General features: G+C 61.1%; 52 protein-coding genes, 23 tRNA genes and 1 pseudogene (2 of these 76 only partly in view). 17 read left to right on the top strand and 59 right to left on the bottom strand.

Going from position 1 to position 53,354, the window contains the following annotated elements; all coding sequences use genetic code 11:
• The 4 genes from tuf to ACQ4MS_RS11250 form a co-directional block, all read right to left on the bottom strand.
• On the bottom strand, window positions 1-663 hold the 5' portion of the coding sequence (gene tuf / locus ACQ4MS_RS11265) for an elongation factor Tu (protein WP_431094472.1). 528 nt of this gene lie to the left of the window's left edge; the window shows 663 of its 1,191 coding nt (coding positions 1-663); its start codon is at window positions 661-663; its stop codon lies beyond the left edge, outside the window.
• A 91-nt stretch (window positions 664-754) separates the two neighbouring features.
• Window positions 755-829, bottom strand: a tRNA-Thr gene (locus ACQ4MS_RS11260).
• A 64-nt stretch (window positions 830-893) separates the two neighbouring features.
• A tRNA-Gly gene (locus ACQ4MS_RS11255) sits at window positions 894-967 on the bottom strand.
• Between the two features lie 101 nt (window positions 968-1,068).
• Window positions 1,069-1,154 (bottom strand) — tRNA-Tyr (locus ACQ4MS_RS11250).
• Between the two features lie 294 nt (window positions 1,155-1,448).
• Here ACQ4MS_RS11250 and ACQ4MS_RS11245 point away from each other — a divergent pair.
• A complete protein-coding gene (locus ACQ4MS_RS11245) occupies window positions 1,449-2,549 on the top strand; it encodes a patatin-like phospholipase family protein (protein WP_431094470.1) in 1,101 nt (366 codons plus the stop codon).
• An 80-nt stretch (window positions 2,550-2,629) separates the two neighbouring features.
• Here ACQ4MS_RS11245 and ACQ4MS_RS11240 read toward each other — a convergent pair whose 3' ends face one another.
• The 8 genes from ACQ4MS_RS11240 to trpE form a co-directional block, all read right to left on the bottom strand.
• Entirely contained in the window at window positions 2,630-3,358 is a 729-nt protein-coding gene (locus ACQ4MS_RS11240; RefSeq protein WP_431094468.1) for a uracil-DNA glycosylase, read from the bottom strand.
• Between the two features lie 11 nt (window positions 3,359-3,369).
• Window positions 3,370-4,176, bottom strand: coding sequence for an indole-3-glycerol phosphate synthase TrpC (trpC, locus tag ACQ4MS_RS11235; protein WP_431094466.1), 807 nt, complete (start codon window positions 4,174-4,176; stop codon window positions 3,370-3,372).
• 5 nt (window positions 4,177-4,181) lie between these two features.
• Window positions 4,182-5,225 carry an anthranilate phosphoribosyltransferase gene (gene trpD / locus ACQ4MS_RS11230; RefSeq protein WP_431094464.1) on the bottom strand — a complete coding sequence of 348 codons (1,044 nt, stop codon included), beginning with the start codon at window positions 5,223-5,225 and terminating at the stop codon, window positions 4,182-4,184.
• A 50-nt stretch (window positions 5,226-5,275) separates the two neighbouring features.
• The gene (locus ACQ4MS_RS11225) at window positions 5,276-5,926 is read right to left on the bottom strand and encodes a LysE family translocator (protein ID WP_431094463.1); all 651 of its coding nucleotides are present in this window, start codon (window positions 5,924-5,926) and stop codon (window positions 5,276-5,278) included.
• Window positions 5,927-5,949: 23 nt separating this feature from the next.
• On the bottom strand, window positions 5,950-6,996 hold the full coding sequence (gene ltaE, locus ACQ4MS_RS11220; RefSeq protein WP_431094461.1) for a low-specificity L-threonine aldolase: 1,047 nt from the start codon (window positions 6,994-6,996) through the stop codon (window positions 5,950-5,952).
• A 69-nt stretch (window positions 6,997-7,065) separates the two neighbouring features.
• Window positions 7,066-7,650 (bottom strand): aminodeoxychorismate/anthranilate synthase component II, encoded by a 585-nt coding sequence (locus ACQ4MS_RS11215; protein WP_431094460.1) that lies wholly within the window; start codon window positions 7,648-7,650, stop codon window positions 7,066-7,068.
• A 3-nt stretch (window positions 7,651-7,653) separates the two neighbouring features.
• On the bottom strand, window positions 7,654-7,974 hold the full coding sequence (locus ACQ4MS_RS11210) for a chorismate mutase (RefSeq protein ID WP_431094458.1): 321 nt from the start codon (window positions 7,972-7,974) through the stop codon (window positions 7,654-7,656).
• Window positions 7,971-9,470 carry an anthranilate synthase component I gene (gene trpE, locus ACQ4MS_RS11205; protein ID WP_431094456.1) on the bottom strand — a complete coding sequence of 500 codons (1,500 nt, stop codon included), beginning with the start codon at window positions 9,468-9,470 and terminating at the stop codon, window positions 7,971-7,973. Before trpE ends, ACQ4MS_RS11210 begins: the two co-directional genes overlap by 4 nt.
• 498 nt (window positions 9,471-9,968) lie before the next feature.
• Here trpE and ACQ4MS_RS11200 point away from each other — a divergent pair, with 498 nt between their 5' ends.
• Entirely contained in the window at window positions 9,969-10,556 is a 588-nt protein-coding gene (locus tag ACQ4MS_RS11200; protein ID WP_431094454.1) for a chalcone isomerase family protein, read from the top strand.
• Between the two features lie 46 nt (window positions 10,557-10,602).
• On the opposite strand, the gene ACQ4MS_RS11195 is transcribed toward ACQ4MS_RS11200, so the two are convergent.
• The 23 genes from ACQ4MS_RS11195 to ACQ4MS_RS11085 form a co-directional block, all read right to left on the bottom strand.
• Complete coding sequence (locus ACQ4MS_RS11195) at window positions 10,603-11,334, bottom strand: HAD-IA family hydrolase (RefSeq protein ID WP_431094452.1); 732 nt, start codon at window positions 11,332-11,334, stop codon at window positions 10,603-10,605.
• A 254-nt stretch (window positions 11,335-11,588) separates the two neighbouring features.
• Window positions 11,589-12,149, bottom strand: a complete 561-nt coding sequence (locus ACQ4MS_RS11190) for an HNH endonuclease (protein WP_431099581.1) — start codon at window positions 12,147-12,149, stop codon at window positions 11,589-11,591.
• A 36-nt stretch (window positions 12,150-12,185) separates the two neighbouring features.
• A tRNA-Val gene (locus ACQ4MS_RS11185) sits at window positions 12,186-12,261 on the bottom strand.
• A gap of 25 nt (window positions 12,262-12,286) precedes the next feature.
• Window positions 12,287-12,361 (bottom strand) — tRNA-Lys (locus ACQ4MS_RS11180).
• Between the two features lie 7 nt (window positions 12,362-12,368).
• Window positions 12,369-12,444 (bottom strand) — tRNA-His (locus tag ACQ4MS_RS11175).
• 16 nt (window positions 12,445-12,460) lie between these two features.
• Window positions 12,461-12,535, bottom strand: a tRNA-Ile gene (locus tag ACQ4MS_RS11170).
• A gap of 13 nt (window positions 12,536-12,548) precedes the next feature.
• A tRNA-Asn gene (locus tag ACQ4MS_RS11165) sits at window positions 12,549-12,624 on the bottom strand.
• Between the two features lie 28 nt (window positions 12,625-12,652).
• Window positions 12,653-12,850: a hypothetical protein gene (locus ACQ4MS_RS11160; protein ID WP_431094450.1), complete on the bottom strand. Its 198-nt coding sequence runs from the start codon at window positions 12,848-12,850 to the stop codon at window positions 12,653-12,655.
• Between the two features lie 35 nt (window positions 12,851-12,885).
• Window positions 12,886-12,964 (bottom strand) — tRNA-Arg (locus tag ACQ4MS_RS11155).
• A 14-nt stretch (window positions 12,965-12,978) separates the two neighbouring features.
• Window positions 12,979-13,064: transfer RNA gene (locus tag ACQ4MS_RS11150), tRNA-Cys, on the bottom strand.
• A gap of 9 nt (window positions 13,065-13,073) precedes the next feature.
• A tRNA-Trp gene (locus ACQ4MS_RS11145) sits at window positions 13,074-13,149 on the bottom strand.
• 19 nt (window positions 13,150-13,168) lie between these two features.
• Window positions 13,169-13,253 (bottom strand) — tRNA-Leu (locus tag ACQ4MS_RS11140).
• Window positions 13,254-13,264: 11 nt separating this feature from the next.
• A tRNA-Leu gene (locus ACQ4MS_RS11135) sits at window positions 13,265-13,351 on the bottom strand.
• 96 nt (window positions 13,352-13,447) lie between these two features.
• A tRNA-Asp gene (locus ACQ4MS_RS11130) sits at window positions 13,448-13,523 on the bottom strand.
• A gap of 26 nt (window positions 13,524-13,549) precedes the next feature.
• Window positions 13,550-13,625 (bottom strand) — tRNA-Pro (locus tag ACQ4MS_RS11125).
• Window positions 13,626-13,652: 27 nt separating this feature from the next.
• Window positions 13,653-13,732 (bottom strand) — tRNA-Arg (locus ACQ4MS_RS11120).
• Window positions 13,733-13,754: 22 nt separating this feature from the next.
• A tRNA-Arg gene (locus ACQ4MS_RS11115) sits at window positions 13,755-13,833 on the bottom strand.
• A gap of 20 nt (window positions 13,834-13,853) precedes the next feature.
• Window positions 13,854-13,928 (bottom strand) — tRNA-Ile (locus tag ACQ4MS_RS11110).
• A 10-nt stretch (window positions 13,929-13,938) separates the two neighbouring features.
• Window positions 13,939-14,016 (bottom strand) — tRNA-Gln (locus tag ACQ4MS_RS11105).
• Between the two features lie 36 nt (window positions 14,017-14,052).
• Window positions 14,053-14,143, bottom strand: a tRNA-Ser gene (locus tag ACQ4MS_RS11100).
• A gap of 130 nt (window positions 14,144-14,273) precedes the next feature.
• A tRNA-Glu gene (locus ACQ4MS_RS11095) sits at window positions 14,274-14,351 on the bottom strand.
• A gap of 8 nt (window positions 14,352-14,359) precedes the next feature.
• Window positions 14,360-14,436: transfer RNA gene (locus ACQ4MS_RS11090), tRNA-Thr, on the bottom strand.
• A 173-nt stretch (window positions 14,437-14,609) separates the two neighbouring features.
• A tRNA-Gly gene (locus tag ACQ4MS_RS11085) sits at window positions 14,610-14,685 on the bottom strand.
• Between the two features lie 475 nt (window positions 14,686-15,160).
• On the opposite strand from ACQ4MS_RS11085, the gene ACQ4MS_RS11080 reads away from it, so the two are divergent.
• Window positions 15,161-15,562, top strand: coding sequence for a hypothetical protein (locus tag ACQ4MS_RS11080; RefSeq protein ID WP_431094449.1), 402 nt, complete (start codon window positions 15,161-15,163; stop codon window positions 15,560-15,562).
• A gap of 201 nt (window positions 15,563-15,763) precedes the next feature.
• Here the strand turns inward: ACQ4MS_RS11080 and ACQ4MS_RS11075 are convergent, their stop codons facing one another.
• From ACQ4MS_RS11075 to rpe, 4 genes are all read right to left on the bottom strand, one after another.
• Window positions 15,764-18,292 carry a PAS domain S-box protein gene (locus tag ACQ4MS_RS11075; RefSeq protein WP_431094447.1) on the bottom strand — a complete coding sequence of 843 codons (2,529 nt, stop codon included), beginning with the start codon at window positions 18,290-18,292 and terminating at the stop codon, window positions 15,764-15,766.
• A gap of 44 nt (window positions 18,293-18,336) precedes the next feature.
• Window positions 18,337-19,140, bottom strand: coding sequence for a response regulator (locus ACQ4MS_RS11070; RefSeq protein WP_431094445.1), 804 nt, complete (start codon window positions 19,138-19,140; stop codon window positions 18,337-18,339).
• A 71-nt stretch (window positions 19,141-19,211) separates the two neighbouring features.
• Window positions 19,212-20,795, bottom strand: coding sequence for an adenylate/guanylate cyclase domain-containing protein (locus ACQ4MS_RS11065; RefSeq protein WP_431094443.1), 1,584 nt, complete (start codon window positions 20,793-20,795; stop codon window positions 19,212-19,214).
• A 90-nt stretch (window positions 20,796-20,885) separates the two neighbouring features.
• A complete protein-coding gene (gene rpe, locus ACQ4MS_RS11060) occupies window positions 20,886-21,581 on the bottom strand; it encodes a ribulose-phosphate 3-epimerase (RefSeq protein WP_431094442.1) in 696 nt (231 codons plus the stop codon).
• Window positions 21,582-21,677: 96 nt separating this feature from the next.
• On the opposite strand from rpe, the gene apaG reads away from it, so the two are divergent.
• The 5 genes from apaG to thiL all read left to right on the top strand — a co-directional run bounded on the left by apaG (window position 21,678) and on the right by thiL (window position 27,869).
• Complete coding sequence (gene apaG, locus ACQ4MS_RS11055) at window positions 21,678-22,073, top strand: Co2+/Mg2+ efflux protein ApaG (protein ID WP_431099580.1); 396 nt, start codon at window positions 21,678-21,680, stop codon at window positions 22,071-22,073.
• Between the two features lie 21 nt (window positions 22,074-22,094).
• On the top strand, window positions 22,095-24,056 hold the full coding sequence (locus ACQ4MS_RS11050; protein ID WP_431094440.1) for a site-specific recombinase: 1,962 nt from the start codon (window positions 22,095-22,097) through the stop codon (window positions 24,054-24,056).
• Between the two features lie 393 nt (window positions 24,057-24,449).
• The gene (locus ACQ4MS_RS11045) at window positions 24,450-25,709 is read left to right on the top strand and encodes a cation:proton antiporter (protein ID WP_431094438.1); all 1,260 of its coding nucleotides are present in this window, start codon (window positions 24,450-24,452) and stop codon (window positions 25,707-25,709) included.
• Complete coding sequence (locus tag ACQ4MS_RS11040) at window positions 25,699-26,838, top strand: YbdK family carboxylate-amine ligase (RefSeq protein ID WP_431094436.1); 1,140 nt, start codon at window positions 25,699-25,701, stop codon at window positions 26,836-26,838. Before ACQ4MS_RS11045 ends, ACQ4MS_RS11040 begins: the two co-directional genes overlap by 11 nt.
• 44 nt (window positions 26,839-26,882) lie before the next feature.
• On the top strand, window positions 26,883-27,869 hold the full coding sequence (thiL, locus tag ACQ4MS_RS11035) for a thiamine-phosphate kinase (RefSeq protein WP_431094434.1): 987 nt from the start codon (window positions 26,883-26,885) through the stop codon (window positions 27,867-27,869).
• Here the strand turns inward: thiL and ACQ4MS_RS11030 are convergent.
• Complete coding sequence (locus tag ACQ4MS_RS11030) at window positions 27,857-28,045, bottom strand: hypothetical protein (RefSeq protein ID WP_431094432.1); 189 nt, start codon at window positions 28,043-28,045, stop codon at window positions 27,857-27,859. The genes thiL and ACQ4MS_RS11030 overlap by 13 nt on opposite strands.
• A gap of 151 nt (window positions 28,046-28,196) precedes the next feature.
• Between ACQ4MS_RS11030 and ACQ4MS_RS11025 the strand changes: the two genes are divergently transcribed.
• On the top strand, window positions 28,197-29,123 hold the full coding sequence (locus ACQ4MS_RS11025) for a LysR family transcriptional regulator (RefSeq protein WP_431094430.1): 927 nt from the start codon (window positions 28,197-28,199) through the stop codon (window positions 29,121-29,123).
• A 16-nt stretch (window positions 29,124-29,139) separates the two neighbouring features.
• Here the strand turns inward: ACQ4MS_RS11025 and ACQ4MS_RS11020 are convergent, their stop codons facing one another.
• Window positions 29,140-30,549, bottom strand: coding sequence for an esterase-like activity of phytase family protein (locus tag ACQ4MS_RS11020; RefSeq protein WP_431094428.1), 1,410 nt, complete (start codon window positions 30,547-30,549; stop codon window positions 29,140-29,142).
• 144 nt (window positions 30,550-30,693) lie between these two features.
• Here ACQ4MS_RS11020 and ACQ4MS_RS11015 point away from each other — a divergent pair, with 144 nt between their 5' ends.
• The 5 genes and pseudogenes from ACQ4MS_RS11015 to ACQ4MS_RS10995 form a co-directional block, all read left to right on the top strand.
• Complete coding sequence (locus ACQ4MS_RS11015; RefSeq protein WP_431094427.1) at window positions 30,694-31,224, top strand: phosphatidylglycerophosphatase A family protein; 531 nt, start codon at window positions 30,694-30,696, stop codon at window positions 31,222-31,224.
• Window positions 31,225-31,277: 53 nt separating this feature from the next.
• Window positions 31,278-31,736, top strand: coding sequence for a CinA family protein (locus ACQ4MS_RS11010; protein WP_431099579.1), 459 nt, complete (start codon window positions 31,278-31,280; stop codon window positions 31,734-31,736).
• Between the two features lie 67 nt (window positions 31,737-31,803).
• The gene (locus ACQ4MS_RS11005) at window positions 31,804-32,295 is read left to right on the top strand and encodes a nuclear transport factor 2 family protein (protein ID WP_431094425.1); all 492 of its coding nucleotides are present in this window, start codon (window positions 31,804-31,806) and stop codon (window positions 32,293-32,295) included.
• Window positions 32,296-32,311: 16 nt separating this feature from the next.
• A complete protein-coding gene (locus tag ACQ4MS_RS11000; protein ID WP_431094423.1) occupies window positions 32,312-33,244 on the top strand; it encodes an alpha/beta fold hydrolase in 933 nt (310 codons plus the stop codon).
• Window positions 33,245-33,316: 72 nt separating this feature from the next.
• A pseudogene (locus ACQ4MS_RS10995) lies at window positions 33,317-33,400 on the top strand (OsmC family protein); the annotation flags it as partial.
• 279 nt (window positions 33,401-33,679) lie between these two features.
• On the opposite strand, the gene ACQ4MS_RS10990 reads toward ACQ4MS_RS10995, so the two are convergent.
• A complete protein-coding gene (locus ACQ4MS_RS10990) occupies window positions 33,680-34,510 on the bottom strand; it encodes a UPF0149 family protein (protein WP_431094421.1) in 831 nt (276 codons plus the stop codon).
• Between the two features lie 115 nt (window positions 34,511-34,625).
• On the opposite strand from ACQ4MS_RS10990, the gene ACQ4MS_RS10985 reads away from it, so the two are divergent.
• The gene (locus ACQ4MS_RS10985) at window positions 34,626-36,368 is read left to right on the top strand and encodes an FMN-binding glutamate synthase family protein (RefSeq protein WP_431094419.1); all 1,743 of its coding nucleotides are present in this window, start codon (window positions 34,626-34,628) and stop codon (window positions 36,366-36,368) included.
• 50 nt (window positions 36,369-36,418) lie between these two features.
• Here ACQ4MS_RS10985 and ACQ4MS_RS10980 read toward each other — a convergent pair whose 3' ends face one another.
• The 8 genes from ACQ4MS_RS10980 to argS form a co-directional block, all read right to left on the bottom strand.
• Entirely contained in the window at window positions 36,419-36,838 is a 420-nt protein-coding gene (locus ACQ4MS_RS10980; RefSeq protein ID WP_431094418.1) for a putative toxin-antitoxin system toxin component, PIN family, read from the bottom strand.
• Entirely contained in the window at window positions 36,835-38,274 is a 1,440-nt protein-coding gene (locus ACQ4MS_RS10975) for a THUMP domain-containing class I SAM-dependent RNA methyltransferase (RefSeq protein WP_431094416.1), read from the bottom strand. The genes ACQ4MS_RS10980 and ACQ4MS_RS10975 overlap by 4 nt, the downstream gene beginning before the upstream one ends.
• Before the next feature lie 138 nt (window positions 38,275-38,412).
• Window positions 38,413-39,948: an RNA polymerase factor sigma-54 gene (locus tag ACQ4MS_RS10970; protein ID WP_431094414.1), complete on the bottom strand. Its 1,536-nt coding sequence runs from the start codon at window positions 39,946-39,948 to the stop codon at window positions 38,413-38,415.
• Window positions 39,949-40,113: 165 nt separating this feature from the next.
• Window positions 40,114-40,899 carry an LPS export ABC transporter ATP-binding protein gene (lptB, locus tag ACQ4MS_RS10965; RefSeq protein WP_431094412.1) on the bottom strand — a complete coding sequence of 262 codons (786 nt, stop codon included), beginning with the start codon at window positions 40,897-40,899 and terminating at the stop codon, window positions 40,114-40,116.
• Window positions 40,900-40,913: 14 nt separating this feature from the next.
• A complete protein-coding gene (gene lptA / locus ACQ4MS_RS10960) occupies window positions 40,914-41,540 on the bottom strand; it encodes a lipopolysaccharide transport periplasmic protein LptA (RefSeq protein WP_431094410.1) in 627 nt (208 codons plus the stop codon).
• Between the two features lie 155 nt (window positions 41,541-41,695).
• Complete coding sequence (locus ACQ4MS_RS10955; protein ID WP_431094408.1) at window positions 41,696-42,355, bottom strand: thiol:disulfide interchange protein DsbA/DsbL; 660 nt, start codon at window positions 42,353-42,355, stop codon at window positions 41,696-41,698.
• A gap of 81 nt (window positions 42,356-42,436) precedes the next feature.
• Window positions 42,437-43,063 (bottom strand): SPOR domain-containing protein, encoded by a 627-nt coding sequence (locus ACQ4MS_RS10950; RefSeq protein WP_431094406.1) that lies wholly within the window; start codon window positions 43,061-43,063, stop codon window positions 42,437-42,439.
• Between the two features lie 53 nt (window positions 43,064-43,116).
• The gene (argS, locus tag ACQ4MS_RS10945) at window positions 43,117-44,847 is read right to left on the bottom strand and encodes an arginine--tRNA ligase (protein WP_431094404.1); all 1,731 of its coding nucleotides are present in this window, start codon (window positions 44,845-44,847) and stop codon (window positions 43,117-43,119) included.
• A 135-nt stretch (window positions 44,848-44,982) separates the two neighbouring features.
• On the opposite strand from argS, the gene ACQ4MS_RS10940 reads away from it, so the two are divergent.
• Window positions 44,983-45,279 (top strand): PsiF family protein, encoded by a 297-nt coding sequence (locus ACQ4MS_RS10940; RefSeq protein ID WP_431094402.1) that lies wholly within the window; start codon window positions 44,983-44,985, stop codon window positions 45,277-45,279.
• A 142-nt stretch (window positions 45,280-45,421) separates the two neighbouring features.
• Here the strand turns inward: ACQ4MS_RS10940 and argP are convergent, their stop codons facing one another.
• Window positions 45,422-46,339, bottom strand: a complete 918-nt coding sequence (gene argP, locus ACQ4MS_RS10935) for an HTH-type transcriptional regulator ArgP (RefSeq protein ID WP_431094400.1) — start codon at window positions 46,337-46,339, stop codon at window positions 45,422-45,424.
• Window positions 46,340-46,431: 92 nt separating this feature from the next.
• On the opposite strand from argP, the gene ACQ4MS_RS10930 reads away from it, so the two are divergent.
• On the top strand, window positions 46,432-47,070 hold the full coding sequence (locus ACQ4MS_RS10930) for a LysE/ArgO family amino acid transporter (protein ID WP_431094398.1): 639 nt from the start codon (window positions 46,432-46,434) through the stop codon (window positions 47,068-47,070).
• Between the two features lie 25 nt (window positions 47,071-47,095).
• On the opposite strand, the gene ACQ4MS_RS10925 is transcribed toward ACQ4MS_RS10930, so the two are convergent.
• From ACQ4MS_RS10925 to ACQ4MS_RS10890, 8 genes are all read right to left on the bottom strand, one after another.
• The gene (locus tag ACQ4MS_RS10925) at window positions 47,096-47,545 is read right to left on the bottom strand and encodes a DUF2214 family protein (protein WP_431094396.1); all 450 of its coding nucleotides are present in this window, start codon (window positions 47,543-47,545) and stop codon (window positions 47,096-47,098) included.
• An 18-nt stretch (window positions 47,546-47,563) separates the two neighbouring features.
• The gene (locus tag ACQ4MS_RS10920) at window positions 47,564-48,499 is read right to left on the bottom strand and encodes a LysR family transcriptional regulator (RefSeq protein WP_431094395.1); all 936 of its coding nucleotides are present in this window, start codon (window positions 48,497-48,499) and stop codon (window positions 47,564-47,566) included.
• A 103-nt stretch (window positions 48,500-48,602) separates the two neighbouring features.
• Window positions 48,603-49,436 carry a shikimate dehydrogenase family protein gene (locus ACQ4MS_RS10915; RefSeq protein ID WP_431094393.1) on the bottom strand — a complete coding sequence of 278 codons (834 nt, stop codon included), beginning with the start codon at window positions 49,434-49,436 and terminating at the stop codon, window positions 48,603-48,605.
• Between the two features lie 105 nt (window positions 49,437-49,541).
• A complete protein-coding gene (locus ACQ4MS_RS10910; protein WP_431094391.1) occupies window positions 49,542-50,330 on the bottom strand; it encodes an SDR family oxidoreductase in 789 nt (262 codons plus the stop codon).
• Window positions 50,331-50,351: 21 nt separating this feature from the next.
• Window positions 50,352-50,801: a type II 3-dehydroquinate dehydratase gene (gene aroQ, locus ACQ4MS_RS10905; RefSeq protein WP_431094389.1), complete on the bottom strand. Its 450-nt coding sequence runs from the start codon at window positions 50,799-50,801 to the stop codon at window positions 50,352-50,354.
• 62 nt (window positions 50,802-50,863) lie between these two features.
• A complete protein-coding gene (locus ACQ4MS_RS10900; protein WP_431094387.1) occupies window positions 50,864-51,916 on the bottom strand; it encodes a Gfo/Idh/MocA family protein in 1,053 nt (350 codons plus the stop codon).
• A gap of 91 nt (window positions 51,917-52,007) precedes the next feature.
• On the bottom strand, window positions 52,008-53,015 hold the full coding sequence (locus ACQ4MS_RS10895; RefSeq protein ID WP_431094385.1) for a TRAP transporter substrate-binding protein: 1,008 nt from the start codon (window positions 53,013-53,015) through the stop codon (window positions 52,008-52,010).
• Between the two features lie 105 nt (window positions 53,016-53,120).
• Window positions 53,121-53,354, bottom strand: partial view of a TRAP transporter large permease gene (locus ACQ4MS_RS10890; RefSeq protein WP_431094384.1) — the 3' end only. The gene runs 1,047 nt beyond the window's last position; 234 of the gene's 1,281 nt are visible here — the last part of the coding sequence; its start codon lies beyond the right edge, outside the window; it ends in the stop codon at window positions 53,121-53,123.

Here is a 53,354-nt window from a genome sequence, read left to right as displayed (position 1 = left end):
GAACACGTCTTCCACGGGCATCAGGAATGCGCCGTCCACTGCACGCTCTGGCAGGGGAATGTAGGTGTCAAGAGCTTCGGCCAGCTTCATGATGGCCTCTTCGCCCAAGGCACCCTTGTCGCCTTCCATGGCGAGCTTGGCTGAACCGTGGATGATCGGGGTCTTGTCGCCGGGGAAGTCGTATTTGTCGAGCAGCTCGCGCACTTCCATTTCAACGAGTTCGAGCAGCTCGGCGTCGTCGACCATGTCGCACTTGTTCAGGAACACGATGATGTACGGAACACCCACCTGACGGGCCAGCAGGATGTGCTCGCGGGTCTGGGGCATGGGGCCGTCAGCGGCCGAGCACACCAAAATAGCGCCGTCCATCTGGGCTGCGCCGGTGATCATGTTTTTCACATAGTCGGCGTGGCCTGGGCAGTCCACGTGGGCGTAGTGGCGGTTGGCCGTCTCGTACTCGACGTGAGCGGTGTTGATGGTAATGCCGCGCGCTTTTTCTTCAGGAGCCGCGTCAATCTGGTCGTAACCCTTGGCCTCGCCGCCGAACTTGGATGCCAGTACGGTCGTGATCGCCGCCGTCAGCGTCGTCTTGCCATGGTCCACGTGGCCAATCGTGCCGACGTTGACGTGCGGCTTGGTCCGCTCAAATTTGCCTTTTGCCATTTTTTCAACTCCAGAAATTTATAAAGAGTCACAAAACCAGTTACCACCGCAGCCAGCCACAACGCCTTGCGCACCGTGCCGGCTCAAAATTTGGTGCCCTTTGCGGGAATCGGACCCGCGACCTCTCCCTTACCAAGGGAGTGCTCTACCACTGAGCCAAAAGGGCTGAACTCAAAACCACCATTGCAACCTGGCGCAAGATCAAACAGCAGAACCATAAAGCAGCTTTATGGAGCGGGAGACGGGAATCGAACCCGCGTCATTAGCTTGGAAGGCTAGGGTTCTACCATTGAACTACTCCCGCGCAGCTCTGCCAATTCAACTCACACCAAAATTACCCACAACCCAAAACACGCTTTACGCGTTTGCCTTGCGCCGGTCGCTTGCCAAAAATCAAACAAAATCTGGTGGATGAGGCTGGATTCGAACCAGCGTAGGCGTTAGCCAACAGATTTACAGTCTGCCCCCTTTAGCCACTCGGGCACCCATCCTTCAAGCGAACCTCGGATTATGCCACGGTTTTATGTCATGTGGTACCCGTGACCGCGGCAAAACCATTAAAAGTTGGCGACCGCCCGCACCCCCTGCCTCCAAGATGGCCTTCCACCCCTGTGGCTGGCTCTCCGGACAGCCGATAGCCGGCTCCAGTTGCCCGAAAAGCCCTGTCCGCGTCAATTGCGGTTTTAGCCAGGCTTCGGGCATGATGCCCGCAGCGCCCCATAAAACCGGAGGCCAGCACGGAACTTGCCCTGCCCCTGTCGCAGCCCGCCTGAAATCGCCACCCAATGAGCACCCTCCCCGAAAATCCCACCTCCGATCCGTCCTTGCGGCGGGTGAATCTTGCGTTGCAAGGCGGCGGATCGCACGGCGCATTCACCTGGGGCGTGCTGGATGCCCTGCTGGCGGACGAGCGCATCGAGTTTGACGGCATCAGCGGCGCGAGCGCCGGAGCTGTCAATGCGGTAGCGTTGGCACACGGATTCGCCACCGCCCAAAGAGACAACTCCCCTGAAAAGACCTACCCCCGGGACGCCGCACGCGCATCGCTCAGCAAGATCTGGCAGGGTGTCGCGGCCATGGGAAGCCTGGGCTCTATGGCCGACAGCATCAGCAAGATGCTCATTGGCGGATGGGTTACCAACAGAGTAAGCGCAAACTTAACTGGCAGCACATTAACACAATGGATGTCACCCTACCAGTCCAATCCGCTGGATATCAACCCCTTGCGCAAACTGTTGCAGGCAGAGATCGACTTTCACGCCATTGCCAGCCTGCAAGCCCCCAAAGCGTTCGTGTCGGCGACCCATGTGGCCACCGGGCGGGCCGAGATTTTTTCCGGAAAACACCTGACGCTGCAGGCGGTGATGGCTTCCACTTGCCTGCCCACGCTGTTTCAGGCGGTCGAAATTGACGGCCAGCACTATTGGGATGGCGGGTTTTCAAGCAACCCCTCGCTGCTGCCGCTCATCAGCGAATGCAGCAGCCGCGACATCATCATGGTGCAGATCAATCCGTTGCGGCGTGCCAACATCCCCCGCACCTCCCACGACATTGCAGACCGGGTGAACGAACTGACCTTCAACGCCAGCCTGCTATCGCAGATGCGCACCATCGACTTCATCAACCGCCTCCTGGCCGACGGCCGCCTGCAGGAGGGCGAGAAGTACAAAAGCCTGCTGCTACACCGCATCGATGGCGGCGAGGCCCTGGAAAACCTGCCGTCATCAAGCAAGATGTCCGCCGATGGCGCCATGATCGAAAAGCTGTTTGAGATGGGCCAGGGCGCAGCCAAACGCTGGCTGCGCCGCCACTTTGAGGCGCTCGGCCAGCAAAGCACGGTGAATATCCGCAGGGACTACGTGGGCAGCCTCCCGCAGGAGTTCTAGCGAACCGGCGGGCTTTTTAAGCCTTTTTAGCCGTTTCTCCAAGCGAAACAAGCACAACTCGCTATCAAAACAATAGCAACTCAGGTTTTACGCTGCGCATCGCGCCAGGCCCGCGCTTCAGAGAAATGCCCACAGCCGATAAACGGCAGCGGCGGCCGCAATGCCGACAGCGGTGACGGGTGATTGGCCACCAGCACCTTGTGGCGCTTTGCATCAATAAGCGCCCGTTTGCTTTGCGCATGCGCGCCCCACAGCATGAACACCACCGGATGATCGCCGTCCGCCACCTGGCGAATCAGCGTATCGGTCAGTACTTCCCACCCCTTCCCAGCGTGGCTGGCAGGCAATGCTTCCTCTACCGTAAGACAGGTGTTGAGCAGCAGCACGCCGTTCGTCGCCCACTTCACCAGGCTTCCGCCCGGCACTGGAAACGTGGGCGGCGGCGTACCCAGGTCGCGCTGCAGCTCTTTGAAGATGTTGCGCAGCGAAGGCGGCAGAGCAACACCGGGCGCCACAGAAAACGCCAGCCCCTCGGCCTGCCCCAGGCCGTGATAGGGGTCTTGCCCCAGGATGACGACGCGCACCTCTTCAGGCGGGGTCAGTTCCAGTGCGCGCAGAGGCTGGGGAGGAAAAATCACCGCACCATCCGCCAGGCGGCTTCGCAGAAAATCCAGCAGCTTCCGGCCTGTCGGGCTCGCAAAAAAAGCATCGATCGTCGGCCGCCAGCCGGGCGCGACCGGCCAGGCCGCGGGGTCGGCGCTGGTCAGGCGATCAGGCGAAGATCCCGTCATATCGAGGAGCGAATCCATGGAGCCTGCGCTCACTTTTTTCCGAACAACTGCGCCAGCGCAAGGCCTGGCTCTTCTGCGCGCATAAAAGCCTCACCCACCAGGAAGGCGTTGACGCCAGCGCTGCGCATGCGCTGCACGTCGGCCGGCGTGGCAATGCCGGATTCGGTGATCAGCAAGCGGTCGGCCGGCACCTTGCCGAGCATGCCCAGCGTCGCGTCCAGCGAGACCTCGAAGGTCTTGAGGTTGCGGTTGTTGATGCCGATCAGCGGCGTCTTGAGCTTGAGCGCGCGCTCAAGCTCAGCCTCGTCATGCACCTCCACCAGCACCGCCATGTCCATAGACATCGCCAGCGCCTCCAGCGACTTCATCTGCGCGTCGTCCAGGCAAGCAGCGATCAGCAAAATGCAGTCGGCGCCCATCACCCGCGCTTCGTACACCTGGTACGGGTCCACCATGAAGTCCTTGCGCAGCACCGGCAAGTCGCAAGACGCCCGCGCCTGCTTCAGGTAATCAATGCTGCCCTGAAAAAACTGCTTGTCGGTCAACACCGAAAGGCAGGCCGCACTGATTTCGCCGTCGCCTTCGGCATAACTTTGCGCGATGTCGGCCGGAATGAAGTCGGCACGCAGCACGCCCTTGGACGGGCTGGCCTTCTTGATCTCGGCAATCACCGCGGGCTGGCCCGCCGCGATCTTGGCACGCAGCGCGCCCACGAAGTCACGCGTGAGCACGCGCGATGCAGCGTCTTCGCGCATCACGTCCAGCGGCTTCTTGCGGATCGCCTCGGCGATTTCCTGGCGCTTGACGGCAATGATTTTGTCGAGGATGTCGGACATGGTGTTCAGGCCGCTAATTTTTGGGTGGTGGAAATGAGTTGTTGCAGGCGCGCCTTGGCCGCGCCTGATTCAAGCGCCGCCCGCGCCAGCACGATGCCCGCTTTCATCGAGTCAGCCACATTGGCGGCATACAGCGCCGCGCCGGCGTTGAGGATCACGATGTCGCGCGCCGCGCCCGGCTGGTTGTCGAGCACGCCCAGCAGCATTGCCTTGGACTGCTCGGGCGTTTCCACGCGCAACGCGCGGTTGCTGGCCATGGGCATGTCGAAGTCTTCGGGGTGGATCTCGTACTCGGTGATCTCGCCGTTCTTCAGCTCACCCACCACGGTGGCCGCGCCCAGGCTGACTTCGTCCATGCCGTCTTTTCCGTAGACCACCATCGCGTGCTCGGCGCCCAGGCGCTGCAACGCGCGGATCTGGATACCCACCAGGTCGGAATGAAACACGCCCATCAGGATGTTGGGCGCGCTGGCCGGGTTGGTCAGCGGGCCCAGAATGTTGAAGATGGTACGCACGCCCAGTTCCTTGCGGATGGGCGCGACGTTCTTCATGGCAGGGTGGTGGTTGGGCGCAAACATGAACCCCACGCCGACCTGCTCAATGCACTGGGCAATGGCTTCAGGCGAAAGGCCAATGTGGATGCCCAGCGACTCGATCACATCGGCGCTGCCCGACTTGCTGCTGACGCTGCGCCCGCCGTGCTTGCTGACCTTGGCGCCGGCCGCCGCCGCCACGAACATGGAGCAGGTCGAGATATTGAAGGTGTGCGAACCGTCGCCGCCGGTGCCGACGATGTCGACCAGGTGGGTTTTGTCGGCCACGCTCACCTTGGTGGAGAACTCGCGCATCACCTGCGCGGCGGCGGTAATCTCGCCGATGGTCTCTTTCTTCACGCGCAGGCCGGTGATGAGCGCGGCCATCATCACCGGCGACATCTCGCCGCTCATGATCAGCCGCATGATGTGCAGCATCTCATCGTGAAAGATCTCGCGGTGTTCGATGGTGCGCTGAAGCGCTTCCTGCGGGGTGATCTTGTGGGTATGGGGCATGGCCTGTCTCGCTTATGGACGTTTTTTGTTCTGGAATTGGATGGAATGGCTTAATTCGCCGGATTATCGGTAAAGGCCAACTTGAGGCCAAAGCCGATGAACATGACACCAGCCGCACGGTCCAGCCAGTGCATGCCGCGCTGCACGGCATCACGCCGAGCCATCCAGGCGGCCGCCAGGGCCCAGCCCGAATTGACCGGAATGGCATTCAGGTTGAACAACACACCCAGCAGCACAAACGCCAGGGCTTTGTTGTCGGTATCCGGCGCGATGAACTGCGGCACAAACGCCAGGAAAAAGATGGCGACCTTTGGGTTCAGCACATTGGTCCAGAAACCACCCATGAAGACGGCTTTTAGGCGCCGTGCCGGCTGGGCGGCAGCCACCGCAACAAGATCGGTAGTGCCCTGCGGCGCCTTGGAAAACAGGATCTTCGCGCCTATCCACAGCAGGTAAGCCGCGCCTATCCACTTGAGGACAGTGAAAGCAAGCGCTGAAGTGGCGAGCAATGCGCCGACACCGACAGCGGCCGCAAAAATGTGAACAAAGCAACCGGCCGTGATACCCAGGCCTGCAACGATGCCGGCGCGCGCGCCTGATCGCAGCGAGTTGGTAACGATGTAAAGCACGTCGGGACCAGGTGTCAGGTTGAGCAACCAGCCGGCCGCAATGAAGAGCAACAGATGTTGGAAGTCAGGCATGGCTATCTCCTATCTAACCTTGTTTATGCATTGAGATGGAAGAACTGCCGGATGGCAGCCACGGCACGGTCTACGCCGGCGGTGTCCACATCCAGGTGGGTGACAAAGCGCAGGCGATACAGGCCCGTCGCCTGAATACCCGCATTCGCCAGGTGCTTGAGCAGCGCCGCCGATTGCTCTTTCGCCGCGCCGGTCAAATCCACAAACACGATGTTGGTCTGGGGTTGTTCCACATGCAGGCCGTCAACGCCCGCCAGTCCGTCGGCCAGGTGCCTGGCCAGCGCGTGGTCTTGCGCGAGGCGTCCCACGTGGTGGTCGAGCGCGTGGAATGCAGCTGCGGCCAACATGCCCGCCTGGCGCATCCCGCCGCCCGCCATCTTGCGGATGCGATGCGCCCGCGCGATGAACTCGCGAGAACCGCATAGTGCCGAGCCGACCGGCGCGCCCAGCCCCTTGCTGAAGCACACCGAAACACTGTCAAAACATCCCGCAATGCGTTTTGCTTCCACCAGCGGATTGCTGCCGGTTTGCGCAGCCTGCGCCACAGCCGCGTTAAAAAGCCGCGCGCCATCGAGGTGGCGGCCCAGGCTATGCTTTTTTGCCAGCGTGGTCGCCTGCTGCACATACTCAAAAGGCAGCAGCTTGCCGCCCAACGTGTTCTCCAGCGCCAGCATGCGGGTGCGCGCGAAGTGCGCGTCGTCGGGTTTGATGGCGGCCTCGATGTCGGCGAGCGCCAGTGTGCCGTCGGTGTGGTGGTTCAGAGGCTGCGGCTGCACACTGCCGAACACCGCCGCGCCGCCGCCTTCCCAGCGGTAGCAATGCGCCATCTGGCCGACGATGTATTCGTCGCCGCGCTGGCAGTGGCTCAAGATCCCGCAGAGGTTGCTTTGCGTACCGGTGGGCACGAAGAGCGCGGCCTCAAAGCCCAGCAGGCCGGCGATCTTTTCTTGCAGCACATTCACAGTCGGGTCGTCGCCGAAAACGTCGTCACCCAACGGCGCGGCCAGCATGGCTTCGCGCATGGCGGGAGTCGGGCGGGTCACGGTGTCGCTGCGTAAATCAACAATCATTTTTGCCTCCAGCCCAGGTAAAACCCTGGCAAGTAGCTATGAATTTGATAGCAATTTTAGATGAACGGCTCATGCCGCCTGCTCCAGAAAGTTCTTCAGCATGGCGTGGCCGTGTTCGGTCAGGATGGACTCAGGGTGAAATTGCACGCCCTGAATGGGCAATTCTTTATGGCGCACACCCATGATCTCGCCGTCGTCTGTCCAGGCTGTGACAGCCAGTGCCTTTGGGCAGCTCGATTTTTCAATCGCCAGCGAGTGGTAGCGGTTCACGACAAACTGTTCGGGCAGGCCGGCAAACACGCCCTCCTGCGTAGTGGTGATCACACTCGTCTTGCCGTGCATGAGCTGCTGCGCGCGGATGATTTTTCCGCCGAAGGCCGCGCCAATGCTCTGGTGGCCCAGGCAGACGCCCAGGATAGGCAGCTTGCCTGCAAAGTGCTCGATCGCCGCCACCGAAATACCCGCCTCTGCCGGCGAACAAGGGCCAGGCGACACCACCAGCAGGTCAGGCTTGCGCGCGGCGATGTCCTCCACAGTGATCTCGTCATTGCGAAACACCTCGACCTCCGCACCCAGTTCGCCAAAGTACTGGACGATGTTGTAGGTGAAGCTGTCGTAGTTGTCGATCATCAACAGTTTTTTGCTGCGTGTCATGGTTCAGGCCTCCTGGCGCAGGCGTGTGAACTCGCCGCGCTCAAAGTCAATGGATGCGGCAATCATGGAGCGGTATGCCGCCTCCACAATGGCTTCGGGCGCGCCGGCTTTACGGGCCTGCGCGCATACGCGCTCGATGATGAAGTCGATACGCGCATGGTCGACAATCTGGTCGGCGTTTTGTTTGATGCGCGCGGCCTGCGCTACATAAGCACTGCGCTCGGCGATCAGCGGCACGATGCGCTCGTCCAGCGCGTCGATGTTGCGGCGCACGTCGGCCATGGAGTGGCAGTGCTCAGTCTCTGGATGGGTTGACTGGCTCATTCCAGGCCTTCCTCAACCAGCTCCGACGCCCGCAACAGCGCGCGCGCCTTGGCCTCGGTTTCTTTCCATTCAAGTTCGGCCACCGAATCCGCCACCACGCCGGCCGCGGCCTGCACGTACAGCATCTGGTCCTTGATGATCCCGGTGCGGATGGCGATCGCCACGTCCATGTCGCCCGCATAACTGAGGTAGCCGCAGGCGCCCCCGTACAGACCGCGCTTGGTGGGCTCCAGCTGGTCAATGATTTCCATCGCGTGCACCTTGGGCGCGCCTGTCAGCGTGCCCGCCGGGAAGGTCGCCTTCAGCACGTCCATGCTGGTCATGCCGTCGAGCAGCACGCCTTCCACATTGCTTACGATGTGCATCACGTGGCTGTAGCGTTCCACCGCGAAGGCCTCGGTCACCTTTACGGTGCCGGTCTTGGCGATGCGGCCTATGTCGTTGCGCGCCAGGTCGATCAGCATGACGTGCTCGGCGCGCTCTTTCGGGTCATTGACCAGCTCTTGCTCCACGGCCTTATCAGCCTCGGGCGATGAGGCACGCGGTCGGGTGCCAGCCAAAGGACGAATGGTGATTTTCTGCCCCTCGCTGACTTGTTCCTGCCGCACCAGAATCTCTGGCGAAGCCCCCACCACATGGAAATCTCCAAAATGGTAGTAATACATATAGGGGCTGGGGTTGAGCGAGCGCAGCGCGCGGTACAGGCTGAGCGGCGATTCGGTATAGCGCTTCTTGATGCGCTGGCCCACCTGCACCTGCATGAAGTCGCCGGCTTCGATCAGCCGCTTGGCTTTTTCGACCGCGGCAATGTAGTCGGCCTTGGCAAAGTCGCGCTCGGCCGGGTAACCCTGTGAAGGCTTCACTACCGGCGCGCTGACGGAATATTTGAGCTTTTCCTTCAGGTCCCGCAAGCGCTTCTTGGCGTTGGCATAGGCCTCGGGCTGGGCCGGGTCGGCGTAGACGATCAGGTAAAGCTTGCCGGAGAGGTTGTCAATGACGGCCAGCTCTTCACATTGCAGCAGCAGGATGTCAGGACAGCCCAGCGTGTCGGGTGGGCAAGTGGCTTCGAGTTTTTTCTCGATATGGCGCACCGCGTCGTAGCCAAAGTAGCCTGCCAGCCCCCCGCAAAAACGCGGCAGGCCGGGCCTCAGGGCAACCTTGAAGCGCTTTTGGTAGCCGGAGATGAAGTCCAGCGGGTTGGCCGTTGAGGTCTCCACAACCTTGCCGTCTGTTACCACCTCTGTGACGGCATCCGGTCCAAAGCCCGAAGCCCGCACCAGGGTGCGCGCAGGAAGACCGATGAAGCTGTAGCGGCCAAAGCGTTCACCCCCTACTACCGACTCGAGCAGGAAGCTGAACTTGCCGCCGTCCTTGGAGTGCGCGAGTTTGAGGTAAAGGGAAAGTGGCGTCTCAAGATCGGCAAACGCCTCCGCCATCAGGGGAATGCGGTTGTAGCCTTGGCCGGCCAGGCTTTTAAATTCGAGTTCTGTAATCACGATGGTCCTTCGCAAGGGGCCACGCGCTCAAAGGCGCGGCCACCTGTCATTCAAAACGCCCCGAAGACCGGGGCCGGGATGCGCTTGGCGAGGCAAAGGCGCATCAGGAAAGAAAAAGGGGGGTGTCGCAGAACCGGCGGCATCGGGGCGGGCGAAAGGCACTGGCTGAATGGTCAGGGTGCCGGCCCGCATGCGCCTCAGGCGTGCGAGAAATGACAGGTACGCCAGGGCCAGGCTCCCCGGTCTCCACAACCTGTCTGAATGATGCGATGAATGAACATGTGGGCCAAAGTGTAGCAAAGACCGCGGTGACCGGCCCGCCCGATCCCGGTTGAGGCCCAAAAACTACTAAAAGGACGTCATGTCAGCGCCGCTACTATGGACTGGTACTAATGCTCATCTCGCAAACCCTCTTGCGACAGCCCCTCTGCGGCCCTCAAAATGAGACATTAAAAACGAACGCTCGTTCTATTCCAACCATCCTTCTGGAGACAATTCATGACTTTGACAACGCGGTGCATTGCGGGCCTGGCCGGTTTAATGCTGTCTTTGGGCGCACTTGCCGCCCCAATGGAGGTCTCGGGCGTCAAGCTGGAAGACCCGATCGACGTACACGGCACCAAACTGCAGCTCAACGGGGCCGGCATACGCTACAAAGCGGTGTTCAAAGTCTACGTGGCCGCAATGTACCTGCCCAAGAAGGCCGCAACCCCCGAAGAGGTCTACGCCATGCCCGGCCCCAAGCGCATCAGCATCACCCTGCTGCGCGACATTGACTCCAACGAGTTGGGCAAGGGCTTCACCACCGCCTTTACAGAGAACACGCCCAAAGGCGAAATGTCCAAACTGATTCCCGGCCTCATCAAGATGGGCCAGCTCTTTGCCGACCAGAAAAAACTGAGTGCCGGCGAAGGCTTCACTATCGACTGGATCCCCGGCACCGGCACCGTGATCACCGTCAAAGGCAAACCACAAGGCGAGCCCTTCAAGGAGCTTGAATTCTTCAACGCCCTCGTGCGCATCTGGCTGGGCCCACAGCCGGCCGACTGGAAACTCAGGGATGCCATGCTGGGCAAGCCTGCCTGAAGCGCCGGGCGCAAACCACACCATCACCGGGGCGCAAGCCCCGTGGTCATTTCTGGAAGCGCAATTCGGCCAGTGAGCCGATAAAGCCGTCGGCATCCACGCCGCGCACCGGCTCGCCGTGGTTGTACCCATAGGTCACCAACAGCACCGGGCAACCGGCGGCCCGGGCGGCACGTGCATCATTGCTGGAGTCGCCGATCATCAGTGTGCGGGCCGGCGCAGTGCCCAGGCATTCGCAGGTCTTTAGCAGAGGCAGTGGGTCCGGCTTTTTCCGCTCGAACGAATCCCCGCCAAAAACCTGGGTGAAAAACCCGCCGAGGTTTTTCAGCTTGAGCAGTTCATGGGCAAACCCCAAAGGCTTGTTGGTCAGGCAGACCAGCTGTAACCCAGCTTGCCCCAGAGTGTGCAAGCCCTCCACCACCCCCGGGTACACCGCAGAATACTGGCCATTGATGCGGGTGTAATGCCGCTGGTAAGTCGCATAGGCAACATCGTATTTTGCTATTAAATCAATAGCAAACTGCGTACTATCCATCTGCGCCTGAACGTATTTCAGTGTAGACATGATGAGGTGTTCCGAGCCTTTTCCCACCATGCGCTCGACCGCAGCTGCGTCCAGCCCGACGACTGAAGGATGGCCAGACAGCAGCTCAGCGAGCATCAAATTGAGGGCCGCCACAAAGTCCCCCAGCGTGTCGACCATGGTGCCATCCAGGTCAACGATGGCAGCGTCAAAACGGTCCGGGGCAAAGGTCATGAAGTTCAAAGGGTTCAGCATGAGGTAGCCGGATTCGAAACAGATACTGGTCCGAGTTGATGTTGTCCGGATCCGTTATCAGCTGGAACCGGAACAGTCGGGGAAAAAATCGATATCCCCACCCGGCAGATCTTAAAGGTAGATAACCATGCGCATGGCTGGAGTAGTTAGTCATCTACACCGAAATTGGCTGTTACCCAAGGCTTTTGGAAGTACCGCCTGGGCAAAAAAAAACGACGCACCACTTTCGCAATGCGCCGCTTCGGCCACTGAACTCAATTCAGCCTGGATCCCTTGGGCAGCCGGGCAGACAGCCACTCATGAACATCGGCCCGTACATTGCGGCCGCGCAGCAGGAAGTCTTCCCACAGCGAAGGAACGTAAGGCAGGTAGACCAGCGGCATTCCGGCCTGTTCAGGGGTCCGGGCGCCTTTGCGGGCGTTGCACGAACGGCATGCGCTGACCAGATTGGTCCAACTGTAGGCTCCACCTTTGCTATCGGGCACGATGTGCTCTGCCTCAAGATCTTTTTCGAGGAAGACCTGAGCGCAGTAGGCACAGGTGCAGCGGTCCCGGCGCAACAGCTTGGGCTTCGACACAGCTGGCGTGACCTCAAACAGGTTGCGCCGGGGCGAGCCGCGCAGGGCGATGATGGGCTGGATGACCATCAGCGATTGCCGGCCGCGGGCCACATTCCACCCGCCGCGGAGCGTAACGAGGGGGCTATCGCCCTCCTCCCACGCAACAGTGCCAGTGGCATAGTGCAACGCCGCATCTTCAGCCGTGATCCAGGCCTGGGGCGTCCCCTGGATGTCGAGCTGCAGAACGTGATGCATCATCATGGCCTCCTGTAAGGTGAAAAAGAATGAATTTGGTAGCTCTTGAGAGGATCGAACTCCCGACCATCGCCTTGTAAGGGCGCTGCTCTACCTGCTGGGCTAAAGAGCTGAAAAATGAAGCGCTGAATGACGAATGGTGCGGACAGAGAATTTCGAAATCTCGACCTACCGGTTAAAAGCCGGTTGCTCTTCCTCTGAGCTATGCCCGCATGGGGGTGGGGTGCAAGACCGGACTCGAACCGGTGACCCGCGGGGTCACATCCCGCTGCGCTGCCAACTGCGCCACTTGCACCAGAAAAAAGAACCATTGGTAGCCGCAGCTGGCATCGAACCAACGACCTGTGCCTTATCAAGGCACTGCTCTACCACTGAGCTATGCGGCTATGAAGAAAAAATTGGCTCCACGACCTGGGGTCGAACCAGGGACGACGCGATTAACAGTCGCGCGCTCTACCAGCTGAGCTATCGTGGAATATCGGGTAGGAGAAAACCAGGCGTGCTCACCACTCGCCGCATTCGCGGACGCGCTGATCCAGGTCGCGGTCATCTTGTGCCTGCCCTCGCTTCGGCAAAGCGTGACGATGCCGCGCGCTGCCGGCGGCGACGATGCTGCGCAGCAAGGCACGAACAATGCGGCTGCGTGGTGTGGCTGTCCGTTTGGCCATCCTCCTGGAGGCCGCTGCGTTTCTGGCTGTCATGGCAAATCTCCTTGAGGTTGGTTAAATGAGGAACGTGGCGCGCCTGGACCGATTCGAACGGCCGACAAACTGGGGTAGAAGCCCAGCGCTCTATCCTGGCTGAGCTACAGACGCTGAAAACGATGAGGTGGAGGCGGTGGTCAGATCCGAACTGACGTGTGCTGACGCAGGCGGATTTGCAATCCGCTCCCTTCGACCACTGGGGTACACCGCCGAAAATCGCTGGCGGGCGCGGGAAGAATCGAACTTCCAGCCTTCGGTTTTGGAGACCGCTGCTCTGCCTGTTGAGCTACACACCCATGAAAATCTGAAAAAAAATGGTGCCCCAGGCCGGCGTCGAACCGGCATGCCCGAAAGCGCTGGCTTCTGAGGCCAGTGTGTCTTCCAATTCCACCACCGGGGCTAAAACTGTTCTGGTACTCAAGGGGAGATTCGAACTCCCAAAACTCCCAACAGACCTGGGTTTGAAGCAGGTGCGTCCTCCAATTCCGCCACTTGAGCATTTATTTGGCGTCCCGGTCCGGGTTCGAGCCGGCGCATGGGTTGTCGACCCATCGCTCCATCGACCGAGGTGCCACGACATTCACGACATAACTGTGGCGGCCTGTACGGGAGTCGAACCCGTGACCACATCTTGGACAGGGAAGTGCTCTACCAGCTGAGCTAACAGACCAAAAATGAAAAAGACAAGAATGAAGATGGTCCGTGCAGCAGGTCTCGAACCTGCGACCTCATGCTCCCAAAGCACGCGCGCTACCAACTGCGCCACACACGGATTGAATCGGACTGAATGAAAACTGAATGGCCTCGCGTGAAAGATTTGAACTTCCGACCCTCTGCTTCGTAGGCAGATGCTCTGATTCCGGACTGAGCTAACACGAGAAAAATCTATTGGGGTTATTGCTGGTGCACGCAGGCAGACTCGAACTGCCGGCCTCGACCTTCGGAGAGTCGCGCTCTGAGTCCAGCTGAGCTATGCGTGCAAATGATTTGGCGATGCGGTTGGTGGTTGCAGTTGGGACCGAGCCAACGACCGGCGGGTTATGAGCCCGCTGCTCTACCACTGAGCTATGCAACCCAAAAAAAAATGGCAGGCCGTGATGGATTCGAACCACCGAATGTCGAGATCAAAACCCGATGCCTTGGACCAGCTTGGTGAACGGCCCATCAAAAAGATGGCGATAAAAAATGGCAGAAAGAGATGGCGGAAGATAGGGGATTCGAACCCATGAGCCCACTCTCGCGGGCTCTCGCTTAGCAAGCGAGTGCCTTGAACCTCTCAGCCAATCTTCCAAAAAATTTCCGGTTACGAGTTCCGGTGCCCCCCAATCTTTGAGGCCGGTTTCCGCACTACGCTCTTGCGAGCACTGCGCTTCTTTACTGAACAACTGACGGGCAACTACCTGGCTGCCAGCGCTGGAATTGGCGTCACGTAGGGGATTCGAACCCCTGTCTACAAGGATGAAAACCTTGTGTCCTGAGCCAGCTAGACGAACGTGACAAATACCCTGGAGCCCACGGTCGCGATTTGAACGGACGGCCTGCCGCTTACAAGGCGGCTGCTCTACCGACTGAGCTACGCGGGCGAAAAACTGAATCCATTTCGGCTGTACCTGCATGTGGGCGGACGGCATGAAGCCGAACCGGGGTCTCCCACTGCACTGCATTTCCGGGGCCATGAACCCCGGCTGCCAGCACACACGCCACCAGACCGTCTCCTCGGTCTCGCGCAGGTGACGTGAAACAGGCACACCCGAAATGGAGCGGACAGACGGCTTCGAACCGACGACATTGAGCTTGGAAGGCTCACGCTCTACCTACTGAGCTATGTCCGCAATTTTTGCGGGACTCGCTGCCATCCAGTGTTTGGCTGCTGTCCCGCTGCAGATTTTTAAAGACTCCCGCGCTTGAAGCGCATCGACGGCACGATCACCGTCGGGGGAAAACAAAAAGGCCCGGTTCCTTGCGGAAACCGGGCCTCTGGGTGTCAGAGATTTAGAAGGTACGCCTAGACGTCTCCTTCTCCCGGTTGTGTGGAATCCTCGTGGTTCTGCTTAGGCATGGCTGTCCGCAAAATGGACGGCGCAAATGAACTCAGCCCACGGCACTCGCGTAGATGAACGTCAAGGCGGCGCACGGCAACACCGCCCCAGACGGGGGTGTTGTTTCTTGCGGTGGCGGCTATCGGTTTCATGATGAGTGCGTGAAAAAAGTTGATGTCAAAGTAGCGATGAAAGGTAATGTAAAATCTTTTTACGCCATCGTCAACGGGTCGATGCAAAATAAATTTGATTGTTGCAATCACGTCACATGGACTCAGAGAACGTCAATAGAAACCGGCGCAACAACCTGCTGATCATCATTCGGGAGTTCAGCGAGAAAGAGCTGGCCGCCGGCGAATCACCTGTCGGCATGCTGGGCCGCATTGCCAAACAACTCGGCCTCAGCGCTGGCGGACTGAGCCAGTTCAAGGGTGACGCAAAGGGCACCGCGCGGAATATAGGTGACGTGGCCGCCGCGCAGATCGAAAGCAAGTCCGGAAAGCCAAAAGGCTGGATGGACGCAGATCACGGCGGGGACGCCATCAACCCCGCTGAAAACGCTTTTATCGAACTCGCGCGCATCGCCTGGCGGACAACGGATGCCAGGGGTCGACGCCAGCTAATGCAACTTGCAAGGCGGGGCTTCAGTACACAGAGAGGTGGCGGTTGAATTCCGTTGCCCCGCCCGGTTAGAACAGTAATTTTCATCCAAACCTGATCCATGCAGCGTCGGGATGACAAATCGCGGAAACAACACCGCACTTCTTGAGGCAGGATCCACACACTCAACCGAATCGGAAGGACGCCGTAACGTTTCCGGTTCAAACTATGTGTACTTGGATCACATCACGCTCGATGCGAGATAGCAGCCTCAAAGAACGCCCCCGCGCTTCCCGTTGGAGCGGCTTCTGATGGCGCGCTTGATGCACTTGAGCAAACGCTGTTCATCCAGCGGTTTTTCCAGCCACTCGGAGACGCCGAGCGCCTGGTTTTCGGCATGCTGCCTGGCCTCCGCAGCGATGACCGACAGGACCAGCACCGGCAACGTGGCGGTGCGCTGGTTGGCACGCAGTTCACGAACCACCGCAAGACCGTTTTCGTAAGGCAGCTTGATGTCCATCGTCATGGCGGCGTACGTTTCCATCTTGAGGTAATCACGTGCCTGGTCTGCAGTATGGGCAATGTCCGCGTCATATCCGCCCTTGTCCATGATCATGCCGATGAGCTTGGCGACGTCCGGATCATCCTCGCACACCAGCACACGGGGGCGTGCATAAAGCCCCGCGGGCGCAGTAACAGGAGGCGCTTCGCGCCATTCGGGGAGGTCGAAGTAAAACGTCGTTCCCTTGTTACTCTCCGTCGTGAACCCGATGTTGCCTTCCATGCGCTCAACAATGGCCTTGGAGATGCTCAGGCCCAGCCCGGTCCCGCCTTTTTGGCGGGTATCGGAGGAATCCGCCTGTGAGAATTTCTGGAAGATGCGTTGCCGGAATTCGTCGGGAATCCCGGGGCCCTTGTCAGAAATCTCCACCCGGACCCGCCGGCCCTGCTTGCGCACAATCACGTCGACCGTGCCTTCTGGAGGAGAAAACTTGATGGCATTGGACAGCAGGTTGGTCACCACCTGGATCAGGCGGTCGCCGTCAACGCAGACCCGCGGAGCATCCTCGGTTTTATGGAGGACCAGCTTGACGCCGAGCTGGGCCGCGAAGCCTTCGTTGTCTGCCAGGGCCCGCTCCAGCAACGGTTCAAGCTCTTGCGCCTGCAGTTCGAACCGCATCTTTCCCGATTCGATTTTCTCGCTGTCAAGAATGTCATTGATCAACCGGATCAGCCGCTCGCAATTGCTTTGGGCAATACCCACCAGGTTTTTGGCCTTCTCCGGAATTGCACCGGCTACACCGCCCCACACCAGCCCCAGTGATCCGCGTATCGATGTCAGCGGCGTGCGCAGCTCATGGCTGACGGTTGAGACGAATTCGGTTTTCATACGGTCGATCCGCTTGAGCTCGGTGATGTCCGTGCCCAACGAGGAAAACCCGATCACCATGTCCTGCTCGTCATCTTCCCCATATCGGGGGAAATAGTTCATCAGGTACTCGCGGCGGTCTCCGCTGGGAGTCACATACTCAAGCTCATGGCGCACCGAATAGCCGGAAAGCGCTTCCCGCACATGCGCCTTGACCTGGTCATACAGCTCTGCTCCCAGCACCTCCTGCATTGGCCGGTTCTGGATTTGCTCCGCTTTCAAGCCAAGCACTTCTTCATAGGCATGGTTGTGGAACTGAAAGCGCTGCTCCCCGTCGATATAGGCGATCAGGGCCGGAACGGTATCAGTCAGCTGGCGCAATTGCTCCTCGCTGTTGCGAAGCGCCTCTGTAATGCGGGTGCTCTCGGTGATGTCGTGAATGATGGCCGTGAACAGCCGTTTCCCTCCTACATTGACATCACCGAAGGATGCGTTGATGGGGAACTCGGTTCCGTCGTGGCGCAGGCCCAGAACCTTGACATCCCACTCCCGAAAACCACGCTGGCGGCCGCTGAGCCCGGAGAAAAAAGCGCTGAATCCCATTCGGTACCGGGTTGGCAACAGCATGGCAACCTCCTGGCCCACCAGGTCATCGAGGCGGTATCCGAAAAGATGCCGTGCTGCACTGTTGGCATGGACGATCAGCCCTTCAGCCGTTGCCGTGATCAGCCCTTCAGCCATGCTTTCGGTCACGGCCCGGCTCATGGCCTCACTGTCCAGGAGCAAAGCTTCAGCGCGGCGGCGCTTTGCCTGTGCCCGCAAGATTCTCTGGATAGCCCAGGCAAATATGCTGAGCGACAGCAATCCACCCATGAGGATCAGCTGTTTGACGGTTTGAGCGGTCTGGCGGGTTTCCAGCTTCGTGTGTTCAAGGGCCGATGCTTCCCCTCCCTTGATGCGGGCAATCAGGGTTTCAATCTCGTCATGGAGTTGACGGTTCCGGATTCCTCCCACAAGGGCCGTGGCGGCCTCGAGGCCGGATTGCTGCCGGGCCGTGACGGCTTGCTCCATCACTTCAATTCTTCGCGCGATGGCATCCTTCAGCGCCAGCCAGTCCGGAGTGGCGGTACCCGCATCCTGCCCGGCGCGCATGCTCTCCAGCGACTGCTGGATCTGCGTGCGGGACTGCTGGTAGTCTGCCAGGTCCCTTGAAGCATTCGTCAGTAAATAGCGCCGCTGCAAAGATTCCGCAGCCTTGAACTCGGAAACCACACGCTGCAGAAGAAGCGCAGTTTCCCGCGCCTCACTTTCACTTTGCGCATCGCTGATCAGCGAATTGATGGTGACATAGGATGCTGCGATGCTCAGCGCGATGAGAACCATCCCCGCAAACAGGGCCACGTTGACGCTGGGGCGAAAAGGCAATTTCATGGCATGTGAAGCTTCAGGCCTGTTCGCCGGGGGAAGGCCACAGCCTATTGGGGCGTACCCAACACAGTGCGGACTGCCTGAATCAATGATTCCGTCTCCACGGGTTTGGTGACATACCCATCTGCACCGCCCGCCAGCCCTTTCAGCACCGACTCGCGTGTCGCCTTGGCGGTCAGCATGATCACCGGAACATCCTTGAGCACCGGGTGGGAACGAATCCGCAGCAGGATGTCAAACCCGTCCGCATCCGGAAGCATCACGTCCAGAAGGACCAGATCGGGGATGGGCTGCTTGCGAAATTCCGCCACGATCTCGGCACGCGAACCAGCAGTTCGCACGTCAAAGCCTTCAAACGTCAGGTAGCTTTTAAGGAATTTGGCCAAATGCTCCTCATCATCCACGATGATCGCCGACAGGCGCTCGCCAGCGGCTCGCGTTCGAGGCGCTCCACGCTTGCGCGCGATGCGCACGTAATAGTTGGACTTCTTGAGCGTGGCCGCACACGAGTCAGCTTCGGCATCCGCCGCCGTCAACGCGGAGGGACTCAGATGAAACTGAAGCGATGCGCCGAAGGGATCGGGTGGAACCAATTCCACGAGCCCCTTGGCGAACAGCAAATCCAGAGTGCCCTCTATTGCCGCATCTCCGGCATCACCCATGCTCTGCCGGATCTGCGCGACTGTCAGGACACCATCAAGCCGCACCAGCAATTCGATCTCCGGCTGCGAAATCGAAGTGGCCGCGCTGCGCAGCTCCTGTTGACCTTTGGGTGTAACCGCATAAATATTGTTTGGATGCACTGTGGATGTCCTTTCGCGGGTAACAGTCTGGCATGCGCCTGATTGCATTCTGATTCTAGTGGCTTGCAATGTAAGGAAACGATACACCTGCACGCCCGGCCGCCCCTTGGTCCGCGCCGTCAAAGGCCTGTTGCCACCTGTTCTGCCGGTGGCAGTCCTGATTGCAGCGCAGCAATCAGCTCGCCCAGGGATGACTCCAGTTTTCGCAGCAAATCATCCAGGCTCTGGCGCGGCAGACCCTCATTGATGGCCTGCTCAAGCGCGGCGGCATCCGCCGGCACGCGAATGGCGCCGATCTGGGCCGAAACACCTCGCAAGGAATGGCTCAGCAGCTCGGCGTTCTTCAGGTCACCCGCATCCAGTGCTTCCCGGATCTGCCGGGGTGTATCCCGGCGACCGTCGAGGTACCGGCGCAGCATCGACAGATAAAACCCCTTCATGCCCATCGCGCGGGTCAGGCCGATGCCAAGATCCAGGCCGGCAATGCTCTCAGGCAACGCTGCATCTGCCGCATCCGCAAGGGGGGGGCCTGCCCTTGGCGTTTTGGCGGAAGCGTGCGAGAGCTCTGCCTGTGCCGGCAGGCCGGGGGCTGCAGCAATGCCCTCGGACAAAGGCGCCGGCTTCAGGACGGCATACACCGGAATGGCCTCGGAGAATCCCTTGGCCAGCACCGGGGAACGGGCATGAGCCTGGATTTCCGTCTGCACGAGCGCATGGGTTTCGCTGGAGATCAGTATCTGCCCGGGCTCCGCAGCCTGCTCAAGCCGGGCAGCCAGATTCACTTCCCGGCCGATGATGGTGTAGTCCATGCGCAGCTTGCTGCCGAAATTTCCGACGTCGCAAAATCCGGAATGAATGCCGATGCGTATTTCAAATGCCTTGTCGATGCCCATCGTCTTCCACCGCACCTGCAACTCGTCAAGCCGCACCAGCATGGCCACCGCCATGCGAACGCACTGCATGGCATCCTGCTGCCGGCCAAGGGTATGCGGATCCCCGAAAAAAATCACGATGGCATCACCGATGAATTTATCGAGCGTCGCGCCATAGTCGGCCGCGATCTGGGACATTTCTTCAAAGTAGCTGTTCAGCAGGAAGGTGACCTCCTCGGGCTGCCACTTTCCCGTCGATTCGGTAAAGTTCTTGATGTCCGAAAAAAACACGGTGAGCCATTTGCGCTGCGTCTCGATTTCAGCCTGGCGGGATCCGTCAAACAAGGACTGGTAGACCTGCGGCGCCAGATAACGCGACAGCTGCTCCGACAGGGTTTTCAGACGCTTGGCGTTGGCGCTGCGCTCAAGATGCAGCCTGACGCGTGCTAAAAGAATGGGTGGACTGATGGGCTTGGTGATGTAATCGGTGGCCCCCAGGTCCAGTCCGTACTGTTCCTCCTCCACGCTGCTCAGTGCGGTCAGGAAAATCACCGGGATATCAGCCGTACGCGGATCCCGCGCCAGTTCCCGCATCACCTCGTACCCATCCATGCCCGGCATCATCACATCCAGCAGGATGATTTCGGGGCGCACCCCCGAAGTCGCTGCCTGCAGCCCAGCTTCACCTGAGGCGGCAGCGATCACTTCATATTTGTCCTGTAGCAGCGTCGCGAGGAAATAGCGTATGTCCTCAGTGTCGTCTACCACCAGGATCCGGGCCCTTCGCGCAGAGAGTGCCTCACCAGCCGGCGGTTTCACAGATTCAGTCATGATGCGGCTCTTTTCCATGAATGCCGGCCTGGCTGCGGCTCTACCGGTTTTGGATGGAGTAGACAAGGGTCTGCATCATTGCAGCTTGCCCTATTTCACCAGCTCCACCCGCATGGCGTCAATCACCGCCTTGTAGTCGGGCTTTCCGAAAATCGCGCTGCCTGCGACAAAGGTATCGGCACCGGCCGACGCCACGCGCGCGATGTTGTCGGTCTTGATACCGCCATCGACCTCCAGGCGGATGTCCTTTCCCGATGCGTCAATGCGTTTTCTGGCATCTTCTATTTTGCGCAAAGCCGAGTCAATGAAGCTTTGTCCGCCAAAACCCGGATTGACACTCATGATCAGGATGAGATCGATGTCCTCGATCACCCAGTCCAGCACATCCAGCGGCGACGCCGGGTTGAACACCAGCCCCGCTTTGCAGCCTTTTGCCTTGATGGCCTGCACGCTGCGGTGCACGTGGCCCGATGCCTCGGGGTGAAAACTGATGAAGTCGGCGCCTGCATCGGCAAAAGCCGCGGCCAGTGCATCAACGGGCTGCACCATCAGATGCACATCCACCGGCACGGCCGTGCCATCGGCTCTTTTTGCGTGGGGCTTGAGCGCCTGGCAGATCATCGGGCCAAAGGTCAGGTTGGGCACATAGTGGTTGTCCATCACATCGAAATGGATCCAGTCGGCCCCGGCGGCGATCACGGTTTTGACCTCGTCACCAAGGCGGGCAAAATCTGCGGACAAAATGGAGGGAGCAATCCGGTAGGTGGGCAGCGTGTTTTTAGGCATGACGGGATTGTCGCAGCAAGCCGCCGCCGAGTCATTCCCAGCACGTGGCAACCTGCCGGGCAGGCGGTTAACATGGGCGCCAACCGTTTACCTCCCATGCCCAAATACCAGTTTTCCTGCGAAGTCGTTCCCCAGTACCAGCCTGAGCAGTCAGCGCCGGAAGACCATGTCTACGGGTTTTCCTATACCGTGACGGTCACCAATACCGGAGAGGTGACGGCCCAGCTGATTTCCCGGCACTGGATCATCAGCGACGCCAATGGCCTCAACGAAGAGGTCAAGGGCCTGGGCGTCGTGGGCCACCAGCCGCTGCTCAAGCCGGGTGAGTCCTTCCAGTACACCAGCGGATCGCGCCTGCGCACACCCAGCGGCACCATGCACGGCAGCTATTTTTGTGTGGCCGAAGATGGCGAACGTTTTGAGGTACCCATTCCCATGTTTGTTCTGGAAGCGCACAACGGCAACGCTCCGCACGGCCGTATCCTGCATTGAGCGTATGGGCCTGATTGACTGATGAAGGACCTTGCCTCCCTCCTCAAGGCGCTCAATCCCGATGCTGACATGGCGCTGCGCCATGTCTGGCTGATCAAGCTCTTCGAGTGGATCCGGGGCGACCAGACTTCCGTGCCCGCGGCTGTATCGCGTGTCCAGTCCTTTATGGATGCGGTGGAAATGCAACCCGAGGTGCATGCCAGGTTGCAGGCCTGGTGGCAAACGCTGATGCAAACTGTCGACATCACCACTCTGCTGGCGGATTTCGGCTTTGCGCCGCGCACGGCTTTCGTCAGCGAGCTGGCTGAACGCCTGCGCCGCAAGCTGTTGCCGGGGACACCGGAAACCACCGATGCCTCCGAGCTTTTCCCACTCGTCGCGCCTACACGCTTTGATGCCCAGTGGATGGGGGCCCTGGAGGAGGCCCAGATCAGCCGGCTCACGCAGTTGCTGTCGGCCAGCCCACAAATCGATGCGCTGCACTGGCAATACAGCCTGATGGATGCGCTGACCTATTGCACGGCGCAAATCCGGGCCACCGGCTTTGCACCTGAGCTTCGCTTGCGCATGAACCGCGCCACGCCCCATGCGCGGGCTTTTCATGCCTTGCCCGCCGATATTGACGAACTGCGCAACGCATTTTTCAAACCCGATAGGGACGAGGCCCAACTGCAATCCGCCATTGCGCAATACCGTGAGCGGCTGGACGCCTGCCGCCAAGCCGTCAACAGCATCTATATCCACCTGGAAGACCACGGCATCTCGGTCGGCATGGTGTTCCGCTTGCGCCAGCTGCGCGAACGCATCCTGCGGGTGCGCGAACTGCTCGACAGCCTGCTGTCGCCAAAGCCCGCGATGGCGGCCGTCAAGCTGCTGGGGCGCCGCGTCATCATGGCGCAAGAGGGCAAAAGCATAGGCGCATTGATCAGCGCGAACTCCACGTTGCTGTCAGCCAAGATGGCCGAACGCAGCGCCGAAACCGGTGAGACCTACATCACCCGTACACGGGAGGAATACCGTGAGATGTTGGGCAAGGCCATGGGCGGCGGCGCTGTCACGGCTTTCACCACGTTGCTCAAATTCATGATCGTGGGCATCGGACTGTCGGCTTTCTGGAGCGGCTTCTGGGCAGGTGTCATGTACTCCGCAAGCTTCATCCTGATCCAGCTGCTGCATTTCACGCTGGCGACCAAGCAACCGGCCATGACAGCGCCGGCCATGGCAGCCAAGCTCAAGGATCTCGGCGCGGCCGATGCCGCGAACACCATTGAAGCCTTTGTCGATGAGGTCACGCACCTGGTGCGCTCCCAGGTAGCGGCGGTGTTCGGCAACGTTTTCATGGTGGTGCCTGCCGTGCTGCTGATCAACACGCTGATCCAGCTGCTGCTGGGCCGGCCGATGATCAGCGCCACCGAAGCGCACCACGTGCTTGAAACGCTCACACTGCTGGGCCCCACCCTGCTGTGGGCTGGCTTCACCGGCGGCATCCTGTTTGCGGCCAGCATGATCGCAGGCTGGACAGAAAACTGGTTTGTCCTGCATCACCTGGATTCAGCGATGCGCCACAACCCGCGTATTACCACCGTGCTGGGCAGTGAACGCGCCGCGCGCTGGTCCATTTTCATGCGCGACAACATCTCGGGTTTTGCGTCCAACATTGCGCTGGGCTTCATGCTCGGCCTGATACCGGCTTTCACGGGATTTTTCGGCCTGGAACTTGAAGCCCGCCACGTCACGCTGTCCACCGGGCAACTGGCAGCGGCCGGCGCTTCGCTCGGGCTGGAGGCACTGCGGCACTGGCCGATCTGGTCTTGCATCATTGCCATTCCCCTGATTGGCGCGCTCAACCTCGGTGTGAGTTTTTACCTCGCCTTCCGCCTCGCCCTGCAGGCGCACAACGTGAGCAACCTCGACCGTGCACGCATACGCACAGCCATCTGGGAGCGCCTGCGCAGCCACCCGCGCAGCTTCTTCATGCCCTGAGTGGTTGGCTCCCCTGTCCAGGTTCACTTCGTGTAAGCCTGTTCTCCCTCAAGGTGACGGTGCCTGCGGTCTGGTAAAGCCAGTCCCGCGGACCACTGGTCCTCGCTACTCAACCTCTTCAAAGCAAGCAGGGGCCGCGGAACCGGCTTCGCCGGGCCGCAGGCGCAGCGGCCCCCTCGGGGGGCAGGGAGCGACACGCAGTGCGCGACCGTGGGGGCCACATTCCGGCCTTGTCCTACATGCCCCGCAGCGGGTCGCCTGTAAATTAATGCAACGTTTCTTTTCCAGAACGCCATCGGGCTTTACGCCGCCAAGGCTGGCCATTCAACACGCAACATGCCGCACACACAGGCATGCTTGAAGAAGACCTGACGAGAGTGGAGGCAATCCCGTATGAACGATATCCTGGCCATCTGGGCTGAATGGATCAAGCCCTCTGCAGGGCTGCCAACCGTGCAGTGGTCCATCCTTCTGGCAGTGGCGGCCGCGGCCGGCCACCTTGTCAACCGCTACACCGGTCTTCCCAAGGTCATTGGGTATTCACTTGTGGGCGGCCTGGCTGGCTTGGCGGGTTTTACCGGGGCCGTGTGGCCACTGCAGGGCACCGGGCTCTTCCTGCTGGAACTGGGCGTTGCGGTGGTGCTGTTTGAAGCAGGTGGCCGGATTCCATTGCGCTGGTTTCGCCACAACCCCATGGTGCTGGTACAAAGCCTGGCGGAATCTGCCCTCACCTATGTTTTTGTTTACTGGATCCTGAACAAGCTGGGCGTGCGCGAGATCGTTGCGGAGTCACTCGCACTGCTGGCCATGGCGGCGTCACCGGCCGTCCTCTCGCGCGTAGCCATCGACACACGTGCCGCAGGGCCGGTGACGGAACGCGCACTGGTGTTGTCAACATTGGGCACGCTGTATGCGCTCACGCTGTGCAGCACCCGTGCCGGCCTGATGCCAAGAGGCGAAGCTGCGCTTTCCAGCCCGCTGTATCCGGTTCTGGTGGTGCTGGGCCTGTCAGTGGTGGTTGGCGCCGTGCTCGCTCTGACCCTGCGCGCCGCATTGCGCGTGATGAGCCCCACGAGCGAAAACACCGCCATTCTGCTGTTGGCGTTGATCGCCGCGTGTGCGGCCCTCGCAGCGCACTATGGTGGCTCGGCGCCGCTGGCAGCCCTGCTGGGCGGCATGCTGCTCAAGCAGCTCAACCCGCGCCCTTGGTCATGGCCACGGCAGATGGGCACAGCCTCGTCCATGCTGACCATGCTGATGTTTGTGCTGGTCTCCGTGGTGGCCGCACAGGCAGACTGGAGCGGCCCCGTGGCCGGACTGGTCATTGCCATGGTCGTGGCCCGCATGGCCGCCAAGATCACCGGCGTCGCCATCGGTAACGTGGGCAGCGGTGCCAGCTGGAAGCAGGCCCTCTGGGTGGGCTGCGCCATGTCGCCAATGTCATCGGTTGCACTGTTGCTGGTGTCCCAGTTCGCGGCCGCCTCGGGCGCCACCGGTCGTCAGATTGCCAGCGTGGCCCTGCCTGCCATATTGCTGATGGAAGTGCTGGGCGCCGTACTCGCTACCGTGGCCATTTATCGCGCCGGCGAAAGCTCCAAGCCCTGGACGCCGCTCACACGCAGCGCTTCAACAGGACCTGTCCATGAGTCTTGAATCCTTCCAGAAATCCGCCGCCCTTTCGCTGGGCGTCGAGCTTGAACTGCAGCTCGTCAACACCCACGACTACGATCTTGCGCCCTACGCCGAAGACATGCTGCGCCTGATGGCCAAAACACCCCTGCCAGGCGCTGTGGTTCCGGAGATGACGTCCAGCATGATTGAAATCTCGACGGGTGTGTGCCACAACGCGTCGGAGGTGCTGGGCCAGCTCTCGCAGATTCGTGATGCACTCGTCAAAAGCGCCGACAAGCTCAATATTGCGGTGGTCGGCGGCGGCACGCATCCCTTCCAGCAGTGGCATGAACGCCGCATTTACGACAAGCCGCGCTTTCGCGAGTTGTCCGAACTGTATGGCTACCTCTCCAAGCAGTTCACGATTTTTGGCCAGCACGTCCACGTGGGCTGCCCCGACGCCGACAGCGCCTTGCTGACATTGCACCGCATGTCGCGCTACATCCCGCACTTCATCGCGTTGTCGGCCTCGTCCCCCTATGTGCAGGGACAGGATACGGCCTTCGACTCGGCGCGGCTCAACTCCGTGTTTGCCTTTCCGCTGTCGGGCCGGGCACCGTTTGCGCTGACGTGGGACGACTTCACCCTCTACTTCGACAAGATGACGCGCACCGGTGTCGTCAAGAGCATGAAGGATTTTTACTGGGATATCCGGCCCAAGCCCGAATTCGGCACGATCGAGATCCGCGTGTTCGATACACCGCTGACCGTGGAACGCGCCACCGCGCTGGCAGGTTTCGTGCAGTCGCTGGCTTCCTGGTTCATGCATGAGCAGCCCTTCATGCCTACCGAAGACGACTACCTGGTCTACACCTACAACCGTTTCCAGGCCTGCCGCTTCGGCCTGGACGCGGTGTATGTCGACCCGGCTACCGGCGGCCACATGCCGCTGCGCGAACACATCCTGCAGACCATGACGCAGATTGAGCGCCACGCTGCCAGCGTGGGCGCCAGCGCCTCCATGCACCTGCTGCGTACCAGTGTGGAGCGGGCCGACAACGATGCCCGCTGGCTTCGTGAAAAGCAGGGCGAGGAGCACCTGCTGGCCGAGGTCATTCGCCAGGCAGCCGATCGATTTCGCGGCGGCGTGACACACCATCAGCATCCCTGACATCCCAACCCGCAAAGGCCCAGCGCAGCCTGTATGCTCGGCTTATGGGTGAATTTGACCTGATTGCACGCTACTTCACGCGCCCGGCCGCACGCGCGGCGCTGGGCGTCGGCGACGACTGCGCGCTGCTGCAGCCAGCCCCCTCAACGCAGATGGCAATTTCCAGCGACATGCTGGTCGAGGGCCGTCATTTCTTTGCCGATGTGGACCCGGTCACGCTGGGCCACAAGGCGCTGGCCGTCAACCTGAGCGACCTGGCCGCGTGCGGCGCCAAGCCCCTGGCGTTCACGCTGGCGCTGTCGCTGCCTCGTGTCGATGAAGCCTGGCTGGCGGCCTTTTCGAAAGGCCTGTTCGCACTGGCCGATGCGCACGGCTGCGAACTGGTGGGCGGCGACACCACGCAAGGGCCGCTCAATATCTGCATCACGGTGTTTGGAGAAGTACCGGTGGTGGGCGGCAAAAGCCAGGCCTTGCTGCGTTCCGGCGCCAAACCCGGAGACGATGTGTACGTGAGCGGCACGCTGGGCGATGCCCGGCTGGCGCTGGAAGCCCTGCGCGGCAAGCTCGCCTTGCCGCCCGGCCTGCTGGCCCAGGCCAGAAGCCGGCTGGAGCAACCCACGCCGCGCGTGGCGCTGGGCCAGGCACTGCGCGGCATTGCCTCGGCGGCGATTGACCTGAGCGACGGGCTGCAAGGTGACCTGCAGCACATCCTGCGCGCATCCGGCGTGGGGGCTTCCATAGACACCTCAGTTGCTATTAATTTAATAGCTTCAAGTGCGGATAACACCTGGGCTGCCGCTACTATTTCTTCTGAACAGCAACTGGAATGCGTGCTGGCCGGCGGTGACGACTACGAACTGGCTTTCACCGCGCCCGCATCGGCGCGCGAAGCGGTACAGGCTGCGGCTCGCCAAGCGCATACCGCCGTCAGCCGGATCGGAGTCATCGAGGCAGCGCCCGGTCTGCGTTTGCTTGACGCGGCGGGCAAGCCCCTGGAACGCCGCTACGTCTCCTTCGATCACTTCGCCTGAAGGCGTGCAGCGGCTTCTGTCCGTGTGCGGCGCGCAAGCCGCCTGGCTGCGCTGCGGGCCCAGCGGGCAATCGCCGACCAGAATTCAGCCGCTGCCAGGGCACGCAATCGGCGGGCTTCGGTTTCGGCGGCGGTTGCCAGGCGGTTTTCTTCGGCTGAGGTGTAGAGGTAGTTCATGAGCATGTCCTTCGAAGTGGCCCGTTTTCCTGATAACGGGGTACACGGCTACTGTGCGCAAAACAGCCTCACCCGGAAACCACCACCGCCGCAAATTCGTCTTGCACCAGAAGCAAAACAAAAAAGTGCGGCCGCCGGTAATATGGCCGGCATGCGAAACCTGAACTTTGACGATATGCACCTGTTCGCGCGCGTGGCCGAACTGGGCAGCTTCTCGGCTGTGGCCCGCGTGCGTGGCGTGCCCGTCAGCCAGGTATCGCGCGCGATTGCCCGCATCGAAAAAACCTGCGACGCACGGCTGGTGCACCGCAGCACGCACGCACTGACCCTCACACCCGAGGGCGAGACCTTTCTCGGCTACTGCCGGCGCATGACCCACACGCTGGACGACCTGGAAGGCGAATTCGCCAGCCAGAGCGGCGAGGCCAGCGGCTGGGTGCGTGTGGCAGCCAGCACCGTGATGGCCGAATACCTGCTGGTGCCCAGCCTCACGGGCCTTAAGCAACGCCACCCGCGCGTCTGCGTGGAGCTGAAGGTGGACGACCGGCTGGTGGACATGGTGCGCGACGGCGTCGACATCGCGATACGCAGCGGTACCCACACCAACGAGAACACGGTGGTGCGCCAGATCGGCACACATGGGCGCAGGCTCTACGCCACGCCGGGCTATCTTGAAGCCCACGGCACACCCGAGCATCCCGACGACCTGGCCGGACACCGCCTGATCAGCAACAGCGGCGCGACCAGCCTCAACCGCTGGCCCTTCATCATCGACGGCCAGCCCGTGGTGATGACGGCGGAAGGCTGCTGGCGCGCTGACTCTACCGGCACGACCAGCCAGCTGGCGCTGCAAGGCCTGGGCATTGCGCGATTTGCCATGCTGGCGGCAGAGTCTTTGGTGCGGCGCGGCCTGTTGGTGCCGGTGCTGCCCGGCTTCGTCGATGAGCAGCCCGTACCCATCCATGCCGTGACGCTGGGTGGGCGGCACCGGCTACCGAAAATCCGTGCCTGCATCGATTACTGGGCCGAATGGTTCAGCCGCGAACGGGACCTGGTGGGCGCGCCTCCCGCCGGTTGATCCCGGGTTGTTGGGCTTACCTGGCCTCGATGAGCGCGCGGATATCCAGCAACGTCAGCTCATTGCCATCCGGCTTGCCGATTTCACGGCCGGACGAATACGGAAAGTTGTTGTCGTTGACCAGCACAATGTGCGTGGCATCTACAACGGCCAGCCCTTCAGGACCCAGGTGCGGCAGTGCAAACACCGCTTCATTGAGGCCCAGTTTGGCCAGACGCTTGGGGTTGGCAATGCGTGTCAGGTCGACATACGCCACCTTGCGCACAAAGCTGTCCGCATCAACAGCCGCCAGGTCGATCTTGTAGACGCGCTTGAAACGCGCGGTGCGGGTAAAGCAGTCAGTGCGTGCTTCATTGGGGCAGGCAGGCACCATGCCTTCGGTGCTGTCATCACGCTCAATCACCAGCCCCGTGGTGGCATCCAGCAGCTGGAAGTCGGCCACCACATTGCCCACTTCTTCAAGCAGGTACTTCCATTGCTTGCCGGTGTAGCTGCGCGTGGCGGCGTCCACTTCGTTGATGCGTACATAGGTTTTATCGCCGGCTTTTTCCACGCTCTTGGCGGCTGCGTCGTAGAGCGGGCCTTCAAACATAGGGTAAAGCTTGCTGCCGTCAGGCGACTTGGCCATGGACTCGAAGCCATTGGAGCGGCGCACTTCAAACAGCGCTTCGCCCGGCAGATTGGGCAGGCGGCCTTGCATGTAGTGGTCGGGCGAAGCGTGCAGCTTGCCGTTGATAACGGTTTCAATCACGCCCAGCACGCGGCCCTCAAAGTCGGTGCGCAGCACATAGGGGCCGAACTCGTCGCCTATCCACCATTCGTTGCCCACCACCTGCAGGGACTCGGGGTCGAAGTCGATCCCTGTGAGGTAGCGGCGCTGTGTGTTCTCGTTCTGGATGTGAAAGGGCACGCGCTTGTTCGGATCGCTCAGGAAAGTTGTGCTGCGGCGCACGACCTGGCCCCTGGCCCAGTCGGCCGACACCTTGTGCACCATCAGCAAAGCATCCTGCGAGTTGATCTTGTTGCCAAAGCCGTTGTCGGTCAGCGCCAGGAATTCGCCTTTGCCCAGGGAAACGATGCCCGAAAAGCCCTGCACCGACTGCCCCGTCATGGGCAGGGTGCCGCCAGACGCGCGCGGGTATTTTGGGTCTCCCACAAAGGTGTTGGCACGCTCGCTGCCGAGCTGCTCATTGCGCTGGCGCTTGCCGTTGGCAAACTTGCCCGCCGTGGCAAACAAAGCGCCGGCATCACGCGGCGCCGGCACCGCGGTGCTTGCAGGCAAGGCTGCGTGGCCGGCCAGAACCGCTTCCACTACCGGAGCTGCGGGCATCTGGACTTGCGCAGGGCTGGCGCCTGAGGCCAGGCACAGGGCGCAGGCGGCAACGAGCGTCAGCACATTCATTTGTTTCAGGACAGTCTTGTTCATTCCCGGATTCCCTCGTTAGGTGTTGTTAGTTGAGTAATTGGTTGAGTTGTTGGTTGGCTTGTTGGCGAAAGCGTCAAACGCTGGACTGTGCCGCCTCTGTGTGAATCGCCTGTGACAAAATCAGCCATCCACCTCCCTCACACCATGACCGACATACCGCTGCCGCCGGCGTCCGGGCCCTCCCGGCCTAACGCGAAATTTCTGCTGGCGCACCCTGCACATTTCATCGCCCTGGGGTTTGGCTCGGGGCTCAGCCCGGTCGCGCCCGGCACGGCCGGCACGCTGTGGGCCTGGCTGGCCTTTCTGGTGCTGCAGCAATGGCTGACGCCGGTCGAAATCGGCTGGCTGATCGCCGCGTCTACCCTCATCGGCTGGTGGGCCTGCACCGTAACAGCCAAAGCCATGAACGTGCTGGACCCCGGCAACATCGTCTGGGACGAAGTGGTCGCTTTCTGGCTGGTGCTGTGGCTGGTGATGCCCGCCGATTTTTGGACGCAGCTGGCTGCCTTTGTGCTGTTCCGCTTTTTTGACGCGGTCAAGCCCGGCCCGGTGGCCTGGGCAGATTCCGCCTTCAAGGGCTTTAACTGGCGCGGTGGCTTCGGCATTTTGTTTGACGACTTCGTGGCGGCCTTTTGCGCGCTGCTGGTCCTTGCGTTCTGGAGGTTCTTCTGGTGAGCAGCGATTTGCTATCAAAAGAAGAGCTGCCAGCGCAGGTATCTATTGGGCTAATGGCCGACTTTCTTCAAGAGAAGCGCTGGCTGCTGGCAACCGCCGAGAGCTGCACCGGCGGCATGATTTCCGCTGCCTGCACCGACCTGGCGGGCTCCAGCGCCTGGTTTGAGCGCGGTTTTGTCACTTACTCCAACGAAGCCAAAACCGAACTGCTGGGCGTGGACGCCGCGCTAATCAGACGGCACGGCGCAGTGAGTGAAGAGGTTGCCCGCGCGATGGCGCAAGGCGCGGTGACCCGATCCCATGCGCAAGTTTCAGTCGCCGTGACAGGCGTAGCCGGCCCGACGGGCGGTAGCGCCGCCAAGCCCGTGGGTACGGTGTGGTTTGGTTTCAACGTGGGCGGCCAGGTCACCAGCGAGATGAAGCGCTTTAATGGCGACCGCGCCGCGGTGCGCAGCGCCACCGTTCAGCATGCGGTGCAGCGGTTGCTGCAATTGCTGCGCAAGGCCGGCTGACGCCTGAGAGACGCCGGGGCGGCGCCAGGCGCTATAGAGTTCGCGAACCGATCCACCAGGAGACACCATGCACCCCAATCAGGCCACTCTCGAGAAGTTTTACACCGCCTTCGCCCGCCTCGACTCCGACACCATGGCGAGCTGTTATGCGCCCGATGCCCAGTTTGATGACGAAGCTTTCTCGCTGCGCGGCCACAAGGAAGTGACCGGCATGTGGCACATGCTGTGCGACGTCACCAAGGCCAAAGGCATGGATGTGTGGAAGCTCATCTACAGCGGCATTGAAGCGGGCGCCAGCACAGGAAAATCACACTGGGAAGCCGACTACCGTTTCAGCGCGACCGGGCGCATGGTGCACAACAGTATTGACGGCGTGTTTGAGTTCAATGAGCACGGTCTGATTACGCGCCACCGGGACCGTTTCAGCTTTTGGGCCTGGTCACGACAGGCGCTAGGCGCTCCCGGCCTGTTGCTAGGGTGGACGCCTTTCCTGCGCAACAAGGTGCGGGCACAAGCGGCCGCGAATCTGCAAAAATACCTGGCCCAACGCAAGAGTTGATCCAACAGGAGTTTTTATGCCCTGGTTTGAAGGATTCGAATCGCGAAGTTTCGAGGTCAATGGCACTTCTATCAACGCGCGGTTTTCCAGGGTAGTGCCGGGCGACCCGCTGCGCCCGGCCCTGCTGCTGCTCCATGGCTTTCCGCAATCGCATGTGATGTGGCATCGCGTGGCGCAGCGCCTGGCAAACGACTACTTCCTGGTGATGCCTGATCTGCGCGGCTATGGCGACTCCTCAAAAACCGCGGGCCTGCCCGACCACAGCAATTACAGCAAGCGCAATATGGCGCACGACATGGCCGGTGTGATGGATGCGCTGGGCATCAGCCGCTTTTACCTCTGCGGCCACGACCGCGGCGGGCGCGTGGCCCACCGGCTGGCGCTGGACTACGCGGCGCGCGTGCAAAAGCTCTGCATCATCGATATCGCCCCCACGCTGGACATGTATGAAGGCCGCAGCATGACCGAGCCCTACATGGCTTTTGCGCGCGCCTACTACCACTGGTTTCACATGCTGCAACCGGCACCGCTGCCCGAGATCATGATGGGCGCCAACCACCCCGAGACGGCAAGGGCTTACCTGCACGCCAAGCTCGGGGGCTGGGGCAGCGCAGGCCTGAACTACATCGAGCCGCAGGCGCTGGCCGAATACGAACGCTGCTTTTGCAACACCGAAGCGCTGCACGCAGCCTGCGAGGACTACCGCGCCAGCGCCGGCGTAGACCTGGAACATGACCGCGAAAGCCGCACGCAGCATCTGAAGCTGGCCTGCGACCTGCTGGTGCTGTGGGGCGAGCGCGGTGTGGTGCACCGGCTGTTCGACCCGATAGCGCTGTGGGAAGCGCAATGCAGCGGCGAGGTATCAGGCCAGGCCATGCCAGCGGGGCACTTCATTCCCGAAGAGCAACCCGAGGCGACAGCGCAGGCGCTGCGTGCTTTCTTCAGCTAGTTTTATTTTCCCAACAAGGCCATGGCGCGTTACTTTGCCGAAACCCCGTGAGAGCGCAAAGACGCCAACTTTCTGGACAACCGCTATAGCCACCGCCACGTGCTGCGCTTTGACGGCGGCCTGGAAGTTCCGGGCTCGTCGTCACCTTCCGCGGTTTTTGTTGAGGGTGGTTGGCCGGGGCTTGCCCGGTGGCAATCCCGGTCCCGGAATCCAAACAACTCAGCGCCCGAAACAACCAAAGGCTTCGATACCTCAGCCCGAACGGGGAACGGGGAACGGGGAACGGGGAACGGGGAACCGGGAACCGGGAACGGGAAGTGGGAAGTGGGAAGTGGGAAGTGGGAAGTTGGAAGTTGGAAGTTGGGAGAGAATCTGCTATTAATTCAGGAGCTACGACCCAAGGCATTACCTCGGTAAAAATCAAAAACTCCCAAATCACCCAGCCCCGTGACACTTCTTGTATTTCTTCCCACTCCCGCAATAACAAAGATCATTGCGCCCAGGCGTAGCCTCCGCCCGGACCGTCTCCACCTTGGGACCAAGCGTCTTCCACAACTCCCGCAGGTCATACACCGCCCAGATCGCTTCGCCAAAGGCATTCAGCCGGGCAATGCTGGTGCTGGGCGCGCCGTCTTCGCTCAAGGGTGAAACCTCGGGCGCAGCGGTATCGTCTTCGGTCATGGCAACCACGGCTTGCAGGGCGCCGTCCAGCCATTTGGCGGCGTCCTTGTCGCGCGGGGCCAGCCATTCGTCGGGCCAGCTTTCCACCGCAAACATGAAGCCCAGCGCCCACACCTGGGCAAAGGCGGGGAGGTCTTCGCCTTTGAAGGCGGCGCGCTCCTCGGCTGGCATGTCGGCCACCGCGCCGCGTATGTCCATTACCTCGGGGTGATAGCAGTTGTCGTCTTCGAGTGAATCGACTTCGGTGTCCAGTGCGGTGGCGACTTCGTTCCAGCGCTGACCCCACAGCGCAAGGAAGCGCTCACGTTGCGCGTTGTCGGCAAATGAGCCACTTTCCGGATCGGGCGCTTCGCCTTCCGCGGGTACGGCCAGCAGCACGGGCAGGTATTCGTTGGTATCTATCGGCCGGCGCGAGCAGATCACGGCAGCCATGAAGCCTTCGCAAAACTCCCACTGGGGCGTTTCGTCATAGCGGGTGCGCAGCTCGTCGAGGATGGCGTCCAGCTCGTCAAAGTCTTCGGTTTCCATAAAAACCGGTTCCGGCGAAGGCGTTGAAGGGCTGAGGGGTTTGGGGGTGGGCTTCATGAAAAACAGTCCTGAGCGTCACGCGAGGCTCTTATGATGCAAAGTGTATCTGGCGCATCGCACTGCAGGCCTTCTGCTTTGTGCCCTTTTGTGACCCAACCACGAGAGCTCCACCATGCTTCTTCATCGCCTGGATGCCCGCTTCCCCGTTCGTTACACCTTCATGGCTTTGTGCGGGCTGGGCGCGTTGCTGGCGCTGTTCAGCCTGGTGGCGTTTGGCGTTGGGTGGCTGGCCCTCATCGCCTGCCTGGCCCTGGTGGGCGTGGGGGTGCATGACCTGCGGCAAACGCGCCACGCGGTGCTGCGCAACTATCCGGTCATCGGCCACATGCGTTTCCTGTTCGAGTTCATCCGGCCGGAAATGCGCCAGTACTTCATCGAAAGCGACAGCGAAGCCACACCGTTTTCGCGCGCCCAGCGTTCGCTGGTGTACCAGCGCTCCAAGGGCGAGCCTGACAACCGGCCTTTCGGCACGCAGCTCGACGTGGGCGCGCAGGGCTATGAATGGGTGAACCATTCGATGTCGCCGACCAAACTGCCCACGCATGACTTTCGCGTCTGGATAGGCGGCACGCCCGAAAACCCTTCGCCCTCGGTTGAGCCCTGCACGCAGCCCTACCATGCGAGCGTGTTCAACATCTCGGCGCTGAGCTTCGGTTCGCTCTCGGCCAACGCGATCATGGCGCTGAACAAGGGTGCCAAGCTGGGTGGCTTTGCGCACGACACGGGCGAAGGTTCGATCTCCCAGCATCACCGGCTGCACGGCGGTGATCTGATCTGGGAAATCGGCTCGGGCTATTTCGGATGCCGCAACGAAGACGGCACCTTCAGCGAAGAGCGCTTTGCCGCCAATGCCTGTGATCCGCAGGTCAAGCTCATCGAACTCAAGATGAGCCAGGGCGCCAAGCCCGGCCACGGCGGCATATTGCCCGGCCCCAAAGTGACGGGCGAAATCTCGGCGGCGCGCGGTGTGCCACAGGGGAAGGACTGCATTTCGCCCTCCAGCCACAGCGCATTCAGCACGCCGGTGGAGATGATGTATTTCATCGCCAGACTGCGAAAACTCTCGGGCGGCAAGCCGACAGGCTTCAAGTTCTGCATCGGCCACCCTTGGGAATGGTTTGCGATTGTCAAAGCCATGCTGGAAACCGGCATCACGCCCGACTTCATCGTGGTCGACGGCGCTGAGGGCGGCACGGGCGCGGCGCCGGTCGAGTTCACCGACCACGTCGGTGCGCCGCTGCAGGAAGGCCTGCTACTGGTGCACAACACGCTGATCGGCGTGAACCTGCGCAGCCGTGTATCGATAGGCGCGGCTGGCAAGGTAGTGAGCGCTTTCGACATGGTGCGGCTGATGGCGCTGGGCGCCGACTGGTGCAATGCGGGGCGCGGCTTCATGATGGCGCTGGGCTGCATCCAGGCGCAAAGCTGCCACACCGGCAAATGCCCAACGGGTGTGACCACGCAAGACCCGGTGCGCCAGCAGGCGTTGGTGGTGCCCGACAAGGCCGAGCGGGTGCGCAACTTTCACCGCAGCACGCTGCATGCATTGCAAGAGCTGGTGCAGGCCGCGGGCCTGTGCCATCCGCGCGAGGTCAACGCCCACCACATCGTGCGGCGTTTGACGGATACCGAGGTGCGGCTCCTGAGCAACCTCATCATGCGTGTGGAGCCGGGCGCGCTGTTGGGCTCTCTGGACAAACAGAACACGGTGTTCAGCTACTACTGGCCGCTGGCCAGCGCGCACAGCTTTCGCGCCAACGGCGTAGGGCCCGGCGAGCACATGCCGGCGCAGGCCAACGGGGTTCATGTACCTATGCCGGCCGGAGGCAGCTTGGCCGAACGCGCCGCAGCCTGATCGCCGCGCTGGTTCGCGTGGGGGCGCGGCCGTCAGGGATTTGCTACTAATTAAATAGCTGCTTGCGCCCGTATTCCCTGGGCTAACAGCCTTTTTTTCATTGAAAGTACGTGCTGGTCCTTGCTCAGGAGCAGGGCTTTGACGGCCACAGCCAGGTCAATGAATTTCTGGTCGTCGGGATCGCTGCAGTTGACTCCGGCTTTGGCGGCCACGTCCGTCAGCCGCGCGTACCGGTCAAAGGCGGCGAGCACATCTGCAGCACTGAGTTTGTAAAACGCCAGGCGCGGAATGATTTGCGAATACCCCAGAACGCGCTCGAGCTCATCGCGCATCGCTTGCGTGGCCAGCCAGTCGAGTTCACCGGCTTCCAGTGCTTTTTTCAACGGCTGCGCAGCCGCATCGTTGAAGACAAAGACGTCGAGGACGATGTTGGTGTCGAGGACAACGGGTTGGAGCGCCGGGGCCGTCACGGTTTCTGGTCTGTCTGTGGAGCGGCGGGGGAAGCGCCCGGCTTGCCGCGCGCGGAGCCGGCGACCATGTCAAAGCGGAACAGGCGGCATTCGATGGGACCGTTCCACATCGGCACGCGGCGTGATTCTTTCAGGCGCATCTTGCCGGGCAGCTTGAGGTCGGGCGTAAGCACGTGGGCTGTCCAGCCGGCGTAGTTTTTCTTCCAGTGCGCGGCCAGCTGCGGAAAGAAGTCGGTAGCCTCTTCACCCCAGGCGTTTTGCGCCTGCTCGCGGCCCGGGTTGGCGGAGCGGTCGCGTGCAGTTTCAAATGCGGGCTCTTCACGGGTGTCGCCACTGTTGCGGTTGTCACCTGCATCGCGATTGAGCGGCTGTCCAAATTCGTCGATGGGCTGGTTGCGGTGGTCCTGTTGCACGCGTCCCTCGGCCTGGCCTTGCTGGCGGCGCTGGTCGCGCCCCTGTACACCGGTAATGCCGGCCACACCGGCCACGTCGATGCGTTCGCCATATGGCGGATTCACCAGCATCACGCCCGAGGGTGCGGGCGGCATGCGCTGCAGCGCGTCACCGCCGCGGAACTCCACCGCATTGGCCACACCGGCACGCTCGGCGTTGCGCTCGGCAAAGTCGACCATGCGGAAAGACACATCGCTGCCGAAGACCGGTGCCGTGGGCTCGGTGATAGCGGCTTCGGCCTGGTCGAGCAGGCCGTCCCACACATGGCCCTGAAAGGGCAAATACTTCTGGAAAGCAAAGCGGCGGTTGATGCCGGGCGCGATGTTGCAGGCAATCTGCGCCGCTTCAATCGCGATGGTGCCGGAGCCGCAGCACGGGTCGTACAACGGCACGCCTTCTTTGCACAGCTGGTCCCAGCCGCTGGCGGCGATCATGGCGGCAGCCAGGGTTTCTTTCAGCGGCGCATCGCCTTTGTCTTCGCGCCAGCCGCGCTTGAAGAGCGGCTCGCCGGAGGTGTCGATGTAAATGGTGACGGTGTCGGTCGTCAGGTGCACATAGATGCGCACGTCGGGCCATCGCGTGTCGACGCTGGGGCGCACGTCGTCAAACTTGGCACGAAAGCGGTCGGCCACCGCGTCCTTGATCTTCAGCGCCGCGAAGTTCAGGCTTTGCAGCGGGCTGTGCTGGGCGGTAATCTCGATCTTGAAAGTCTGCCTGGGCGTGAACCAGATTTCCCATGCCACATTGGCGGCGGCGTTGTAGAGGTCCTGCTCGCTGCGGTACTGGTTGTGCTGCAGCTCGATCAGCACGCGCTGCGCCAGCCGGCTGTGCAGGTTGAGCTGCAGCGCGTCGCGCCACGAAGCCTGAAGTTGCACGCCGGCGCGCCAGGCTTTGCCCTGGATGCCGGTGACGCGCTGCACTTCGGTGGCCAGCAGGGCCTCGACACCGGCGGCGCACGGTAAAAACAATTGGAGTTGGTTCATGAATAAAGACTTACGACTGGCTGTGTCAACGGTTCTCTTGCAAGCAGGGGCCGCGGAATCGGCTTTGCCGGGCCGCAGGCGCAGCGGTCCCCTCGGGGGGCAGGGACCACACGCAGTGGGCGACCGTGGGGGCCACATTCACAAGGATTTGCGCAAGTTGGCTGGCGCAATGCGCAAGGCCTCGCGGTACTTGGCCACGGTGCGGCGAGCGCATTCAATGCCCTGCTCTTTGAGCATTTCGGAAATCTGGTTGTCGCTGAGCGGCTTCTTCAAGCTTTCAGACGAGACGAACTGCTTGATCAGCGCGCGAACCGCCGTGCTCGAAGCGTTGCCGCCGGTTTCGGTGCCCAGCGCAGAGCCGAAGAAATACTTGAGCTCGAAGGTGCCGAAAGGCGTGCCCATGTACTTGGCCGTGGTCACGCGCGAGATGGTGGATTCATGCAGGCCCAGCTCGTCGGCAATTTCACGCAACACCAGCGGACGCATGGCGAGCTCGCCGTGAGTGAAGAAGTTTTTCTGTCGCTCGACAATCGCACTGCTCACGCGCAGGATGGTGTCAAAGCGCTGCTGGATGTTCTTGATGAACCAGCGAGCCTCCTGCAGGCGCTGCTGCAGCGCCGGGCCGCCCTGACCCTTGTGCTGCTTGAGGGCGTTGGCGTAAATGTCGTGCACGCGCAGGCGCGGCATGACGTCCCCGTTCAGCGAGACCTTGAAGCCCCGGCCCGACTTGACGACGATGACGTCGGGCACGATCAGGTTGCGCTCCACATTCACGAAGCGGCGCCCGGGCTTGGGATCAAGCCGGCCAATCACGGTGATCGCGCCTTTAATCGCTGTCTCGGTGAAGCCGCACAGGTGCGACAGGCGCTTCACGTCGCGCTTGGCCAACAGCTCCATGGGTTGTTTGCACATGGCGATGGCGGCGCGGGTTTCTTCACAATCCTTGCAGTCGAGCAGTTGCAGGCCCAGGCACTCGGCCAGGTTGCGCGCACCGACACCGGCCGGTTCCATGTGGTGCAGCAGCTTGAGCGCCATCGCAAAGCGTTGCTCGAGTTCTTCGGCCTGCTCCAGGTTGTTACCTGCCAGGCCGGCGGCCAGCGACGCCAGGCTGTCTTCAAGATAACCGTCGTCGTTGAGCGATTCAATGAGGAAATGCAGCGCGGCGCGGTCTTCTTCCGACAGACGCAGACTCAACGACTGCCGGTGCAGGTGATCCTGCAGCGACTCATGGCTGCCCGTCAGGTCGGAGGCCTCGGCTTCGCTCTCTTCGTTGTTGTTCTTGCGAGCGGGTGCATCGCTGCCCCACTCGCTGTCGTCGGGCGTGGTTTCTACCGTGCCGTCGCCTTCCCAGCTTTCCTCCAGCTTGGGTTCGGCACTGACTTCTGCATCACTTTGGCCTGGAGCCCCCGTATCGTCTTGCCCCCCAGCTACCGAATTTATAGCAGCCTCGAATTCCCGGCTGTCGTGACTCACCGGCGTATCGACATGCTCCAGCCCGAATTCCTCCCGCACCGCGGTTTCTTCAGCCATCTCCAGAAACGGGTTCTCGTCGAGCATTTGCTCGACCTCCTGGCTCAGCTCAAGCGTCGACAACTGCAACAGCCGGATCGACTGCTGAAGCTGAGGCGTCAACGCAAGATGCTGCGAGACGCGAAGAGAGAGACCTTGTTTCACTGTATTTTCAAACGCGCGGAAGATTGAAGTGACATGTTGTCGGCCAGCGGGGGCCGCGGATCTGGCTTTGCCAGGCCGCAGGCGCCGCCCCCTCAAGGGGGGAGGGAGCTACACAAAGTGAGCGACAAAGGGGGGAAGCCATTTTTCGACAACAGTGGGGAGCCATCACATCTTGAAGTGCTCGCCCAAATAGACGCGGCGCACATCGGCGTTGTTGACGATCTCGGAGGGCGTGCCCTGCGCCAGCACATGGCCGTCGCTGATGATGTAGGCGTGGTCGCAGATGCCCAGCGTTTCACGCACGTTGTGGTCGGTTATCAGCACGCCGATGCCGCGCGACTTGAGAAAGCCGATGATGCGCTGGATCTCGATGACGGCAATCGGGTCGATGCCGGCAAAGGGCTCATCGAGCAGGATGAAGCGAGGCTGGGTGGCCAGTGCGCGTGCGATCTCGACGCGGCGGCGCTCACCGCCCGACAGCGCCGGCGCTGGCGAATTGCGCAAATGATCCACGCGCAAATCCTGCAGCAGGGCGTCAAGCCGCGACTCGATGGCGGCGCGCCCCAACGGTTTTCCGCCGTCATCAAGTTGCAGTTCCAGTACGGCACGCACGTTCTCTTCCACCGTGAGTTTGCGAAAGATCGAGGCTTCCTGCGGCAGGTAGCTCAGACCCAGGCGGGCGCGCAGGTGGATCGGCATGTGTTCAACCGACTTCCCGTCGATGGAGATTTCACCCGCATCGGCGCGCACCAGGCCCACAATCATGTAGAACGAGGTTGTTTTGCCCGCCCCGTTGGGGCCCAGCAGGCCGACCACTTCGCCTTTTTGCACGGCCAGCGAAACGTCCTGTACCACCTTGCGGCTGCCGTACGATTTTTGCAACCCTTGCGCAACAAGGCGGCTGGGCGTGGCGATATGGGCCGCCGCCGAAGTGTCAGTCACCACATCCATGTGTACAGGTCTTTCTAGTTCTTTTCATTGCCCAGCGTCGTGCTCGGGCGCAGGACAGGGGCAGGGCCCGCAGGCGGCGGCGCAACCGGCGCGGAGGCTGTCGCGCGGGGCGACAGCATGGCGCGAACCCGTCCCGTGGGGTTGCTGGCTGTGCGGTTTTGCTCGCCCCCATCCACGGTGAAAACGTCGGTGTTGTTGTCATAAACGATCAGGCTTCCGGTGGTTTCGTCCACCAGCGTGGCGCCGTTGTAGCGACGCACTACGGCGCGCTTGATGAATTTCACCAGATCGGCACGGCTGTCATATTCAATCCGTTCACCTTCCCCTTCGATGTATTCATCAACGCCATCACGTTTCTTCCGGTAAAAAGCCAGCTTCCCGGGTGCGGCAATGGACACTGCCTGCTGGTACCCCTCCGGATCCTGCATAACGTCGACCCGTTCACCACGCACAATGGTGGTGCCCTTGGTGATCACTACATTGCCGGTGAAAACACTGGTTTGCTTCAGGTCGTCATACCGCAGGGCATTGGCCTCGGCGTTCATGGGTTTGTCCCGATCGGCTTTTTCAGCCGAGGCCGGAAATGCCGCCCCCAGCGCCAGAACGGCTGGCAGGATGAAGAAAAAAAGGCGATGTTTCATAAGGCACGAATCTTGCTGCTTGGGGTTGGGTCATTGTAGCCATGCCGGCTACGGGAATGGCTGCTTCCCAAAAAGTAGGGGCATAAAAGTCATAAAAAAACCCGCCAGCAAGGGGCGGGTTTTGTGAGGCAGGCGAAGACTCAGCGCTATTTGACTTATTTGGCCTTGCGGGACTGCCCGATCAGGTAATCGGTAACCTGAAGTGCCTGTGCCATGGTCTGGGTCATGGAACCCGTGGTGTAGTAACGCCCGGCGATACCCAGTGCGGGAACGCCGTCAACCTTGTACATATCCTGTAGCTGCGTGGCCTTGCGAGCCTTGGTCGTGACCGAAAAGGAGTTGTACATCTCTGCAAATTTGGCTTTGTTAAGCCCCTGCTTTTCGGCCCAGGCAGCTACCGCATCGGCGGTATTGAGCGGCTGTTTTTCCACATGAATGGCGTTGAACACCTTTTTATGCAGTTCTTCGACCTTGCCCATGCCTTCGAGCACGTAGTAAAGGCGCTGCTGGGGTTCAAAGTCCGGGCGGAAAGACACGGGCACGCGCCTGACCGCCACATCTTTTGGCAACTGCTTGATCCAGGCTTCAAGTTGCGGCTCAAAAGCGTGGCAGTGCGGGCAGCTGTACCAGAAGAACTCCACGACTTCAATCCGGCCTGCGGGGGCTTCGGTCGGAGCGGGCTTGTCCAGCGTCAGGTAATCAACACCGTCCTTGAAGGCCTTGGCCTGGGCATTTGCCACGGTGGATAGCGTGGTACCTCCCAAAGTGGCGGCAGCTACGGAGGCGGCGAAAAGCGAAAACTCACGGCGTTGCATCAAATTTTTCTCCTGAATGACGGTAATACTCGTACAGGTTGGTACAGCGGCCGCTGAAAAAGTTCAGTTGGCCGTCAAATGTCAGCGCTGAACCCTGACCAGCGCGGTTTCTATTGAATTGTTGTCCAGGCGCTCCTTGGCCTTGTCAGCGTCTTCCTTTTTATCGAAAGGGCCAAGGCGCACGCGGTATACGGTGCGGCCAGCCTGCTCGCGCTCCGTCACTTTGGCCTGCATGCCCAGCAGCAACAGTTTGGCGCGTTGCTGCTCGGCATCTTCGGGTGTACGGAAGGCGCCGGCCTGAATGAAATAGCTGAAGGGGTCGGCCCCCGCACCGGGCGACAAGCCTTCGACTTTGGACTTCGCCAGATCGCCCAGTGGATCCGCAGGAGCCGGTTTGGCTGCCTTGGCCGGCGCCGAAGCGGGGATCTTGGGTGCAGCCCCGGCAGATGGGTCGGGCACCGCAGCGGCAGGCACTTCACCCGGAGGCGGTGGCTTGGGTTGGTTTTTACCCGCCAGCGGGGCGTTCGGATTCCAGTCCTTGTTCTTTTTGGCTTCCACGGCGTCGCTGTCGGGGCTGCGCGCCTGGCTCTTGTTCATGAAAGGTACGGGCACCTTGGTGATGTAGACCGCTACGGCCAGCGCGGCCGCCAGGCCAACCAACCCGCCAACAATCAAACCCAGCAGGAATCCGCCTCGTTGTGTTTTCATACCTTGCCCACGTTCATTGCCTTGTCCTGGAATTCGCATGCTTTCGCCATTGTTTACATCTTGCGCGGGGCGCTCACACCGAGCACCGCCAAGCCATTGTGCAACACCTGCGCAGTCGCAGCGACCAGCGCCAGGCGCGCCAGTTTGACGGCCTCGTCATCCACCAGGATGCGCTCGGCATCGTAATAGCTGTGGTAGCTTGCCGCCAGTTCCCGCAGGTAAAACGCCACGTCGTGTGGTGCAAAACCGTCAGCCGCATTGGTCAGCATGTCAGGGTACTTGGCCAGCAGCAGCATCAATGCCTGGGCCTGCGGACTGTCCAGCGCTGAAAGATCAACCGACTTGAGGCTGGCCTCATCACCGCCCTGGCCGGCCCAGGTGGTGAGAATGGAGCAGATGCGCGCGTGTGCGTACTGCACGTAGTACACCGGGTTTTCGTTGTTTTTGGCCAGCGCCAGGTCGATGTCGAAGACGTACTCGGTGTCAGGCTTGCGGCTGAGCAAGAAGAAGCGCACGGCGTCGGCGCTGGTCCACTCGATCAAATCGCGCAAAGTGACATAGCTGCCGGCGCGCTTGGAAATCTTCACCTCTTCGCCATTGCGCATCACACGCACCATGGTGTGCAGCACGTAATCGGGGTAGCCTTGGGGAATGCCTTCGCCAGCGGCCTGCAGCCCGGCGCGCACCCGGGCGATGGTGCCGTGGTGGTCCATGCCCTGGATGTTGATGGCCTTGCTGTAGCCCCGCTCCCATTTGGCCAGGTGGTAGGCCACGTCGGGCACAAAGTAGGTGTAGGTGCCGTCGCTCTTTCTCATCACGCGGTCTTTGTCGTCGCCGTAGTCGGTGGACTTCAGCCAGAGCGCGCCGTCCTGCTCGTAGGTCTTGCCTGCATCGATCAGCTTTTTGACGGTGTTGTCCACACGGCCGCTCGTGTAGAGGCTCGACTCAAGGAAGTAGTGGTCGAAGCGAACGGAAAATGCCTTCAAGTCCAGGTCCTGCTCGTGGCGCAGGTAGGCAACAGCGAACTGGCGGATGGAGTCCATGTCCTCGATATCGCCGGAAGCAGTGAACTCCCGGTCGTCTGCCTTGACGGTCTTTTTCGCAAGGAAATCGGCGGCGATGTCGGCAATGTATTCGCCGTTGTAAAAAGCCTTGCTGGCAGGGTTGTCCGGATCGGTCGGCCAGCACTCGTCGCCCGGTTTGAAGCCTTTGGCGCGCAGCTGTGTGCTGGTGGCCAGGGTCTGGATTTGCACCCCTGCATCGTTGTAATAAAACTCACGCTGTACCTGCGCGCCCTGCGTTTCATACAGGTTGCAGATCGCATCACCCAGCGCGGCCTGTCGGCCATGGCCCACATGCAGCGGGCCGGTCGGGTTGGCCGAGACGAATTCGACGATCATGCGGTTCTCGCTGAGCAGCTTGTTGGCGGCAAGCTCGGCAGTTTTCGTACCAAACAGCGGCCCTGCCGCTAGCACCTCGCGCACGGTTTCCTGCTTGGCAGCAGGCTTCAGGCGGATGTTGATGAAGCCAGGCCCGGCGATCTCGATGGCGTCGACCCACCGCTCGAACGCGGGCTGTTTAAGCAGGTTGGTGCGAAGATTTTCCGCCACCTGACGCGGGTTGAGCTTGAGCGGCTTGGCCAGCTGCATGGCGGCCGTGCAGGCGAAGTCGCCATGGGCCGCCACTTTGGGGGATTCAAACGCGGCCTTGTCGCCTGCGCCGGGGGAAAGTTCTTCCAGCCCCGTAGCCAGGGCTGCGAGCAGGTCTTTTTTAATCGAGAGCATGGGACCGATTTTACGGTTAAGCCATGCGCCGTCCGGGCCCCATGGATGTCCGGTCATCGAATTTGCCCGGCACGGCGTTATGTGTTGGAATTCCAGCCGGAACTCAATCCTGTTTCCCAACCCAATGGAGCTCTCATGAAAAAGCTGTTATCCCTGGTCGCCGCCGTTTTTGCCGTCTCGATGGCCTTGTCTCCGGCGGCCCATGCCGCGGACGCTCCAGCCAAAACCGCACAGCAAACCAAAATGGGCGCCTGCAACAAGGACGCTGAAGGCAAGAAGGGCGACGAGCGCAAGGCTTTCATGAAAGAGTGCTTGAGCGCAAAGGCTGAAGCGCCAACACAGCAAACCAAAATGAAAACCTGCAACGCCGACGCGAAGGGTAAAAAGGGCGATGAACGCAAAGCTTTCATGAAAGAGTGCCTGAGCAAATAAGCCAGCCTTTCCAGGCCAAATCAGCCCGCCACAGACGTGATGGCGGGCTTTTTTTTGCCCGCATTTTTACGACTGCTATTGATTTGATAGCTGCTTGCGCCCGTCAACAATCCGCCGACGGCACTTCATCCCTGAATTTGGACTACACCTGCAGCAGTTGCCCTTGCGCCGCCTGCTTGACTGCCTGTGTCAATCGCTGCGCCGCCGCAGGTTCACGAGCCCAGTGTTGCCAGTACAGCTGCACATCAACCGTGCAGCCCGGCAGCACCTCCTGCAGCGGCGGCTTGCCGGTGCGCGCAGCCAGCAATAGATCGGGCACCATGCCCCAGCCCATGCCGAGCTCGAGCGCCAGCTCGAACGCATCCACCGCCGGAACGAAATGGCGGGGGTAGAGCGCATCGCGCAGCTCGAAATGCTGTTCAAGAAACGCGTCCTGCAGCGCGTCCTTGCGGTTGAAAATGACGGCCGGGCTTGCCAGCAAGCGATGGGCCAAGCGCTGTGACCCAGCCTTGCCGCTTGCGGGTCCGCCCCACTGCGCCACCAGCGCCGGCGAGGCCATGCAGCGGTAACGCATCACACCCAGCGGCTCGGCCACGCAGCCGCGCATCGCCTGTGCCAATGTAGTGACGCAGCCCGTGACATCACCGCTTTTCAGGGCGTCGTGGGTGTAGTCCTGGTCATCCACAACCACATCCAGCAGCAGGTCGTGGCTTCTCAGGGCCGGCGCCACACCTGGCAAAAACCAGCTGCTCAGGGAGTCGGCGTTCACCGCCACGCTGAGGCTTTGAAGGCGTGCGGGCTTTCCTCCGCCCTGCAATGCCGCCAACAGGTCGCCTTCCATGAGACGGACTTGCCGGGCGTGCCCAAGCAAAGCCTGGCCGGCGGGCGTCGCGCGCACCTGCTTGCCGCGCACCAATAACCGCCGGCCCAGCGCGGCCTCCAGCGACTTGATGCGCAGGGACACAGCGGCCAGCGTGAGGCTCAAGGCCTTCGCGGCCTCCCCAAAACTGCCATGCTCGATCACGGCGGCCAGGGCTTCAAGTTGTCGGGCGTCCAGCATGCTGTGGGTTAACTTGATTAACTATTAATTGACTAAAGTTAATTTTAGTTAATTATGTTTAACCATTGTGAGCCTTGCCGCACACTCGCGCCATGAACCCGATCACCGCTCCCGCCTTCCTGACCGGCATGGTCCTCAGCCTCTCGCTCATCATGGCCATAGGCCCGCAAAACGCCCATGTGATCCGCATGGGCGTTTTGCGCCAGCACCTGTGGCTGACGGTGGCCGTCTGCGTGCTGACCGATGTAGTGCTCATCGGCCTGGGTGTGATGGGTCTGGCGCAACTGGGCGGCCTGTCAGACAGGCTGCTGGGCGCCATGACAGGCGCCGGCGCGCTGGTGCTGACGGTGTATGGCGCCCAGGCGATGCGGCGCTTTATGCAACCGGTGCCGCAAGCGGCCGACGGGCACCCCTTTGTCGCTGAGGCCATACCGCGCCGCAAGGCCATCGGGCTCGCGCTGGCGCTATCGTGGCTCAACCCGCATGCCTGGCTGGACACCGCCGTGGTGATCGGCACAGCGTCGCTTGCCTATGCGCAGCCCGACAACGCGGTGTTTGGCCTCGGCGCCATCACAGGCTCATTGTTATGGTTCACCGGCCTTGGCATGGCGCTGTGGTGTGTCGGTCGCAGGCTCAACACACCGGCCATATGGCGCGCAATGGACTTGCTGGTGGCGCTGATGATGTGGGGCACGGCCTTCTGGCTGGTGCTCGGCCTGTTTTCAGCCTGAGGCAGGCCGCCGTGTCGGCGCGTGCCTAACCGAAGCCGCGCGCCAGGAAGACGGCCGCCAGCGGGATAAACGGCAGGATGTGCGCCTGTACCATCACCAGCCGCCGCGCTTTTTTGACTTCCAGCGCATCGGGCAAGACGCCGCTGGCACGCAACTCGCGGCGCCAGCGCAAAAACATCAGGGTCGGCTTGATGGAAATCAGCCCTATCGCCAGGAACATGGCGAGCTTGACGTACAGCAAGGGGTTATGGCCATACCAGGCTGCACCCTTGCTGCCCAGAAAGACGCGTGCCAGGCCCGTCAGGAAAACAGCACCGGCCGAGATGCCGTAAACCATGTCGATCTTGCCTAGCCTTTCGATCACGGCGGCGTTCAGCCACTCCGTGCGGCACAGTGCCGCCTCGCTTGCCAGAAAAACCACCATGGTAAGAATCGCCAGCAGGTGGGCGTAGGCCAAAAGAGATTCGAGAACCATTGTCGGGATCCTTTCCGGTCAGGGGATTTCCGGTTTGGTGGCCGCTGGCGCCGTGGACCAGAACTCGGGCTGGCTGTAATGATGCTTCAAAAAGTCCAGCCACAGACGCACCCGCAGGGGTAAATGCTTGCGCTGGGGGAACACCGCATAAATGCCGTTGGGCGGCGCAGCGAAATCCTCCAGCACCGCGACCAGCTGGCCTGCCGCGATTTCCGCCTCGACTTCCCAGGTGCTGCGCCAGGCGATGCCGTAACCCGCCAGGCACCAGTCATGCAGGACCTGGCCATCCGAACAGTCGAGCGGCCCACCCGGCTTGAGATGGATCACCTCGTCCTGGACCCGAAACGCCCAGCCCCGCGTTTGCGAGGCATCGCTTGACAGCGTCAGGCAGTCAAACTTCGCCAGCTCGCCCGGATGCTGGGGCGTGCCGTGACGGGCCAGGTAGGCCGGCGTCGCCACGCACAGGCGGCGGTTATCGGCCATGCGCACGCTCACCAGCGAGGAGTCCGGCATGTCGCCGACCCGTACCGCGCAGTCAAAGCCTTCCCCTGCCAGGTCAACCACCCGGTCACTCAGGTTCAGAGAGATCGTGACATCCGCGTGCACTTCGCGAAAGCGCGTGACCAACGGCGCCACATGGCGGCGGCCAAAGCCGGCCGGTGCGGTGATGCGCAGGTGTCCGCTGGCCTTGACTCCGCCGGCTGACACGCTGGCCTCGGCATTGGCCACATCAATCAACAGGCGCTGGCAATCCTCAAGAAAGGCACTGCCTTCATGCGTCAGCGTGATGCGCCGGGTGGTGCGCACCAGCAGCTTGACACCCAGGCGGCTTTCCAGCGCATCAAGCCGGCGCCCCATGATGGCCGGCGCCACGCCTTCGGCATTCGCAGCAGCGGTCAGGCTGCCGCGCGTCGCGACTGACACGAAGGATTCAAGCTGCTTGAGTTTGTCCATGCCGGATTATGTCCATGAACGGCTGAAATCAGGCATCCATAGCCGGGATGCCAACACTCGCAGCTTCCGGACCGCGATGTACGGTCGCTTCGGCTCTTTACCTTTAATAACTCAGCTGCGCGACCGACCGCAATACGTCCGGCGTGGTGGTCGGCAGACCGAAGAACTCCAGGTAGGCCGGAATCTGTTCGAACAGCATGTCCGAGCCTATTTGCACCGTACAGCCGCGCGCCATGGCAGCCGCCAAAAACGCAGTCGTCTCCGACTTCATGACCACTTCGCCCACAAAACTGGAGGCGGCGATGCGCGAGACATCCATGGGCAGCGGATCGCCTTCATTCATGCCCATGGGTGTGGCGTTGACCACGAGGTCGTAACCCGCCGGGTCGTTCAGGCCCGTGAAGAGCTCCAGGGCCGCGTAGTGCTGATGCAGCCGCCCTGCCAGGGCCTGCGCTGAAGCCGCGTTGACGTCGCACAGTCCCAGTGTGCGCACGCCAGCTTTGGCCAACGAAGCGGCAATGGCCGAGCCTACCCCTCCGCTGCCGATGACAAGCGCACGTTTGCCGCGCGGGTCAAAGCCCTTGCGCTGCACGCCGCGCACAAAACCTTCCCCGTCGAACATGTCACCCACGAGCTTGCCATTCGCGTCACGTTTGACCGCATTGCAGGCGCCAGCGATCCTCACCGTGGGCGTGGCCTCGTCCAGCAGATCGACAGTCGTGACCTTGTGCGGCATGGTGATCAACGCGCCGCGGAAATTTTCCAGGCGAGTTACCGACCGCAGAAAGACCGGGTAGTCTTCTGCCTTGCACCCCATAGGTACGACCACCGCGTTCACTGCCGCCTGTTCAAAGTAGGGGTTGTAGATCATCGGCGCCTTGAACGAATGCGTCGGGTAGCCGATGTGGGCGATGAGTCCGGTATGGCCGTTGATCATGGAGATCCCAGAAGTTGGTGGTTAAAAATAGCCTGGGCAATCCGTGTCGGCGGCAGCCCGTTCAATAACAAAGCAAGGACAAAGGACAAAAAAGGCGCCTTGACGTCAATACAAGCCAGGGGTTCCACCGCCGTCCACGGCAATTGCTGTACCTTGAATGTGGCGGGCACTCTCGGAGCAAAGGAATATTGCAAGCGCGGCCACATCCTCCGGCCTACCCAGGCGGGTAAGGCCTTCACGCTCGATCTGTGCCTGACGCTCTGCTTCGATTGACTTGCCACTTGCGGCCGCACGCTGCTGAAAAAGTTGCGCGACGCGGCCCGTTTCAGTCAGCCCCGGAAGAATGGCGTTGACGTTGACGCCATCCTGCTTTCCAAGACCGGACAGGCCCTTTGTGAAGTTGTGCATCGCAGCGTTGACCGACCCACCGATCAGGAAGCCCGGGTCGGGCGTGCGGGCAGCGCCACCGATGATGTTGATAACATGCCCGCCTGAGGCTTTCAGCATCGGCCAGAACAGGCGACACAGGTTCACGCTGCCGAAGAACTTCAATGCAAAGCCGTCATGCCACGCTTCTTCTGGAAGGTTCAGAAATGCACCGGCACGCGTTGCACCGGCTGAGTTAACCAGGACGTCGCAGCGCCCAAATTTTTCAGATACCAGGGCAAACACGGTTTTGCAGCCTTCTTCGGTTCTCAAATCCGCGGCGCATATCTCAGGACGGAGTGCTCCAGTTCCGGCAATTGCATGTGCGGCAGTTTCCAGGTTCTCAATGGATGAGGCGGCCAGAACGGTTTGCGCGCCGCGCGCCGCAAATGCTGCGGCGATGCCATGGCCAATGCCCCGGCTGGCACCGCTTACCGCGATGATTTTTCCAGTGAACTCCTGCGACATGGCCGCTCTCTTTCTGATGATTTACGAAACCCTTGCAGCGTTGATGGCCGAAACAGCCGCACGCAATGCCAGCAGGTAGCTGTCCGCGCCAAAGCCGCAGATCTGCCCCTTGACGATTTCGGCGAACACCGACACGTGGCGAAAAGGTTCGCGGGCGTGGATGTTCGACATGTGGAGCTCTACCACCGGCACGGTGAGGATGGCCAGGGCATCACGGATGCCGTAGCTGTAATGGGTCCAGGCACCGGCGTTGATCAGCACGGCATCGACCTTGTCGGTAAATGCCCGGTGAATCCGCTCGCACATGTCGGATTCGCTGTTGGTCTGGAAATGTTCCACTTCGGCGCCGAGCTCACGGCCCAGAGCCTGCAGGCTGGTGTTGATTTCGTCCAGCGTGATGGTTCCATACTGCGCCGGGTCGCGCTTGCCGAACATGTTGTGGTTGATGCCGTGAAGCATGAGCACTCTCATGGGATTTCTTTCTGGTATTGAATTGACGTTATTTCGGAGGGAAGCCACAGTGATCTGGATGTTCAGGCAACGGGTACCTGGATCACCTGGCCGGTTTGGGCAGCCTGGACGATGGCTTCTGTGATGCGCAGGTTAAGCAAGCCGTCGCGGGCACTCACCAGCGGCAGTACTTCACCCCGGATGACGGCCCCGAAATGCTCCAGCTGGTGTTTGAGCGGATCGTCGCGCACCATGGCCGCTACGCTCTCGTCAAATGGCTTCCACCAGGAACGGTCTTCCGGCTTGGGGTAGGTCTTCAGTCGCATGGTGGGGACCGACAGGCTGCCATTGGTGCCCGAAATCACGTAGCAGTCTTCGTCACCGTAACTTGGATAGGCCTTGTTTTCCTGGGAGGTTTGCTCCCAGCTACGCGCGCAGGCGGCGGTATCCGACAGCATGAAGCTGCCCAGTGCGCCACTGGCAAAACGCAGGTTGATGGCCACGGTGTCCTCCACCGGAAAGCCGCGCGTGGCATTGGAAGCAAAGGCCTGTACCGCCACGATGTCGCCGCACAGCATGCGCAGGTTATGCACCTCATGGATCATGTTCAGCAAGATGGGCCCGCCACCGCTCTCGCGGCGCCAGGGTGCGTCGTTGTAATAGCTGTCGGGTTTGAAAAAGGTGGCGCTGCCCATCACCGCAACCAGTTGGCCGAGTTTTCCCGAATCCACGACTTCCTTCGCCTTGGCCATGATGGGGCTGTGCGCGCGATGGTGACCGATCAGTACCTTGGCGCCGGTTTCAGCAACCGCCCTGACCAGCTGCTCACCCTCGGCCAGCGTGGTCGCAATGGGCTTTTCCAGCAGGATAGGCACACCGGCCTTGATGCACTGCAGGGCTTGCGGCACGTGGAGCTGGTTCGGCGTTGCAAGGATCACACCGTCGGGGTGGTCCCTGGCGAACAACTCCTCCAGCGATTGATACAGCGGGACGCCCGCCTTGGCGGCGATGGCCTTTGCTGCCGGCGCGGGATCGACAATGGCCGAAAGGACGCAGCTTGGACTCTCTTGAGCCACAGCCATGTGGGCCAGACCGATATAGCCGGCCCCTGCGACAGCGATGCGAATTTTGCTCATGAAGGAAGATGTCTGGATCCGGAATGAAAGGTCAGGTGGGCCGGCGCTCCGGCGCTCCGGTGCTCCGGGTCCCACCATGGAAACATAAACCCTATTTGCGAAGTTTCGCAAGCTCTGCCTGAAGCGCGCCAACCACATCGGCACCCACAATGGCGGAGTGCTTCTCGATCACGGGCTTCATCTTCTCGCGGAATTTGGCCATCTCGGCGGGACTGAATTCGCTGACCTGCATGCCATTTTTCTTCAGGCTATCAAGCGCGGCGCCGGCCTGTTCACGTGAGGCCTTGCGCTGGTAGGCGGAGGCCTCGATGGCCGCATCCGAGAAGATTTTTTTCTCATCGTTGCTCAGGCTGTCCCACAGCTTTTTGCTGACGATCACGGCTTGCGGGTTGTACTGGTGATTGGTCACTGCCAGGTACTTCTGCACTTCGTAAAACTTGTTTGCGCTGATGACGGTGAACGGATTTTCATGACCGTCAATGGCCTTTTGCTCCATCGCGGCGTAGACCTCGGGGAATGCCATGGGGGTGGGGTTGGCGCCCAGTGCGGTCACCCAGTCGACGTTAATGGCGTTGGGAATCACGCGCAGCTTCAAACCAGCAATGTCATCCACCTTGGTGATGGGGCGCCTGCTGTTGGTGATGTTGCGAAAACCAAGTTCCCAGTAGGCCAACCCGTGGATGTTCTTGGCGTCAAGCCTGGAAAGCATCATTTTCCCGAAAGGCCCGTCCACCACGGCATCGGCTTCCTGCGCGCTTGCAAACATGAACGGAAAGTCGAATACGGCAAACTCCTTGGCCTGGCTGGCCAGTATGCCGGCATTCATCACTACCATCTCCAGCGTCCCGCCCTGCAACGCAGAGATATTCGGGGCATCACCACCCAGCACGCCGCCAGGGAACAGGTTGACCTTGATTTTTCCGCCCGATTTCGCCGTCACGGTTTCGGCAAATTTTTTCATGCCCACGACGATCGGATGGCCATCAGGGTTTTGCGTGGCGAATTTGACGGTGCGTTCCTTGATGTCCTGGGCCGAGGCCATGCCAAAGGTGGCGACCGCCATTGCGGCAACAAGGGTTTTGAGCATCAGACGTTTCATGGTTTTGTCTCCTGAAGATAAGAATGGGGAAAGAAAATTGGCTGTACGCTGTTTCCCGTGCTGCCGGCCGCGGCGTACCCAGCACGCCCGGCAGCGGGTTGAAAACTAGCTGTAGAACCAGCGCAAAGGTGCCATCACGGTTTGCGGAAAGACCACCATGATGCCCAGCACGACAAACTCCGCCGCCATAAAAGGCAACACGCCTTTGGTGACTTCGTCCATCTTCATGCGGCCCACCCCGGCCACCACATTAAGGACGGTGCCCACCGGCGGAGTGATGAGGCCGATCGAGTTGTTGACAATGAACAGCACGCCGAAGTACACCGGGTCTATGCCGGC

The sequence above is a fragment of the Polaromonas aquatica genome, assembly GCF_050626995.1.
Taxonomy (GTDB): Bacteria; Pseudomonadota; Gammaproteobacteria; order Burkholderiales; family Burkholderiaceae_C; genus Polaromonas; species Polaromonas aquatica_A.
The sequence above is the reverse complement of the archived record's forward strand: the minus strand, read 5'-3'. Positions and strand labels throughout refer to the sequence as shown.

Coding starts and splice junctions, on each gene's coding strand:
- ACQ4MS_RS11245 (WP_431094470.1), top strand. CDS start 1,449: ATGAGCACCCTCCCCGAAAATCCCACCTCCGATCCGTCCTTGCGGCGG.
- ACQ4MS_RS11240 (WP_431094468.1), bottom strand. CDS start 3,358: ATGGATTCGCTCCTCGATATGACGGGATCTTCGCCTGATCGCCTGACC.
- trpC (WP_431094466.1), bottom strand. CDS start 4,176: ATGTCCGACATCCTCGACAAAATCATTGCCGTCAAGCGCCAGGAAATC.
- trpD (WP_431094464.1), bottom strand. CDS start 5,225: ATGCCCCATACCCACAAGATCACCCCGCAGGAAGCGCTTCAGCGCACC.
- ACQ4MS_RS11225 (WP_431094463.1), bottom strand. CDS start 5,926: ATGCCTGACTTCCAACATCTGTTGCTCTTCATTGCGGCCGGCTGGTTG.
- ltaE (WP_431094461.1), bottom strand. CDS start 6,996: ATGATTGTTGATTTACGCAGCGACACCGTGACCCGCCCGACTCCCGCC.
- ACQ4MS_RS11215 (WP_431094460.1), bottom strand. CDS start 7,650: ATGACACGCAGCAAAAAACTGTTGATGATCGACAACTACGACAGCTTC.
- ACQ4MS_RS11210 (WP_431094458.1), bottom strand. CDS start 7,974: ATGAGCCAGTCAACCCATCCAGAGACTGAGCACTGCCACTCCATGGCC.
- ACQ4MS_RS11200 (WP_431094454.1), top strand. CDS start 9,969: ATGACTTTGACAACGCGGTGCATTGCGGGCCTGGCCGGTTTAATGCTG.
- ACQ4MS_RS11195 (WP_431094452.1), bottom strand. CDS start 11,334: ATGCTGAACCCTTTGAACTTCATGACCTTTGCCCCGGACCGTTTTGAC.
- ACQ4MS_RS11190 (WP_431099581.1), bottom strand. CDS start 12,149: ATGCATCACGTTCTGCAGCTCGACATCCAGGGGACGCCCCAGGCCTGG.
- ACQ4MS_RS11160 (WP_431094450.1), bottom strand. CDS start 12,850: ATGACAGCCAGAAACGCAGCGGCCTCCAGGAGGATGGCCAAACGGACA.
- ACQ4MS_RS11080 (WP_431094449.1), top strand. CDS start 15,161: ATGGACTCAGAGAACGTCAATAGAAACCGGCGCAACAACCTGCTGATC.
- ACQ4MS_RS11075 (WP_431094447.1), bottom strand. CDS start 18,292: ATGAAATTGCCTTTTCGCCCCAGCGTCAACGTGGCCCTGTTTGCGGGG.
- ACQ4MS_RS11070 (WP_431094445.1), bottom strand. CDS start 19,140: ATGCAATCAGGCGCATGCCAGACTGTTACCCGCGAAAGGACATCCACA.
- ACQ4MS_RS11065 (WP_431094443.1), bottom strand. CDS start 20,795: ATGACTGAATCTGTGAAACCGCCGGCTGGTGAGGCACTCTCTGCGCGA.
- rpe (WP_431094442.1), bottom strand. CDS start 21,581: ATGCCTAAAAACACGCTGCCCACCTACCGGATTGCTCCCTCCATTTTG.
- apaG (WP_431099580.1), top strand. CDS start 21,678: ATGCCCAAATACCAGTTTTCCTGCGAAGTCGTTCCCCAGTACCAGCCT.
- ACQ4MS_RS11050 (WP_431094440.1), top strand. CDS start 22,095: ATGAAGGACCTTGCCTCCCTCCTCAAGGCGCTCAATCCCGATGCTGAC.
- ACQ4MS_RS11045 (WP_431094438.1), top strand. CDS start 24,450: ATGAACGATATCCTGGCCATCTGGGCTGAATGGATCAAGCCCTCTGCA.
- ACQ4MS_RS11040 (WP_431094436.1), top strand. CDS start 25,699: ATGAGTCTTGAATCCTTCCAGAAATCCGCCGCCCTTTCGCTGGGCGTC.
- thiL (WP_431094434.1), top strand. CDS start 26,883: ATGGGTGAATTTGACCTGATTGCACGCTACTTCACGCGCCCGGCCGCA.
- ACQ4MS_RS11030 (WP_431094432.1), bottom strand. CDS start 28,045: ATGAACTACCTCTACACCTCAGCCGAAGAAAACCGCCTGGCAACCGCC.
- ACQ4MS_RS11025 (WP_431094430.1), top strand. CDS start 28,197: ATGCGAAACCTGAACTTTGACGATATGCACCTGTTCGCGCGCGTGGCC.
- ACQ4MS_RS11020 (WP_431094428.1), bottom strand. CDS start 30,549: ATGAACAAGACTGTCCTGAAACAAATGAATGTGCTGACGCTCGTTGCC.
- ACQ4MS_RS11015 (WP_431094427.1), top strand. CDS start 30,694: ATGACCGACATACCGCTGCCGCCGGCGTCCGGGCCCTCCCGGCCTAAC.
- ACQ4MS_RS11010 (WP_431099579.1), top strand. CDS start 31,278: ATGGCCGACTTTCTTCAAGAGAAGCGCTGGCTGCTGGCAACCGCCGAG.
- ACQ4MS_RS11005 (WP_431094425.1), top strand. CDS start 31,804: ATGCACCCCAATCAGGCCACTCTCGAGAAGTTTTACACCGCCTTCGCC.
- ACQ4MS_RS11000 (WP_431094423.1), top strand. CDS start 32,312: ATGCCCTGGTTTGAAGGATTCGAATCGCGAAGTTTCGAGGTCAATGGC.
- ACQ4MS_RS10990 (WP_431094421.1), bottom strand. CDS start 34,510: ATGAAGCCCACCCCCAAACCCCTCAGCCCTTCAACGCCTTCGCCGGAA.
- ACQ4MS_RS10985 (WP_431094419.1), top strand. CDS start 34,626: ATGCTTCTTCATCGCCTGGATGCCCGCTTCCCCGTTCGTTACACCTTC.
- ACQ4MS_RS10975 (WP_431094416.1), bottom strand. CDS start 38,274: ATGAACCAACTCCAATTGTTTTTACCGTGCGCCGCCGGTGTCGAGGCC.
- lptB (WP_431094412.1), bottom strand. CDS start 40,899: ATGGATGTGGTGACTGACACTTCGGCGGCGGCCCATATCGCCACGCCC.
- lptA (WP_431094410.1), bottom strand. CDS start 41,540: ATGAAACATCGCCTTTTTTTCTTCATCCTGCCAGCCGTTCTGGCGCTG.
- ACQ4MS_RS10955 (WP_431094408.1), bottom strand. CDS start 42,355: ATGCAACGCCGTGAGTTTTCGCTTTTCGCCGCCTCCGTAGCTGCCGCC.
- ACQ4MS_RS10950 (WP_431094406.1), bottom strand. CDS start 43,063: ATGAAAACACAACGAGGCGGATTCCTGCTGGGTTTGATTGTTGGCGGG.
- argS (WP_431094404.1), bottom strand. CDS start 44,847: ATGCTCTCGATTAAAAAAGACCTGCTCGCAGCCCTGGCTACGGGGCTG.
- ACQ4MS_RS10940 (WP_431094402.1), top strand. CDS start 44,983: ATGAAAAAGCTGTTATCCCTGGTCGCCGCCGTTTTTGCCGTCTCGATG.
- argP (WP_431094400.1), bottom strand. CDS start 46,339: ATGCTGGACGCCCGACAACTTGAAGCCCTGGCCGCCGTGATCGAGCAT.
- ACQ4MS_RS10930 (WP_431094398.1), top strand. CDS start 46,432: ATGAACCCGATCACCGCTCCCGCCTTCCTGACCGGCATGGTCCTCAGC.
- ACQ4MS_RS10925 (WP_431094396.1), bottom strand. CDS start 47,545: ATGGTTCTCGAATCTCTTTTGGCCTACGCCCACCTGCTGGCGATTCTT.
- ACQ4MS_RS10920 (WP_431094395.1), bottom strand. CDS start 48,499: ATGGACAAACTCAAGCAGCTTGAATCCTTCGTGTCAGTCGCGACGCGC.
- ACQ4MS_RS10915 (WP_431094393.1), bottom strand. CDS start 49,436: ATGATCAACGGCCATACCGGACTCATCGCCCACATCGGCTACCCGACG.
- ACQ4MS_RS10910 (WP_431094391.1), bottom strand. CDS start 50,330: ATGTCGCAGGAGTTCACTGGAAAAATCATCGCGGTAAGCGGTGCCAGC.
- aroQ (WP_431094389.1), bottom strand. CDS start 50,801: ATGAGAGTGCTCATGCTTCACGGCATCAACCACAACATGTTCGGCAAG.
- ACQ4MS_RS10900 (WP_431094387.1), bottom strand. CDS start 51,916: ATGAGCAAAATTCGCATCGCTGTCGCAGGGGCCGGCTATATCGGTCTG.
- ACQ4MS_RS10895 (WP_431094385.1), bottom strand. CDS start 53,015: ATGAAACGTCTGATGCTCAAAACCCTTGTTGCCGCAATGGCGGTCGCC.